General features: G+C 32.4%; 45 protein-coding genes, 2 pseudogenes and 1 riboswitch (1 of these 48 running past the window's edge). Of the genes and pseudogenes, 5 read left to right on the top strand and 42 right to left on the bottom strand.

Features of this window, described 5'->3' with window-relative positions:
• Positions 1 to 777: the 5' portion of a Bug family tripartite tricarboxylate transporter substrate binding protein gene (locus BED47_RS05820; RefSeq protein ID WP_439097768.1), read on the bottom strand. 243 nt of this gene lie to the left of the window's left edge; 777 of the gene's 1,020 nt are visible here — the first part of the coding sequence; its start codon is at positions 775 to 777; its stop codon lies off the left edge, out of view.
• Positions 778 to 1,258: 481 nt separating this feature from the next.
• Positions 1,259 to 3,646, bottom strand: coding sequence for an immune inhibitor A domain-containing protein (locus BED47_RS05815; RefSeq protein ID WP_069032831.1), 2,388 nt, complete (start codon positions 3,644 to 3,646; stop codon positions 1,259 to 1,261).
• A 218-nt stretch (positions 3,647 to 3,864) separates the two neighbouring features.
• Here BED47_RS05815 and BED47_RS05810 point away from each other — a divergent pair, with 218 nt between their 5' ends.
• A complete protein-coding gene (locus BED47_RS05810; protein WP_069032830.1) occupies positions 3,865 to 4,446 on the top strand; it encodes a DNA-3-methyladenine glycosylase in 582 nt (193 codons plus the stop codon).
• Positions 4,447 to 4,524: 78 nt separating this feature from the next.
• Here the strand turns inward: BED47_RS05810 and BED47_RS05805 are convergent, their stop codons facing one another.
• The 17 genes and pseudogenes from BED47_RS05805 to BED47_RS05730 all read right to left on the bottom strand — a co-directional run bounded on the left by BED47_RS05805 (position 4,525) and on the right by BED47_RS05730 (position 20,008).
• Positions 4,525 to 6,171, bottom strand: a complete 1,647-nt coding sequence (locus BED47_RS05805) for a glycerol-3-phosphate dehydrogenase/oxidase (protein WP_069032829.1) — start codon at positions 6,169 to 6,171, stop codon at positions 4,525 to 4,527.
• A 148-nt stretch (positions 6,172 to 6,319) separates the two neighbouring features.
• Positions 6,320 to 6,562 (bottom strand): annotated as a pseudogene (locus BED47_RS23125) (glycerol kinase); the annotation flags it as partial.
• Positions 6,563 to 7,102: 540 nt separating this feature from the next.
• Positions 7,103 to 8,338 (bottom strand): sensor histidine kinase, encoded by a 1,236-nt coding sequence (locus BED47_RS05800; protein WP_069032828.1) that lies wholly within the window; start codon positions 8,336 to 8,338, stop codon positions 7,103 to 7,105.
• A gap of 8 nt (positions 8,339 to 8,346) precedes the next feature.
• Positions 8,347 to 9,018 carry a response regulator transcription factor gene (locus tag BED47_RS05795; RefSeq protein WP_069032827.1) on the bottom strand — a complete coding sequence of 224 codons (672 nt, stop codon included), beginning with the start codon at positions 9,016 to 9,018 and terminating at the stop codon, positions 8,347 to 8,349.
• A gap of 323 nt (positions 9,019 to 9,341) precedes the next feature.
• Positions 9,342 to 9,626, bottom strand: coding sequence for a hypothetical protein (locus BED47_RS05790; RefSeq protein ID WP_069032826.1), 285 nt, complete (start codon positions 9,624 to 9,626; stop codon positions 9,342 to 9,344).
• A gap of 126 nt (positions 9,627 to 9,752) precedes the next feature.
• Positions 9,753 to 11,081, bottom strand: a complete 1,329-nt coding sequence (locus BED47_RS05785) for an LLM class flavin-dependent oxidoreductase (RefSeq protein WP_069032825.1) — start codon at positions 11,079 to 11,081, stop codon at positions 9,753 to 9,755.
• 14 nt (positions 11,082 to 11,095) lie between these two features.
• Positions 11,096 to 11,629: a GNAT family N-acetyltransferase gene (locus BED47_RS05780; RefSeq protein ID WP_069032824.1), complete on the bottom strand. Its 534-nt coding sequence runs from the start codon at positions 11,627 to 11,629 to the stop codon at positions 11,096 to 11,098.
• Positions 11,630 to 11,645: 16 nt separating this feature from the next.
• Positions 11,646 to 12,119, bottom strand: coding sequence for a DinB family protein (locus BED47_RS05775; RefSeq protein ID WP_069032823.1), 474 nt, complete (start codon positions 12,117 to 12,119; stop codon positions 11,646 to 11,648).
• A gap of 10 nt (positions 12,120 to 12,129) precedes the next feature.
• A complete protein-coding gene (locus tag BED47_RS05770; protein WP_069032822.1) occupies positions 12,130 to 13,296 on the bottom strand; it encodes an amidohydrolase in 1,167 nt (388 codons plus the stop codon).
• Positions 13,297 to 13,320: 24 nt separating this feature from the next.
• Positions 13,321 to 14,331 (bottom strand): LLM class flavin-dependent oxidoreductase, encoded by a 1,011-nt coding sequence (locus BED47_RS05765; protein ID WP_069032821.1) that lies wholly within the window; start codon positions 14,329 to 14,331, stop codon positions 13,321 to 13,323.
• A gap of 18 nt (positions 14,332 to 14,349) precedes the next feature.
• Positions 14,350 to 15,102, bottom strand: coding sequence for an amino acid ABC transporter ATP-binding protein (locus tag BED47_RS05760; protein ID WP_025569200.1), 753 nt, complete (start codon positions 15,100 to 15,102; stop codon positions 14,350 to 14,352).
• Complete coding sequence (locus BED47_RS05755) at positions 15,099 to 15,809, bottom strand: amino acid ABC transporter permease (RefSeq protein ID WP_025569198.1); 711 nt, start codon at positions 15,807 to 15,809, stop codon at positions 15,099 to 15,101. Before BED47_RS05755 ends, BED47_RS05760 begins: the two co-directional genes overlap by 4 nt.
• Entirely contained in the window at positions 15,806 to 16,588 is a 783-nt protein-coding gene (locus BED47_RS05750) for an amino acid ABC transporter permease (protein ID WP_069032820.1), read from the bottom strand. Before BED47_RS05750 ends, BED47_RS05755 begins: the two co-directional genes overlap by 4 nt.
• Before the next feature lie 25 nt (positions 16,589 to 16,613).
• Positions 16,614 to 17,429, bottom strand: coding sequence for a transporter substrate-binding domain-containing protein (locus BED47_RS05745; protein WP_069032819.1), 816 nt, complete (start codon positions 17,427 to 17,429; stop codon positions 16,614 to 16,616).
• A 29-nt stretch (positions 17,430 to 17,458) separates the two neighbouring features.
• Positions 17,459 to 18,004 carry an NADPH-dependent FMN reductase gene (gene ssuE, locus BED47_RS05740; protein WP_069032818.1) on the bottom strand — a complete coding sequence of 182 codons (546 nt, stop codon included), beginning with the start codon at positions 18,002 to 18,004 and terminating at the stop codon, positions 17,459 to 17,461.
• 259 nt (positions 18,005 to 18,263) lie between these two features.
• Positions 18,264 to 19,142, bottom strand: a complete 879-nt coding sequence (locus BED47_RS05735) for a LysR family transcriptional regulator (protein WP_069032925.1) — start codon at positions 19,140 to 19,142, stop codon at positions 18,264 to 18,266.
• A gap of 491 nt (positions 19,143 to 19,633) precedes the next feature.
• Positions 19,634 to 20,008 carry a hypothetical protein gene (locus tag BED47_RS05730; protein ID WP_069032817.1) on the bottom strand — a complete coding sequence of 125 codons (375 nt, stop codon included), beginning with the start codon at positions 20,006 to 20,008 and terminating at the stop codon, positions 19,634 to 19,636.
• Between the two features lie 496 nt (positions 20,009 to 20,504).
• Here BED47_RS05730 and BED47_RS05725 point away from each other — a divergent pair, with 496 nt between their 5' ends.
• On the top strand, positions 20,505 to 21,755 hold the full coding sequence (locus BED47_RS05725; protein ID WP_175403456.1) for an MFS transporter: 1,251 nt from the start codon (positions 20,505 to 20,507) through the stop codon (positions 21,753 to 21,755).
• A 39-nt stretch (positions 21,756 to 21,794) separates the two neighbouring features.
• Here BED47_RS05725 and BED47_RS05720 read toward each other — a convergent pair.
• Both BED47_RS05720 and BED47_RS23400 read right to left on the bottom strand, forming a co-directional pair.
• Positions 21,795 to 22,091 (bottom strand): annotated as a pseudogene (locus tag BED47_RS05720) (glutathione-dependent formaldehyde dehydrogenase); the annotation flags it as partial.
• The gene (locus tag BED47_RS23400) at positions 22,066 to 22,212 is read right to left on the bottom strand and encodes an alcohol dehydrogenase catalytic domain-containing protein (protein WP_139116343.1); all 147 of its coding nucleotides are present in this window, start codon (positions 22,210 to 22,212) and stop codon (positions 22,066 to 22,068) included. The gene BED47_RS23400 and the pseudogene BED47_RS05720, both read right to left, overlap by 26 nt.
• A 670-nt stretch (positions 22,213 to 22,882) precedes the next feature.
• Here BED47_RS23400 and BED47_RS05715 point away from each other — a divergent pair.
• On the top strand, positions 22,883 to 23,755 hold the full coding sequence (locus BED47_RS05715) for a hypothetical protein (RefSeq protein ID WP_069032814.1): 873 nt from the start codon (positions 22,883 to 22,885) through the stop codon (positions 23,753 to 23,755).
• A gap of 57 nt (positions 23,756 to 23,812) precedes the next feature.
• Here BED47_RS05715 and BED47_RS05710 read toward each other — a convergent pair whose 3' ends face one another.
• The 13 genes from BED47_RS05710 to BED47_RS05650 form a co-directional block, all read right to left on the bottom strand.
• Complete coding sequence (locus BED47_RS05710; RefSeq protein ID WP_069032813.1) at positions 23,813 to 24,901, bottom strand: DNA alkylation repair protein; 1,089 nt, start codon at positions 24,899 to 24,901, stop codon at positions 23,813 to 23,815.
• A 31-nt stretch (positions 24,902 to 24,932) separates the two neighbouring features.
• Positions 24,933 to 25,703 (bottom strand): hypothetical protein, encoded by a 771-nt coding sequence (locus BED47_RS05705; protein WP_069032812.1) that lies wholly within the window; start codon positions 25,701 to 25,703, stop codon positions 24,933 to 24,935.
• Entirely contained in the window at positions 25,684 to 26,181 is a 498-nt protein-coding gene (locus BED47_RS05700) for an ECF transporter S component (protein WP_069032811.1), read from the bottom strand. Before BED47_RS05700 ends, BED47_RS05705 begins: the two co-directional genes overlap by 20 nt.
• Before the next feature lie 14 nt (positions 26,182 to 26,195).
• Positions 26,196 to 26,795, bottom strand: a complete 600-nt coding sequence (locus BED47_RS05695; RefSeq protein ID WP_069032810.1) for a histidine phosphatase family protein — start codon at positions 26,793 to 26,795, stop codon at positions 26,196 to 26,198.
• Positions 26,792 to 27,532 carry an adenosylcobinamide-GDP ribazoletransferase gene (gene cobS, locus BED47_RS05690; RefSeq protein ID WP_025568886.1) on the bottom strand — a complete coding sequence of 247 codons (741 nt, stop codon included), beginning with the start codon at positions 27,530 to 27,532 and terminating at the stop codon, positions 26,792 to 26,794. Before cobS ends, BED47_RS05695 begins: the two co-directional genes overlap by 4 nt.
• A 10-nt stretch (positions 27,533 to 27,542) precedes the next feature.
• Positions 27,543 to 28,109, bottom strand: a complete 567-nt coding sequence (gene cobU / locus BED47_RS05685) for a bifunctional adenosylcobinamide kinase/adenosylcobinamide-phosphate guanylyltransferase (protein WP_217492991.1) — start codon at positions 28,107 to 28,109, stop codon at positions 27,543 to 27,545.
• Between the two features lie 41 nt (positions 28,110 to 28,150).
• A complete protein-coding gene (locus tag BED47_RS05680; protein ID WP_049813545.1) occupies positions 28,151 to 28,870 on the bottom strand; it encodes a hypothetical protein in 720 nt (239 codons plus the stop codon).
• 111 nt (positions 28,871 to 28,981) lie between these two features.
• The gene (locus BED47_RS05675; protein ID WP_025568883.1) at positions 28,982 to 30,097 is read right to left on the bottom strand and encodes a Ger(x)C family spore germination protein; all 1,116 of its coding nucleotides are present in this window, start codon (positions 30,095 to 30,097) and stop codon (positions 28,982 to 28,984) included.
• A gap of 8 nt (positions 30,098 to 30,105) precedes the next feature.
• The gene (locus BED47_RS05670; protein ID WP_069032809.1) at positions 30,106 to 31,572 is read right to left on the bottom strand and encodes a spore germination protein; all 1,467 of its coding nucleotides are present in this window, start codon (positions 31,570 to 31,572) and stop codon (positions 30,106 to 30,108) included.
• The gene (locus tag BED47_RS05665; RefSeq protein WP_025568880.1) at positions 31,569 to 32,639 is read right to left on the bottom strand and encodes a GerAB/ArcD/ProY family transporter; all 1,071 of its coding nucleotides are present in this window, start codon (positions 32,637 to 32,639) and stop codon (positions 31,569 to 31,571) included. Before BED47_RS05665 ends, BED47_RS05670 begins: the two co-directional genes overlap by 4 nt.
• Before the next feature lie 194 nt (positions 32,640 to 32,833).
• The gene (locus tag BED47_RS05660; protein ID WP_069032808.1) at positions 32,834 to 37,006 is read right to left on the bottom strand and encodes a S8 family serine peptidase; all 4,173 of its coding nucleotides are present in this window, start codon (positions 37,004 to 37,006) and stop codon (positions 32,834 to 32,836) included.
• Between the two features lie 895 nt (positions 37,007 to 37,901).
• Positions 37,902 to 42,062, bottom strand: a complete 4,161-nt coding sequence (locus tag BED47_RS05655; protein ID WP_069032807.1) for a S8 family serine peptidase — start codon at positions 42,060 to 42,062, stop codon at positions 37,902 to 37,904.
• 363 nt (positions 42,063 to 42,425) lie between these two features.
• A complete protein-coding gene (locus tag BED47_RS05650) occupies positions 42,426 to 43,685 on the bottom strand; it encodes a helix-turn-helix domain-containing protein (RefSeq protein WP_069032806.1) in 1,260 nt (419 codons plus the stop codon).
• A 549-nt stretch (positions 43,686 to 44,234) separates the two neighbouring features.
• Here BED47_RS05650 and BED47_RS05645 point away from each other — a divergent pair.
• A complete protein-coding gene (locus BED47_RS05645) occupies positions 44,235 to 45,083 on the top strand; it encodes a MurR/RpiR family transcriptional regulator (RefSeq protein WP_025672344.1) in 849 nt (282 codons plus the stop codon).
• Positions 45,084 to 45,142: 59 nt separating this feature from the next.
• Here BED47_RS05645 and BED47_RS05640 read toward each other — a convergent pair whose 3' ends face one another.
• The gene (locus tag BED47_RS05640; RefSeq protein WP_069032805.1) at positions 45,143 to 45,751 is read right to left on the bottom strand and encodes a TetR/AcrR family transcriptional regulator; all 609 of its coding nucleotides are present in this window, start codon (positions 45,749 to 45,751) and stop codon (positions 45,143 to 45,145) included.
• Positions 45,752 to 45,933: 182 nt separating this feature from the next.
• On the opposite strand from BED47_RS05640, the gene BED47_RS05635 reads away from it, so the two are divergent.
• Positions 45,934 to 47,124 (top strand): YhgE/Pip domain-containing protein, encoded by a 1,191-nt coding sequence (locus tag BED47_RS05635; protein WP_069032804.1) that lies wholly within the window; start codon positions 45,934 to 45,936, stop codon positions 47,122 to 47,124.
• 56 nt (positions 47,125 to 47,180) lie between these two features.
• On the opposite strand, the gene BED47_RS24340 is transcribed toward BED47_RS05635, so the two are convergent.
• From BED47_RS24340 to ribE, 7 genes are all read right to left on the bottom strand, one after another.
• Positions 47,181 to 51,347, bottom strand: a complete 4,167-nt coding sequence (locus BED47_RS24340) for a S8 family serine peptidase (RefSeq protein WP_069032803.1) — start codon at positions 51,345 to 51,347, stop codon at positions 47,181 to 47,183.
• Between the two features lie 428 nt (positions 51,348 to 51,775).
• The gene (locus BED47_RS05625; protein ID WP_069032802.1) at positions 51,776 to 52,597 is read right to left on the bottom strand and encodes a hypothetical protein; all 822 of its coding nucleotides are present in this window, start codon (positions 52,595 to 52,597) and stop codon (positions 51,776 to 51,778) included.
• 153 nt (positions 52,598 to 52,750) lie between these two features.
• Positions 52,751 to 53,227, bottom strand: a complete 477-nt coding sequence (locus BED47_RS05620) for a YbaK/EbsC family protein (RefSeq protein ID WP_069032801.1) — start codon at positions 53,225 to 53,227, stop codon at positions 52,751 to 52,753.
• A gap of 81 nt (positions 53,228 to 53,308) precedes the next feature.
• On the bottom strand, positions 53,309 to 54,307 hold the full coding sequence (locus tag BED47_RS05615; RefSeq protein ID WP_069032924.1) for an MBL fold metallo-hydrolase: 999 nt from the start codon (positions 54,305 to 54,307) through the stop codon (positions 53,309 to 53,311).
• Between the two features lie 274 nt (positions 54,308 to 54,581).
• Entirely contained in the window at positions 54,582 to 55,043 is a 462-nt protein-coding gene (ribH, locus tag BED47_RS05610) for a 6,7-dimethyl-8-ribityllumazine synthase (protein WP_069032800.1), read from the bottom strand.
• Between the two features lie 15 nt (positions 55,044 to 55,058).
• Positions 55,059 to 56,252 carry a bifunctional 3,4-dihydroxy-2-butanone-4-phosphate synthase/GTP cyclohydrolase II gene (locus tag BED47_RS05605; protein WP_069032799.1) on the bottom strand — a complete coding sequence of 398 codons (1,194 nt, stop codon included), beginning with the start codon at positions 56,250 to 56,252 and terminating at the stop codon, positions 55,059 to 55,061.
• Between the two features lie 12 nt (positions 56,253 to 56,264).
• Complete coding sequence (ribE, locus tag BED47_RS05600; protein ID WP_069032798.1) at positions 56,265 to 56,912, bottom strand: riboflavin synthase; 648 nt, start codon at positions 56,910 to 56,912, stop codon at positions 56,265 to 56,267.
• A 329-nt stretch (positions 56,913 to 57,241) separates the two neighbouring features.
• Positions 57,242 to 57,389: riboswitch (FMN riboswitch) on the bottom strand.
• Between the last annotated feature and the right edge of the window lie 282 nt (positions 57,390 to 57,671).

Genomic DNA, 57,671 nt, shown 5'->3' with positions numbered 1-57,671 from the left:
TTGTTCTTTAGCTGTTGGAAACTTAGACAAAACATCTCCTTGTAAACGTTCAGGTGATGTTACTGCTAAAACTTTTACTTTACCTGATTTAACAAACTCAAGCGTACTAGAGACATCAGTCGAAATGACATCCGCATTATTACCTAATAATGCTGTTATTGCCTCTGAACCACCATCATACGATACATACTTAATTTTCGTAGGATCAATACCGTATTTATAAGCAGGTAAAATTCCGACTAAATGATCCATTGACCCTGGAGCAGAACCCCCAGCTAGAGTAATATTCTTCGGATTCTTTTTAATATCATCTAAAAGTGATTTTAAATCTTTATACTTAGAATCAGCCTTTACAACGATTGCACCATAATCCTTTGTTAGCTGAGCTAATGGAGTACTATTTTTATAGCCATAAGGACTATTTCCTTCTTTTTTCAAGTTGTTAATAATAATAGGTGGTGAGTTTACAAATAATTTTTCATTATTAGCTTTATCTTGAGTAGCATACTCGGCCATGAATACCGTACCGCCACCGCCTGGCTTATTTTCAACCGTCATAGGTTCTTTAACAAGTTTTGTTTCACTTAATACTTTAGTAAACGATCTAGCTGTTAAATCCCATCCGCCGCCTGCTCCTGATGGTGCTACAACCGAAATTGCCTTATTAGGATAAGTTGAGTTATTGCTTCCCGTTGTTACACTACTACTTTTACATGCTGCAAGACTCACAGTAATTAAAGAAGTCATTACAAACAAACCAGTCTTTTTAAATTTCACCTATAGTTCCTCCCTTTTTTGGAAACGCTTTCTAATACAAGTATTATAGTTTAATAATTCTGAAAAAAGTTTTTATGAACGTTAAAGACGTAAAGTCCATTAAAACCATTTTGTTCATAAAAACCACGATAAAGAAAACTTTCCGATTGGTGAGCCTTTAGGTGGAAACAGAGGCGTAGTTTGGATTTTGTAATTTACTTACTCATACGGGATCATGAGGAACTATTTACGCTGGATTTCGTATATTACTTCCTCATAACGGGGTCATGAGGAACTATTTACGCTGGATTTTGTAATTTACTTACTCATAACCTGCTCATGAATATGTAAAAAAACAAGAAGACAAAAAGATCATACTCATGAAAAGCTATAACCGAAATTAACCAATAGACTAATTGAATAACTCATTTTTCGGTGCAGTCTATAAAAACAAAAAAAAGAATACGAGTCTGAATTTATATCAGACTCGTATTCTTTTATCTTACTTATGAATCCAAACAGCACCAGCTGAATTATCTTTTGCTTCTCCAATTACTTGGAATTTTAAGCCGTAGTTAGGTACTTTTCTTCCTGCATCTGGAATTAAAGTATTTTGGTAACTATTTGAATCATTGAATTCTGTTACACCAGATAGTCCATCATAGTCAAAGATTCCACGAGATGGTGAATTAATATAGAATTCAGGTGATTTGTCGTAACTAAAAGCAGCGTCAGCTACTTGGTAACGTGTACTTTGTGATACAGATGGTTTACCATTTAATGTACCAACCATAGCTTCTGGATGAGCATCTACAACACCTAAGAAACCTTCACCAGGGTGAACACCTGTCCAGTTATCTGTGTAGCTATCATCACCATACCATACTACTAAACCAGTATTATACTTAACCCCACGAGCATATTCTAATGCTTTATCAGAGCCAGCATAGTTTCTCCACTCTAAGTAGTAGTAGTGATCTTTAAAATCAGTACCATTTGATACAGTTGCTTTGTCTAATGTAAATGCTGGAGTTCCTTCCGCACCATCAGTAAATTTAACTGCACCGTCAACAGTTAATTTTGCTTCGTCGAAAGCAAATCCTTCAGGAGCTAGTCCACCATCAGTTACATATTCAAATTGAACTTTTACATTTTTGCCTTTGTATGCAGATAAGTCATAAACTTTATCTACCCAAAGTCCTTTAGATGTTTCAAGTCCACCTGCAGTATTTTCATCACCAATCGTATCAATTGTTGCAAGTTTAGCACCTGTTGCAGCATCTAATACATTTACATACAGATAGTCATAATTGTATTCAACTTCATAGTTTGCTTTTACAGCGAAGCTTGCATTTGTAGCTGCTGTTAAATTAAATACTGGTGAAGTCATCGTAGTATGAAGGTTATCACCTTTTGTACTAAAGTAATACTTAGCACCAAATTGAGGTTGAATTTTACTTTTTACTTCTTTCTTTGGTAAGTTAACTTTTACCACACCTGGGTTATTTGATTTAGTAACACTTTGATCGATAATAGCAGCAATACCTTTTTCATCAATATCCTTATAGTCTACTTCAGTCATATTTGCCCAGTTTCCACCATAAGTTTTTTGGAAGTACTCTTTGTTTTGTGGTGAGAAACTTGTAGGTGTTGTACCTGCGATTGCACCGTTCCAACTACCACCACTCATGATTGACCAAGAAGCAACTGGTTCACCATTTCCAGTGTACCCGGTATCGTACTCATCTGGTAATCCTAAATCATGACCGAATTCATGAGCGAATACACCAACTGCTCCATCTTCTGGCTCAATTGTGTAATCATATGCAGCCATCAATCCGTTCCAATTTGTAGATTTTGATTTTGTTCCGGAGAAAGTAGTTACTCCATTTAAAGTCCAACGATGTGACCAGATCGCTTTATCTCCTAATTTACCGCCACCAGCTTCTTGACCAGTTCCAGCATGAAGAACCATTAAGTGATCCACTAATCCGTCAGGCTCATTAATATTTCCATCGCCATCAAGGTCATAAATATCTAGATCATCAAAATCAGCTAAATTAATACCTGAATTAATTGCAGCACGTAGTGATTCTTTAACTAGATCACGAGGACCTTTTGGTGCTAAGTTATCATGTCCACCAGTTGGGCTATCATCGCCATAATCAGCTGCATTACCAGCAACTGTTAACCAGTTTGTAACTGTACCCTTAACAGTATAGCTCCCACCAGATTGCTCTTCATAAAATTGTTTAAAAGTTTTTACTTTAGAGCCATCGTGTAAAGTAAATTCTTTATCTCCGAAAAGCATGTCTTCGTAATGTTTTTTGCTGAAATCATCAGAGTACATGTACCCATTTTGTTTATCAATATTGTTATGTTTGAAATCAGCGAATTCAGTTAAAATTACTAATACCTTATCTTCACGAACTCCGCCGTTATAGCTAGCCTGTTTAGCAGAATCAACTTTTACTACACCAGTTGGTTTGCCTTTTTTATAGTTTTCGTGTCCTTTATTTAATTGTGATAAAAGTTGAGCTTTTCGTTTTTCTAATGTTGCTCTTTGTTTATCAGCAATTTCTGACTGAGATTGTGCTTGTACTTTCTCTTTATATTCACCTTGTTTTTCTTTTATGTATGCTTGTACTTTTTCTTTAGCTACTTCAGCACTATCAGAATCTTTGATCACGCCTCTGTCTCTTAAAGCCTTTTCTAATCTTTCTTCATCCACTACGTTTAAATCTAAATAAGGACTTTCTACTAACTGCTTACTTTCACTTTCAGTAGGAATTGCTGCTTTTGAAGTAACTCCAGTTGAAAAAATGGACATACTTAATGCTGCAGCAAGTGATACACTCGATAATACCTTCCAGTATGATGGTCTTGCCATAAATCTACACCCCTTTTCAGAATCTTCCAACAAATTAAATAGTACTAGCTTAAGGGGCATTGTACAATGAGTAATTATGAATAATTTCTAATGATTTACTTAATCTATTTAATCCATTTTTAATGTTTTTTTAACATTAGGAATAGGTACATATTCTTATTTCAGTGACAAGAAAATACATTTTCTCTTTTTATTAATCAAATTTCGAGGAGTTTATTATGAATTCGACAATTAAAAAAGATTTCTTTTTAAAACCAGCTTTACAATTAGCAAAGGAGCTATTGGGCTGTATCTTAGTTCATCGTACTGATGAATTGGAACTTTCTGGAATGATCGTAGAGACCGAGGCATATATGGGCCCAGATGATCGTGCTGCACATAGTTTTCAAAACCGACGTACGAAACGGACAGAAATTATGTTTCATGAGCCAGGATTCATCTATACTTATCAAATGCACACTCATACCTTAATAAATGTTGTTTGCGGGGAAATTGGCATTCCTAATGCAATATTAATTAGAGCACTAGAACCTGTAGACGGGATTGAAAAAATGATCGAATTTCGAAAAAATCAACCCATTTCTAATTTAACGAATGGACCAGGTAAGCTTACAAAAGCATTGAATATTACGATGGAATCTTATGGAAAACCAATTTGGCTCCCTCCCGTTTACATCAAAGAAGGAATTAAACCAGAACATATTAGTAGTGGACCTAGGATCGGTATTGAAAATACCGGTGAAGCGCGGGACTATCCATGGAGATTTTGGATTACGGAAAATAAATTTGTTTCAAGATAATAAAAAATACCCAGGCTGTTGACGAATTCTCGCTTTCAAACAGTCTGGGTATTCTAATTTCGGAACCTATTTTAAACATCATTCATCAGATGAAGAAACTGCATTTTTTATTTGCTCTTCCAATTCCAAACGATATTCTAAAATTTGGTACTTATTCCAGCTTAATCTATTCGCCATATAACGAATCACTTCGTCTTTATACTTATTAACTAGATCAATTTGAAAATATAAAAATCCAGTTCTCCTAATAAAAAAGTCGACTGGCTTTACAATCATTTCGTTTTGAATTCCATATTCTAATTGTAAAAATAATGATAGTGGTAGATTAGAATCATTTTTCAATTCACTAAATGATATATTCATTAAATGTTCTATATTCGATCCGTATATTTTACTTAATCTTTTATATTCCGATTCATTTAATCCAATTGCAATACCAGCAGATGAAAATCGTTTTTTAAAATAATTAAAACCTTTTGATCCCCCAACATCGCCACCGGATATTGGTAAAGTTTTAGTCTGACATTCTTTAAATCTATTTTCTTTATCTTTTGTAATAAGGTCTACAATTGTCTCTGCCATTTTCCGGTAGCCTGTTAACTTTCCCCCAGCTATTGAAATTAACCCAGAGGATGATTCCCAAATCTCATCCTTTCTTGAGATTTCAGAAGGATCCTTACCTTCTTCCAAAATTAAAGGACGAATGCCAGCCCAACTTGATTCAACGTCAGTATCTTCCAGCTTTATTGTTGGAAACATATACTGAACGCAATTTAATATATATTCCCTATCATCATTACTTACTTTTGGATTAGCGGTATCTCGATCAAAAAAAGTATCTGTTGTACCAATATAAGTCTTTCCATCTCTTGGAATGGCAAAGACCATCCGACCGTCCACCGTATCAAAATAGACAGACTGATTTAAAGGAAACTTTTTATGATCAATTACTAAATGAACCCCTTTTGTTAGTCTAAGATTTTTATCACTTTCTAATCGTTCCATTTCCCTAAGTTGGTCAACCCATGGTCCGGTTGCGTTAACAATCCTCTTTGCCCGAATTGTAAAAGGTACTTTCGATATTAAATCGATTGCTTTGACTCCTACTATTCTATTATTTTCATAGATGAAATCTGTCACTTTTACATAATTGATTGCCTGTGCTCCGTGTTCAACTGCTTTTTTTATAACTTCTATTGTAAGGCGAGCATCATCGGTTCGATATTCAACGTAATATCCTCCAGCTTTAAGCCCCTCTCTTTTAATTAATGACTCCTTTTCGATCGTTTCTTTTCGATTTAACATTTTCTTTCGTTCATCTTTTTTTACACCAGCTAGGTAGTCATATAATCTAAGGCCAATAGAAGTAGTAAACTTACCAAAAGTCCCACCCTTATATATGGGAAGTAGCATTCTTTCAGGTGTAGTCACATGTGGACCAATTTCATAAACAATTGCACGTTCTTTGCCAACCTCTGCTACCATTTTAAATTCATACTGTTTTAAATATCGTAAACCACCATGAACTAGCTTAGTAGAACGACTAGATGTACCCGATGCAAAATCCTGCATCTCAACTAGGGCCGTACTCATCCCTCTAGTAGTAGCATCAAGTGCAATACCACAACCTGTTATTCCTCCACCAATCACTAATAAATCGAACTCTTTTTCAGCTAATGTTTTCTTAATCCTTTTCCTATTTAAACTTGAAAATTGTTCGTCCATTGTAAAACCTCACTTCAACAAATTTTCTAGTTGTCATAAAAAAGCGACACAAAAAAAATCAATTTAAAATGAAAAAGGACCGCTACAATTACATCTGCATGTAGAAAGGTCCTAGAGTTTCGAATTAAAAAATAGTTAAGCCGTTTACTTATTTAAATGCTAAAGTTGCATGAACTGCTTTTTTCCAGCCTGAATATAGCTCATTACTTAATTCAGTTGTCATTTGTTGTTCCAAGCATCGATCCATTTGCCATTGTCCGGCTATTTCTTCTCGGTTTTTCCAAAATCCGACTGCTAAGCCAGCTAAATAAGCTGCACCTAAGGCTGTTGTTTCATTTATTAAAGGCCGCTCGACAGGTACATTTAAAATATCACTTTGAAATTGCTTCAGCCCTCTAAACAGGTCAAGGAAAAATAGGAACTAGATTTTTATATAATCTTTGTCTTAATTTCTGTGAATAAATTGTGTTGATTTCCACTACAAGAATCGCTTTCCACGGGGCGCGACTTAAGCCTCCTCGTTCCTGCAGGGTCTCAGGCTTCCCGCATTTCCAATAGGAGTCTAGCACTAAAAACAGATTTACCAAGTATACTTCTCACTCGATTATATAAAAAACTTTAAAATTATACTTATATTCACTTAAATAAATATTCTATTTAACATATAATGATTCCTTTCTTACTACAAATAGCTTAATTTCATTTATTAAGGACAGCTTTTTCTTGATTATTTCTTCCCTATCCAAATAAAAAAACCTACTAATATCATAGTAGATTTTCTTACTTAGTATAAAATTCTTCATTAAATCTATTTTATAATTAATTTATTGTAGTTTAACGTTATTTCTTAGGAAATAATGTCGGAAATATACTTTATCTTCTTGGGGAAATCACCAAATGACTTTCTTAAGTGGCTACGATAGCTTGGCATTTAACTGTTTTTTGAAGAGGTCATAATTGGTAAAGATACTTCAAAACTAGTCCCTTCTCCTTTTTCACTTTGAACTTTGATTTTCCCACCATGTTCTTCAACAATCCATTTTGCAATTGATAAGCCAAGTCCAATTCCATTTTTGGATGTACGTGAAACATCCTCCTGGAAGAAACGGTCAAATATTCGAGGAAGGTTTTCTTCTTTAATTCCGACTCCGCTATCTATAACCTTAATTAGAAAGTTATTTTTCACCTGTTTACAGCTAATTTGAATCGTATCATTTTCGTTTGTAAATTTCATTGCATTATCAATTAAAATCACAAGTAATTGGTGAATTCTTTCTTGATCACCAAAATAAAAATACGTATCTTTAATTGATAAAAATATTTCTTTACTTTGAAATGAAATGATTTCAGTGAAGTGTGAAACAACTTCTTCTAGCAATTCATTTAAGGAGAATATTTTTTTATTTAATTGTATTTGCCCTGAATCTGATCTAGCTAAGGTTAATAAGCTTGCTACTAGTTTGGAAAGTCGCCTATTTTCTTTTAACATAATTGAAAAGTCTTGTGCCTTTTCTTCGATTGTTGCATCTGGCTCTCTGAGCAATAACTCCAAACGAGACTGAATTACAGTTAAAGGTGTTCGAATTTCATGAGAAGCATCTGATACGAACTCTTGTTGTTTTTGCCACGCATTTGTTATTGGTACTAAGGCACGTCCAGCCAAAATATACCCTGCTACAACTGATAATGCACTTCCCAAAATCCAACCAACGATTAATATGATTAATAATGTATCAACTAAATCCTTTTCCGAGTCGATATTACGTAATATTTGCAGTGTAATTTTCCCTCGATTTGTTTCACCTTGAATTGAGATCGTTCGATAATTCATATCACCGATTTTATCATTATAAATTTCGTTTATTTTTGTAGGATACTTAAGTTCATCTTGTAAAATAATCGCATTCATACCAGGCATGGGATTTACTAATTTTTTATTTTCATCCCACATGATCATTAAAACGCGTGGATCGCGATTTGAAATTGGTAAACGGTTTGGATTATCACTATTTTGTATACGATTAATATTCCATAAAAGTGATTGATCAACTTCTTTATATAAACGATTATTTGTATATGAATAAATAATTAATGAAAGGATTCCTATTATTAAGATAAATACTACTGAATTTATAATCGTTAATCGAATTTTGGTTTTCTTAAACATCTCTTCACCTAGTCATCTTTCATAATATATCCGATTCCTCTGACAGTCTTAATCATACTACCATAATTAAATGGTTCTAGTTTTTTTCGGAGCTGATGTACATATACTTCAACGATTGCAACAGTAGTATCAGAATCAAATCCCCAAATTCTATCAAAAATTTGTTCTTTCATTAAAATCTTACCTTGGTTTTGAATGAAGTATTCTAGTAACTCATATTGTTTAATTGTTAAATGAATCGATTCATTATTTATTTCAACAGGATGCTCTTTTCCTTTTAAAATAATTCCTTGATACTTCAATGAACTATCAAATGTTAATTTACCACTTCTTCTAAGTAAAGCGTAGATTCTTGCTAGTAACTCTGGCCCTTGAAATGGTTTTACTAAATAATCGTCCGCTCCTAAGTTTAATCCTTCAACACGATCTTCTAGTGAATCTTTGGCAGTTAGAAAAAGAACTGGTGTATGTACCCCTACTTTTCTCAAATCCTTAACAATTTCAAAACCATTTTTCTCAGGCAGCATTACATCTAATACAATCACATCATATATGTTTTGCATCGCTAAGAAAAAGCCTTCTTCCCCTTCTAACGCCTTATCTACTTTAAAATCATTTGATAATAATTCAACGATTGAATTTAAAACTTCTATATGATCCTCTACAACTAAAATTCTCACTTTTTTGCCTCCATTAGACTAAAAAAAAGCGTTCATCGTATAACAACGCTCCCCTTTATATATTCAAATCGTACTGCTTGAATTGGTCTCATATTTGAAGTTCTACAGGGTCTCTAAAAAAATCACCCCAACTAATAGAGAAAATGTAATGATAATAATTGAATACAGTTTTATTACGCTTACACTTATCATACCACCAAATAAGCTAAGTACGAATGATTCGATTAAAAATTGTAATTGTATATCTGTTTCTTGTTCATGTTTACCGATTATAGCTTGTAAGTTTTATCATCCTTAATATGTGCAATAACTCTGGCTTTTCCTTAATTGCTGCTACCTGATGATCCTCCTGGTTGTTGATTGAAATAACCTCCGCCACCATTTTGTGGGAAGCCTCCTCCATTTCGGAAGTTTCTCATCATTTCCGTTCGATTATTATTTTTATAACTTAAATAACCAACTCCAATTAACGTAAAAATGCCAATTACTAAATTGATAACTAATAAAATAGAAATGACTTTAGGCGAAAACGCACCCGTAGTTGAACGGTTCTTCAAATTCGCTTTTTGTTTTTTTTCTACTAAATTTGATTCTAAATCTTCCATCACTAATCCCACTCCTTTATATTGTTTAATTACATTATGTAATAGAATCCTTAATTTTTACTTAATAACTTATCTGAAGCATATAGTAAAAAAAGAACCACCTTTATGGTGATTCCAAATTTTAAGAAGTTAGTTTTTAACTAGACTAGCAATATGTCGATTTTTAGGTATTTGTAAGCCTAAATTACCTCTCAAAGTAGAAGATTCGTACTCTTTGCGATAGATTCCTCTTTCTTGTAATAGTGGAATGACCTGTTCAGTGAAATCCTTTAATGCACTTGGAATTGCAGAATAAATCATTAAACCGTCAGCTGCTTCTTGTTCATACCACTCTTGAATTAGATTAGCAATTTTTTCAGGTGTGCCAATAAATGCACTTCTAGGAGTAGCAGCCTGTAATGCTACCTGTCTAAGTGTTAGCCCTTTCTCTTTTGCTTCTTTCTTGATCTTATCAGTATTACTTCTAAAACTATTTTTCCCTAAATCACCGATGTCTGGGAATGGCTCATCTAATGGATATTGAGAAAAGTCATGGTGCTCAAAAAATCGCCCTAAATAATCCAAGGCATTTTCAATACTAGTTAGATTAACAAGATCTAAATACTTTTGCTCTGCCTCTTCTTCCGTACGGCCAACTATAGGAGCAATTCCAGGGAATATCACAATATCATCTTTTGATCTGCCGTATGCTACTGCACGATCCTTTACATCTTTATAAAATTGCCTAGCTTCTTCTATATTATCATGACCAGTAAACACTGCGTCAGCTGCTTTAGCAGCTAATTCCTTACCGCTCTCTGAAGATCCAGCTTGAAACACTACTGGTTGACCTTGTTTAGAGCGTCCGATATTAAGAGGACCTTCTACTTGAAAATACTTCCCTTCATAATTTAATCTGTGTAGCTTTTTTGGATCAAAAAATACACCTGATTCTTTATCTCGAACAAACGCGTCATCTTCCCAAGAATCCCATAAACCTCTAGTTATTTCTAAGTGCTCTTCTGCAATTTTATATCGATCATCATGTGAAGGGTGACCATTTTTACTATAGTTTTTAGCAGAGCCTTCAAGTGGAGAAGTAACTAAATTCCATCCTGCACGCCCATTACTTATATGATCAATTGACATGAATTGTCTCGCTACAGTAAATGGTTCACTATAAGTAGTTGAGAGCGTACCAACTAGGCCTATATTCTTTGTTACTCCTGCTAATGCCGATAAGATGGTAATTGGTTCAAAGCGATTTAAAAAATGTGGTATCGACTTTTCTGTTATATATAATCCATCTGCAATAAAAACTAAATCAAATTTTCCATTCTCAGCTAATTTCACTTGCTCTTGGTAATAGGAAAAATTTACACTTGCGTCCGTTTGAACCTCTGGATGACGCCAGCCAGACATACTGCCTCCTACTCCATGAACTAGTGCTCCAAGCTTTAGTTTTTTTCTTTCTGTCATTTTTTTCCCCTCCATTAATTCGCTAATATTGCCGTATCTTTAATATTAAGTTCGTAGCTCTTAACGAGTATATTTCCATTCATAAACTCATATTGTTTAGCCCGTTTAAACCCTATTTTTTCATATAACTTTATGGCAGATTCCATCATATCTGATGTGTGAAGAACGATTCGTTCAGATCCCCACTCTAATGAAAGATTGCAGCTTGCTTTTATTAATTCTGTTGCAATCCCTAATCCTCTTGCTTTAGGGGAAACACCTATTAAGCGAATAATAGGGTAATTAATCTCTAACTCAGGTAATCCATATGCTTTTTCAGCAGAGTCATAGATAAAACATGCACCTAATAGAACATTATCGACAGTCGCAACAAGCTTTGTCTTAGTGTGGCTGTTATCAGTTGCATCAATAATACTATTTTTATAGTTTTCCCATTGTTCTTTTGAAAGAATAGCAGCATATTGTTCATATGCATCGATTAACACTTTTTTTATTTTATCTATTTCATTTGGTTGGGACTCTCTAATAATTAAACGATTTGAAGACATAGCCTACCTCCTCTAATTAAACTAAGCTGTATTCATACAAAATACGTTGTATTTGTTTTAAATGAAGATGAACATGTGACATAAAAGATTTAATTATGTCTTCAACTGTAACGATTGCATTTTGAGGGTTTATTCCGCTCTTCTTCCAATCATCACTTGTTAGTCTTTTAAGCAATTGACTATTGTAATATAAAATAACACGATATGTTTCTAGTACTTCTACAATATTTCCATCGTTTGCATATTGCCCTGCAATCCATTTATCTTGATTAAAAGCAGGTAATTGAACACTTGATCCAGCTAAAACTTCCCTTAGTCGAAAGTTCACTACAAATGCATGATCTACTAAATGAGTTAGCACTTCTAAAATACTCCACGATCTTTCATTTTTCTTCCAATGCAGTTTCTCTTTTGAAAGATTGAAAGTTTTTTGCGATAGTAAATCATAAAGTTGATTAAATTCACTTATTTCAATTGATAAAGTACTCATGTATGTCCTCCTATATTTTGACTACACTTTTTGAAAGTTCATTCAGTATTGTGATAGAAAAATCTGTAAAAAATCTTATACTTAACGGGATTGCTTTTTCATCAAGATCAAATTTAGGATGATGCCACTCATATTTTCCTGAAGTTCCAAAAAATACGAATAAACCTGGAATCTCTTCTAAATAATAGGAAAAATCTTCACTTGCTGCAGATACAGACGGTTCAATTACACGTAAGTCTTGTTTAGTTGCTACATCTCTTGCAATTCGAGCTAATTTTTCATCATTAACAACAGGGGGTGGACCAGGATTCCAATTTGTATGAACATCTGTTTTAAAAGCAACACCAACAGACTTACTAATTTCATTTAATCGATTTTGAATGGTCTGTCTGACTTCATTCTTAAAAGTACGAACCGTCCCACTAAAAACCGCTTTGTCAGCGATCACATTTGATGCTTTCCCACTATAGAATTTTGTTACACTTACAACTGCATTTTCAAGTGGACTAATATTACGGCTCACAATCGATTGAAGCGACGTAACAATATGGGATGCAGTAAGAATTGAATCTAGCCCAGCCTCCGGTACCGCTGCATGGCTCGATTTCCCATTTATTTCAACAGTAAATCCGTCAGCAGCTGCCATTAAAGGACCTGATTTTATCCCAATGGTTCCAACTGTTAAATCAGGTTTATTATGCATACCAATAATCACTTTTGTATCCTTTAATACATTTGTTTTAATAATTTCTAATGCACCTTTTCCAATTTCTTCTGCAGGTTGAAATATAATCTGTACTTTTCCCGGCAGCTCACTCTCAATTTCCTTCAATAAAATGGCTGTACCTAAGATTGCAACTGTATGAAAATCATGTCCACAAGCGTGCATCTTATTCGGATTTTTTGATGAAAAAGGTAATCCTGTTTCCTCCTGAATTGGAAGTGCATCAATGTCTGCCCTAATTGCGATTGTAGGACCTTTGCGAACATCACCGATTTCTGCAACAAGACCAGTTTTTAACGGTAAAGTTAGGATTTGTATGTTATACTCTGTTAAAAGTTGAACAAGTGTCGCTGTTGTTTCATATTCTTCAAACGCTAACTCTGGAATTGCATGTAAACTCCTTCTTATTTGAATTAGCTTTTCAAGTAGCGCATCAGATATTTCAAATTTCATGGCTTCAACTCCTAAACTGTTAAGTCAAACTGTTATTTCTGTAAAAGCCTCTTTAATTAATTGAAGTGAGCGAACTCTTCTTTCAAAATCTGGAATTAATGATGTAAAAATAAATTCATCAATACCGAATTCATTTTGATATTCAAAAACCCTTTTTTGAAAAGTTTCTTTTGTTCCCTTAAGAACGTCTGCCTCTCGAACTTCTGTAGTATAGGTTTGGCCAGCTTGTTTAGCGTAAATCTCTGCTTGCTCAAGCGTGCCGACATTTACAATTTGCCCATTCCCTAATGTAACTCGCACAGTTTGTAATTGATCTGATAATTTTAGTGCTTCCTCTTTCGTTTCAGTTACAATCGTAGACAAGGCTATAATAAACTTTGTTTTTCTACCACTTTGATGATTAAAGGAATTATTATAAGCCTTGATTGCTTCCTTTGCTGCCACTGGGTCATTATTTATGAATAATGCAAATGCATATGGATAGCCCTTTTTAGCCGCAAATTTAGCACTTGATACACTTGTTCCTAATAAAAATAGCGGAACTCTAATCTGTGGTAATGGAGAAGCATGTAAAGAATCAAACGAACTTACTTCTGATGCATCCTGATATAAAAAATTTTCTAGTTCATCAATTTTCTCTTCAAGAGATTGAGGTTCTTTCAAGCTTTTTTGGAGTTCTTGGCTAGATTTTGGAAATCCGCCCGGTGCTCTTCCTATGCCAAGTTCTACTCTACTTGGTGACAAATTAGCTAATACATTAAAGTTTTCTGCTACTTTATACGGACTATAATGCTGTAACATTACCCCACCTGAACCAACAGAAATTCGTTCAGTTTTAGCAAGAATATGTGAAACAAGCACTTCTGGAGATGATCCAGCAATTCCTTGTGAATTGTGGTGCTCTGATACCCAAAATCGATTAAATCCTAATCTTTCAGCTTCTTTTGCTAGATTTATAGTGTTTATAAGTACTTCATTTGCAGTTTGACCAGGAAAAATAATACTTTGATCTAAGAATCCATATTTAAGTCCCATATTCTTTCCTCCATTTTTTTAAATATAGTACATGTCTTCCTCTGAAAATCGTTTTAAAAACTGAATTGTTCTTTCTTCTTTAGGTGATTGAAAGATAGTCTTTGGATTCCCTTCTTCAACAATTATGCCGCCGTCCATAAACACAACATGATTAGCAACATCCCTAGCAAATGCCATTTCATGTGTGACGATAATCATTGTAATTCCTTCTTTTGCTATTTTTCGTATAATCGCTAGTACTTCACCTACTAATTCAGGATCTAAAGCAGAGGTTGGTTCGTCGAATAAAATGACCTCTGGATTTAAAGCAAGCGCCCGAGCAATTCCAACTCTTTGTTGCTGTCCGCCGGATAACTGTAGAGGGTAAGAATCTAACTTGTTTCCTAAGCCTACTTTCTCAAGTAATTCAGCGCTTTTTTTGTATGCTGCTTCCTTGGACCATTTTTTAGCTACTACTAATCCTTCCATTACATTTTCAACTACTGTTTTATTTTTAAATAAGTTAAATTGTTGGAATACCATAGCTGTTTTCTGGCGCAATGAAAGAATTTCGGTTTTTGAAGCTTGACTAAAATCTACTTTAAAATCGTCTATTGTAATTTTTCCTTTATTTGGTTTTTCTAAATAATTTATACAACGAAGTAAAGTTGTTTTTCCTGATCCACTAGGACCTAGAATTGCGACGACTTCGCCTTTATTAACAGTTAAATCTATACCTTTTAAGACATGATTTTTTCCAAAGGACTTTGTTACATTCGTTAAAGTAATCATTTCACTCCCCCTCGACTAAAGACGCTAAATCTCTTCTCTAATAAACTCGTCATTCTTTCAATGACTAATGTAATTCCCCAGAATATTAGTGCTGCTGCAATATATGCCTCAAAAAACTTCCAATTTGTAGAAGCTACAATTTGTGCCTTTGCGTTTATATCTACAACAGAAACAATAAATGCCAAAGTTGATCCATGCAGCATTCCAATAAATGTATTTGATAAATTTGGTAAACTTACAGCGAAGGCTTGTGGAAATACAATTCTTCTTAGTGCTTGTGTTGTTGTCATACCAACCGAATAAGCAGCTTCAATTTGTCCTCGATCGATATTTGTAATTCCAGCTCTAACCACTTCAGATAAATACGCACCTGCTGTAATAGAAAAGGAAATAATTGCAAAAGCTGTCATAGGAATTGATGATGAATTAAAAGCAAAATGATAATGTTTAGAAAGTGAATCTAATAGCATTGAGATTGAATAATAAATAATTAACAAGTGTGTAATCATCGGTGTTCCTCGAATAATCGTAACGTAACTAGATGCTGCCTGACTTAATATTGGAACCTTATAAATACGAACAATAGCCGTATAAGTTCCTATTACAAACCCAATAAGGACTGACAAAAAAGTTATGAACAGTGTAGTTGGAATTGCAGGTAGTATTTGTATAAATGCCTCCCAAATAAATGAGAAATCTAGTTTCATAATCTCGTACCTTCTTTCACAGCAACGACATCCCGATTCATTTTTCCAAATAAGTTACGGATTTTAAAAGTTTTTTCTTTCTTTTCAACACTTGTTCTTTCATATTTTCCAAACCGGTTTTCTAATAAGATAAATCCTTTTTCAAGAAAGGCACTTAAAATAAAATAAACGAGAGCAAGTGCAAGATAGGATTCAATAAAATGACGATTTAGTAAACCTAATGTTTGTGATTGCCCTGTTAACTCTATTACCCCGAGAGTAAATGCTAATGATGTATCTTTTAGTGTTCCTATTAATAAGTTTCCTAAAATAGGGATCCATATAGCGAATGCTTGTGGTGCTATGATTCTCTTAAAAGCCTGATATCCGTCCATTCCAACAGAATAAGCTGCTTCAATTTGCCCTCTATCTACAGCACTAACTGATGCACGAATACCTTCTGAAATAAAAGCCGCACTGTGTAATCCGTATGTTAAAATGACAAAATATAAAACATCAATTCTACTAACATCTACTTCTACTAGTTTTAATAGCTCAGGTACGCCATAATAAATTAAAAATAATTGAATTAAAATTGGAGTTCCCCTAAAAAATGAAACATATATTTGCGAGATTCTTTGAAAAATTGGTACCTTATACATTCTAGGTAAGGCTACAAGTAAGCCAAAACCTAACCCTACTAAAATAGAACTCCCTACAATGATTAACGAAATCTTTATAAAAGGTAGTAATTTAATAAAATATTCAAAGATCAATCCAGCTTTAAAATCAGCACCCATTCCTTCTCACCCTTTGGTTTTAGCTTTAATTTTCTGTAAAATCAGCACCTAACCACTTTTTGCTTAAGTTAGCAAGTGTTCCATCTGCTTTTATTTTTAATAGTGCTTCGTCAATAGCATCTGCTAATTTTTGATCTTTTGTATCATTTTTTCTAAAGGCAAATAATACATCAGCCTCAGTCAAAGCTGACCCTACTGTTTTCAATTCACCTTTTGGATCAATCAAAGATAAGGTAAAATCTGCAGCAACTGTAGCATCTACACGTCCTGAAGTAATTTGCTGTACAGTATCATTTGCTCCACCATTCTGATAAACAATTTTAATAGCGTTATTATGCTCTTTATTATAGTTTTCAAGAATTTGTGCTTCTGCACTTGTAGCGGATGTTAATACCTTTTTGCCTTTTAAGTCATCAATTGATTGAATTGAATTATTCCCTTTTGCAACAACGATTTTATTTTTCCAATGCGCATAAGCTTCTTTGTTAAATAAATACTTCTCTTCCCTCTCTGGATTTTTTTCAATTTCATGAGCAACAAAATCTATTTTCTTAGTTTCTAGACTTAACAATAAGCTCGAAAATTCATATGTTTTTAAATCAAACTTGTATTCTGGCAATCTTTTATCAATTTCTTTTACAAGTTCAACATCAAAACCAGTTAAATTTCCATCTTTATCGATAAAGCACACATTTGGAAATTGTGTACCAGTACCTACAACAATTCTTTGAACTTTTGAATCAGTAGCTGTTGCTGCCTCTTTATCTTTATTTTTTAAAGCAAATGTAATGATTAAAACTACGACTGCCAAGGATACAAGTGTAATCACAAACTTTTTCATTCCCATTTCCTCATTTCTGAATAATTTTTTTAGGGTCTTACTGCTAGCCAAATTAACTCTTCTGATAATTCTTCAGCTGCTTTATTTAATCTCTCTGTTAATTCATTAGATAATGAAAAATGATTTTGATAATCTCTTATTACCCAATCATCAATTGCATAAACACCAGTAACAAAATGATTTCCCCCAAGAACAGAGAGAACTGGTTTTAATGCATAATCTAAACTGAGTAAATGGGCAATTGTACCACCGATGAAGACAGGAAGGACAACTTTATTTTTCAAGCCATTCTGAGGAATTAAGTCTAAAAATATTTTTAATAAACCTGAATAGGAGGCCTTATAGACTGGTCCTGCAATAACAACCCCGATCGAATTCTCAATTTTATTAAGGGCTTCTTTAATTTCTTCATTACTAAAATCGCTCTTAATTAAAGCTTCTGTTGGCAAATCCCCAATATTTACTTGGCATACTTTAATACCTTCATTAGTCCACTTTTCTTTTACAAATTGGAGTATGCCATTCAATCTTGAGTTTGGTGATGAGCTAGCAGAGATAATGACAATATCCTTCAACGTGTTCCCTCCTTTTTTAAAAAACCAACATTCCTTATAGGTTAACTAGGAATTAATTGTTATAAACTTTATCACTGACAGAATATTTAGTCAACGTAATTTCCAATAGAACTTTTCTATCGTTTTATTAAATATTTGAATTAGCTCATTAATTTTATTGCTCCCTTAAGCACGATCTAGTTGATTGTCAATTGAGGATGCCCCCAAATTCTTATATTTGGTTATATTTTTAGCTTGTTAAAAAAGAAAAAAGAGTTGGCTATTTCACCAACTCTTTGCTTAATTCAACTATTTCATTCATTAAATCTGTATACTCTCCACGATTACAGAAAATATTTGTTTGAAGAAAAATTCCCTTTGTTTCTTCAATATGTATTGGAAATAGTATTCCTTCTTTAGCTTCTTTTTTCACACTGATACTAGGCAAGAAAGCAATTCCAAATTGTTCTATAATAAGTTTTTTTGCCATCTCCGAACTATCAGTATGAATCCTAATATTTGGAGGAGCCTCTAGATTTTCAAATAAACGATGAATTCTAAGCCAATCTAATGAACCGCATTCAAAAAAAATAAGATTTTCCTGAGCGATATCTTGAATTGTGATCGATTTTTTTGAAATAAACGGATGGTCTTTATAAACATAAAGCGTAATTGGATCTTCAAATAATTTAATTGATTGTAAGCTAGGGTGACTAGTTTTCCGAACAAAACCTATATCAATTTCATTATTTAACACTTTACTAATTAATTCATCACTCTTACCCGTAATAACTTTATAATGTAAATCTTCATTACTTACCGAAAGTTTTGGCAAAATTTCTGAAATAACATAGTTTGAAACCGAAACAGTGCAGCCAATTTTCAATTCATTATTGTGTGATTTTTTTTGATTAACGTGCATCTTCCCTTTTTCGTAAATATGAACTAATTGTTGAGCATACGGTAAGAAGCGCTTCCCCTCTTCTGTTATATTAACTTGTTTACCGGAACGGTGAAAAAGCTGGCAATTTAATTCTCTTTCTAAAGATTGGATTCTAGCTGTAACAGTTGGTTGTGATAGAAAAAGTGATTCTGCAGCTTTGTTAAAGCTACCATAGTGAATTACATGGATGAACGCTTCTATATTTTCAATATTAATTTCTTTCACATCCTTAAATAACAGTTTAGTTATATACATTAACTATTCATTTTTATTCAATTTGGGATTTAATCTTACTACTTATTTTTTTAAAAAATTATCATAAAGGAAGTCTATTAGAAAATATTATTTTTATATTTTAATCTTTACATATTCTTTGAAGCTTCATAAAATCCTTTTTTATTTACTACATTCTGAATATTTTAAGTTGATTATACTTTTTTCTAAAATGAAAGTTTATTTTACAATATAACTATTTAAGATGATTAAAAGAAAACCCAAGTTCTTATATAGAACTCAGGCTTTTAGCATAAAATCATTGTTTTATTAATAATTTCAATTTTTTGACTGATAGAGGGAAGATTATACTTTAATTTAAATAACCCGCTACTAGTTGATAAATCAGTTTTTTTAAATAATAAACGTATAAACATAATAAGTACAAAAATAATAGTGGAACTCTAAATCATTAGTTATTATTAAATAAAAAATTACGCTAATTTAACTTTTCTTACTACTTGGATCTTGACGTGTTTAGGTATATCACCTTTAATCGTCACTTCTCCATTAGATAAAGCAATTTTTGCTCCCCATCCATTTTTGAATTTTTTAATTTTTACTCGAAGTAATCTTATTTCCACCTGACCTAATCCAGATTTGTTTTTTACTTCTAATTCTGGTGTTTTTGCATTACCAATATTATGTAGAAGTAGTTTTACTCTAATTAGAGGTTCTTCATCGCTTTTTACGATTACATATGCGTTTCCTTGTTCATCCTCTTTAAATTGGTCGTAGGTTACTGAAAAGCCTTTTGTACTTAAGTAAATTTCTCCATCATCATTTACTTTGTAAACTGGTGAAAACATATGTCTCTTCTCCTTGCCGTATATTCTTAATTATGTAAAATAAAGAAAACTTCGATTGACCAGCCTTTTTAGGCGAAGTCTAGAGACGTAGTGAATTGGCTACTACGCCGGGTTATATTTCTTAAAGTGCAATAAAAAATTGACGATGAAATAATTAAATTATTTTTACGTCAATTCTAATATTAGTATGGCTTAACTATTAAAAAATGTTCTTTCCAATATTTAATATGTTTAAAATATGATTCTTATTACATCAGACAGATTATTCTAGTTTATTAAAAATAATTATAAATTGCAATTTTTAAACTCTGAAATAAATAGCTAATTTATGGAAATTCCTATTCAAAATAAAGCCATTATTTTACATTTAAACTTAGTTCTAAAACATAGAATTTAATGAATAAATATGCTATTGTTCTAATGAATTATTTAAAAATTTAAAATAGATTTTTTTATCTAAATTATGAAATTAAAAAAAAGGAAGAAGGAACGTCAGTTGATTTACAGTAAACAAGATGTGCTACACAATGAAACCCAAAGCATTAAAAATGGAGCCGCATCTACAATCGCAATAAGTTTATCAAATAACTATTTTATATTGTTTGCTATTGCAATTTTAGGTGCTACCAATTATCAAGTTGGTTTAATTTCTTCCTTACCTTCAATTGTCGGAATGGCCGCAATGCTCCCAGCTGCTTTTATGGTTAATAAATTAGAAGAAAAAAGAAAATTCACTGCCTACTCCATTTTCTTTACGCGTTTTTTTCTATTAATAATGGTTTTTCTTCCATTTATTAAATCAGAGCATATCGCATGGTTTTTTGTTATTTTAATTGCATTAATGAATTTCCCTGGCACATTTCTAAATTTAAGCTGGCAAGCATTTATCGGTGATTTAATTCCAGCTGATCGTCGGAACACATTTTTTGGTAATCGAAATAGAATACTAACCTTTACGGGTATGATTGTAACGCTTGTAGCAGGAATATGTATGAAATCCATTAGCCCAAAAAGTGCCCTTCCATATCAATTACTTTTTTTATTTGCATTTATATTCGGAATGATCGAGTTCTTTTATATATTGAAACATAAAGAGGAGAAGCAAAAAATTGAAATTTCAAATCATTATTCTCCTTTTTCAAAACATCTCTTTCAGTATAAACCCTATATAACATTTTTAATTTGTGCTCTATTTTTTAACTTCGCGTGGCAAATGGCATGGTCTTTATTTTCGATTTATCAAATAAGATTTGCTCATGCAACTGCTTTTTGGATTAGTTTATTTACTGTAAGCAACCAACTTTCACAAATCGTTAGCTTTCGTTGGTGGGCAAAGATGGCAAATCGTTATAGTAATACTCAATTATTAATTTGGATTTCAATCGGAATGGCATCTGCACCTATTTTAAATATTTTATCAACAAATTATGTATACTTATTTATCGTAAACTTTACATCAGGATTTTTTGTATCTGGTACCGTATTAATATTATTTAATAGCTTACTAGAAGCTACTGAAGAAGAACATCGAACTTCTTATATTGCTAATTATAATTTCCTACTTTCAATCGTTGCCTTCATCGCTCCACAATTTGGTGTTTTTTTACTTGAGTCATTCAGTATGAATATTGCGATGATTATTTCAACGATATTCAGAGGATTGGCGGGAGTATTATTTGGCGTGATGGCCTATAAAATGGCACATCCAAAACAATTAGATTATAAGCAAAATAAAATATCTCTCTAGAATAAATTTAAAGGAGTTCAAAATATTGAACTCCTTTATTTATGGCTTCAAAACCACTTTAGTACAATTATCTTCTTTATTATTAAAAATATGATAAGCATGATTTGCTTCATCTAAAGATAATTTATGAGTAATAATTTTCGTCGGATCAATATTTCCACTTGTAATTTGATCATACAAGTATGGCATATAATGTCTTGCTGGAGCTTGCCCCATTTTTATATTTATATTTCTACTAAAAAATGCACCTAAAGGAAACGCATTATAGTTCCCACCGTAAACACCTGTGATTTGAACAGTTCCACATTTTTTAACAGCTTTTGTAGCAATGTAAATCAGAACCACAAATTGCTGTTGAAGTAATTTTAATAATAACATCATCTTTATGTTGAATTTTTGAATCATCTACTTTTATCGTTTTAACATTATAATGCCCTTGATAAGTAACCGCACGCATAATACGCCTCCTAATTTAGGTCATTTTCATAGCGTTACCTTAAGGATTATAAATATGTAATTATAAATAAAAACTTAACATTCTTCAGTTATAAAAAAAAGAAACAAACTTGGAATTAAAAATATTAAGAACAAATTTTAGATATATAGGTTTCATTGATTAGTTTATAAATTGATTTTCTCATTTTCTCAATTCTCATACAAACTGATTTATATCCTGTTAAGTTACACTAAGTAAAAGATATTAAATTAGGTTTTTATCGTAAACTTTTTTTGATGAATAAGTTGATTGGAATGGAGGGATGCTCGACTCCTATGGGATATGCGGGAAGGCTAAAGACCCCACAGGCTTGCCGAGGAGGCTAAAGAATCTCGCCCCATGGAAAGCGAGCATCCTGTAATGGAAATCAACATCACTCTACTCCTTTTACGTAAAATTTGATAATTATTTGAAGTTTATTTCAACAGCGTGAAGAGCATTGATTATATTCAATGCTTTTTTATAGGCAACAGAATGACTATAAAATCATACTTTAATTAATGTGATATTTATTAAATTAACCCTATTAGAAGTTACTGTTGTTTTTTAGTAAAATTGGCTATTCTTGAAGATTCAAATCCAAATTAATTTGATACTATAAAATTAGTACGATTTAGGAAAGGATATTGATATGACTATAGATTATCGTTTTTATGAGAGTCCAACAGATCTTGATTTGCAGTATGATTTTTGGAATAAGATGACCGAATCTCTACCATATGCTTGGAAACCAACTTTATCTCCAAAATTATTTGAACAACAATCTGAGTTTAATGAAAAATCTAGATGCTTTGCTTTTGACGGGAATCAGCTTGTCGGTTATATGAGTTTCTCTGGTAAAGGAGAGTTTGTTTCATTAGGTTATCCATGGGTATTACCTGAGTATGAGGATACTGTGCGGGATGAATTGTTTGAAAGAGTTTTTCAATTTGCTGTTAGTGAAGAATACGGTGGAAAATTATTTGCACAGCGATTTAGAGTACAGTGGTCAAAACAAATAGATTATTTCTTATCAAAAGGCTTCAACATTACCAATCGTACACAAATAGTTGGTGCTCATTATCCACTTCTTATAAAAACAATCCAAAGTATTCCGGGATTTTCTTATGAGATAAAAGATCAATTTCAATTTAATGTTTGGAAAGATTTAAAAATGAAGCAACAAATTCTTACAAACGAACAAGTTACCATGATGAATGAGTATTATAGCTCAATTGAATTCGACTATGCAGTTGAATGTAAGCTAGAAAATCAAGTCATTGCCTATTTTGGTATGACAATACGACCAGATACTGGGTATTCAGAAATATTAGCTGTTGCTTATACTGATGCAGCTATACCTTATTTTTATGATATAATATCGATCATCCATAATGAAAACATCAATCGAAAAGTTAAAGCAGTTACAATTACTAAATCACAAATTCCTAAAAGTGTATTACAAGAAAAACTTGGCTTTACTCCATTAACTGAAGATGTGATGATGCACAAGAGACAGGGGTAAATGGCAGAAAAGATGCAATTAAAAAATAGGGAGATTCCAAAACTTGGAATCTCTTTTTTAGTTTACCGTAAAATCATAAGTTCCACTTTCAATTCCATTGATTAGTAGTGTGATACTATGCTGACCTGGGTAGTGCTTTCTTGTTGATAAGTTTTTGAATGAGTGTGTTTTGTTATATGATAATGTTTTGTCATTTTCTATTGTGTTTTCGGATATTTTAAAGATTTTTCTTGTACGGTTACCTTTTGACTTTACGTAATCAATTGCGAATTCGATTCTAAGTTTTGTGGTAGTCGGTTCGTTACTATGAATGGTAAATGAAAAGTTTAAGTCTCCTCCAATTTCAATTTTGTCTGATTGTAATTGGAATTGATCTATATGAATTGCTTTTGTCGTTTCAAATCCAAAAATCGTTAAAGCCTCTATATTACCTTTTTTTAATAGCGTTCTACATGCGTGCTTTATAATCCAATTGGTATGAGGATTTTTACCGTACCATTCTTTCGCAATCTTTAATACTAAAGTTGGGTGATCTTTTGAAATATCGTTTAAATTATTCGCTACACTTTTGCGTACATATAATGACTCGTCTTCTTTTAAATTTTCTAGTATAGGAAGAATTGGAGTTGGGTCGTTTTTTAGACTTTTTAGAACCATCCCCCATGGTAACTTTGGACGACATCCTTCACTTGCAAGTCTTCTTACATGTTCGTTTGGATGAGTAGACCATTTTATCATTTGCGTCATCATTCGTTCTTGGTCTTGTACAATGAACGGTCTAACAGCAAATTCTGCTGTTGAGTGCTGTGTAAATATTTCTAGGGCTTCTATTGATTTTTCCCAATGATCTAACCCGTACACTTCAACATAATCAGGAAAAATAATACTACTTAATTGGCCCTTTGGAAATTTATCTAATATACTACTTAAAATCTCTATAGATTTTTCAAATTTGTTTGGAAGTGTCTCCCCCAAACAAATCGTAATATGTCTCATTCTTTCCTTTAATGTTTTTTCGTCCCAGTTTTCATTGAATACTTTATCTATAAAAATTTCACGATTAAAATCTGTATAAACGATATGGATTTCGTTTTCGATTTTTGAAATTAAATCGTGGTTATATACATTTTTCAAAGCATCTGCCATTTTAATTCTCCAATCATTTTATTTCAAACAATTAAATAATCTCACCTAGTAAAGTGATTGGCTGTGAGATTTGCCTTTTTAATCCGTCAATCGCATCCTTTTTAATAATTGCTAAAGCACATGTCGCTGGACCTGCCGATTTATGCATTGGTATACTAGATTGATTCAATAATTTTATATCGATATTATTCGTTTCAATCAATAGATTCAATTCATACTGAACACCCTTTGAACCAATTGGTAATAGATCAGTAACACCTTCATTGCAAACTAATTGCTTTATTGAATTAAAGTTGATAATTTCATTTTTATTGTCGTTTATATCCTCTAATACTTCTTGTCCTACCTTCGGATAACCGATTAAGATTACAACATCACCAGAATTAATTTCTTTTTTATTAAACGGATTATAAATTTCTCCCATTAAAGTAATACCTAAACCTGTTTGTTTTGTTGGAATATTTTCTTCTGTACTTCCAGTAATATTTATTTCTAAGTTGTCTTCATAAAAATTAGCTTCATTATATTCTTTAATCGCTTTTTCAATCCCGTTTATTATTCGCTTACCTCTTCCGTTCATTTCTACACATAAAGTATTAATTAAAACAGTAGGCTTAGATCGAAATGCTAATGTTTCAACTAAACATAATTTTGCCGTTAAATACCCTACAATTTCCTCATCAACTTTTATGAAATCAAGCTCACTCATCCCTATTCCACCGCAGCTATCACAAGCAATAGTAAAATAACGATTCCCATCTATATGCATTAAAGTTAAATCTCTATATTTTGAAATTTGCACGTTTCATCACCTTTTGAAGTATAAATGCTAAAACAATGTTTGCCGCTGAAGCTAAAGTCAATGGCACAACCATTAAGATAAAAAAACTACTAATCGTCTTTGCCGTAAACGAGTGATTCAAATAAGCAATTAATAGACCACTTAATAATGTTGCCACCGGACCATTTAAAATAATTGCTACGACCATTGCGATGTATTGATTCATTTTTTTAAATAATACGCCAAAAATCCAAACAATCACAAGCATTTGTATTGCGATAAATAGATGCACTGGTACTGTAAATGGAAATCCAGACGTAATTGCTGTTAGAAGATGACCTAGTGCCCCTACAATCCCGCCTGCTATTGGTGAAATCATCATAGCAGCTAGAAAAGCCGGCAATGAATCAAATGCAATAGAATAGGCTATTTTTATATTAGATAGTACTGCACTTAATGCGATAAATAATGAAAGTAAAACAATTCTTTTTGTGTTCAAGTTTCTCCATCCTCTTAATTTAGTTGAATGATATTTTTTAAAAATCCAAAACCATCATTATACTCAATTTCAATAATACATCCATTACTCGTATAAAATTTCCAGAAATGACTTAAATCTAAATGAAGTAAATTTAAGAGTAGTAGCTTCATAATTCCTCCATGTGATACAACTATTACATCTTCGTTTTTTGATCTAATGTCATGACTAAATTTATTAACTCTTTCTGCACACTGCTTTAAGCTTTCCCCGTTCGGAATTTGAAAATGAATCAAATCTTCATTCCACTTTTCTAAAACTTCAGGCACTTCATTTAAAAGATCAGAATATGTTTTCCCTTCAAATTGCCCAAAATTTGTCTCTTGTAACCGATAATCAACTATTTTCGATTCTCCTATTAAACCTTCAATCGCATCACTTAATAAAGTGCATCTACGAAGTGGACTAGAATACAAAGTATAGCGTGAAGTAGGCTCAATCATTTTCATAAACTGGGTTATCACACTATCTATTTGACTTAAACCTTTTTCTGTTAAATCAAAATCAGTCAAACCTGCATAAACCTTTTTTCTATTTCCAATGCTTTCTGTATGTCTAATTAAAAATATTCTCATACTAATCTCTCACCTATAACCGCAAAAATTAAAAAGCATAATTGAGAAACTTCAATTGTAAATCCAATTACATCCCCTGTAATGCCATCTAGTTTCTGATTGATTCTTTTCGTTACAAAAGTAATAAAAATAAACGTGACACATACAGCAAAAATAATGGCTATTTCATTGATTAAAATACTGCCTACACAAATAAGTAATAGATAGACAATTAGAACAAATAATGAATTAGATTTTTTGGCTTCGATTATAAATTGGCTTCCAAATCCTTCATTTCTAGCATAAGTACTGATTCTGCATGTAAATAAAGCAATGCATCTTCCAATAATCGGAAATAAAAAAATAACAAATGTAGTACTTTTTGATAAAAATAACCAATCTCCTAAAAATAAAACAATTAAGGAAATTACCCCAAATGCGCCAATGCGACTATCTTTCATAATTTCTAGTATTCTTTCTTTTGGACGATAACTAAAAATTCCATCTGAAGTGTCAGCTACTCCATCAAAATGTAATCCTCCCGTTAAGAATAAATAAACTAATAGAATAAGAAATGCATTGGCTTCTTTGTCCAATATCAGTGAAATTCCACTATTCAAACTAACAAGTATTAAACCAAATAACACACCTACTAATGGGAACAATCTAATTCCTTTTCCTAGTTCGGTTTCGATAAATACATAATTTTTAACAGGGATCGTTGAAAAAAAACTGAGGATCATTTTAAACCGATTCATATTGGTACTCCTACTTTATTCTTAATGGTATACCAGCTGTAACGAGTATAACTTCTTCTGCTCTTGACGCAATTTTTTGATTGATACGCCCAGCAATATCTCTAAAAATCCTTCCTAATCGATAAGATGGAACAAGTCCATAACCTACCTCATTGGATACAACTATCAATGTCTTACCTTGCTGATCACAAACGTTTACCAACTGGTGCACTTCATTTTCTATATCTATTTCTAGTTTATTTATTTGCTCATTATTAATTGTTTCATAATCAATATCAGTATAATGATCAAACATTAAATTTGTAATCATAACTGTCATGCAATCTAATATGACATACTTAGATTGTAAAAATGCTTCATTCATTTTTAATTGATTAAATTGTTTATATCGCTCAACAGTATGCCATTCATTTGGACGATCTTCTTGATGTCTTAAAATTCTTTCATTCATATCTCCGTCAAATGGTATGGCAGTCGCAATATAAACGACATCATTTGCGTTTGTTTGCAACTCTTTTATTCGTCTTTCTGCATAGGAACTCTTTCCACTACGAGCCCCACCAATTACAAGAATCACTCTCTTCACCCCTTTTCTGAGACCTTAATATCTAGTTCTAATTAACCTAACTCTCCAATTACAAATAAACCAACTAACAAAATACTTATTAATATAACTGACCCAATTATTTTCTTAAAACCGGGTCTCGGACCATCTTTTAAAACTCTTATACCTAGTGGTACAAGTGCAATACAAAGTGCCAATGTAGCTAAAATCGAGAATGATGTTGTACCTTTAAGTACACCCAATGGTAATGAACTCATAAGTCCTAACATTACGGAACGAATTAACCCTAATACTTTAGCGCGATATGAGCCAATTGCTAAAATAATCCAGCCAAACATGATCAGAGGAGAAAAACTATGGAATATATGAAATGCTCCATAAGTTTGCGCCATAACTTTTGTTGCAGTGTCCACACCTAAAATTCGCACCATTTGAAAAGCTAAGTGATCAACCCCAGCATGAAAAGTACGAGCAAAAAGTCCAAATACCGCAAAACTCCCTCCCCATAATGCCCAATTTGGCTTCTTTATACTAATTAATTTACAAAGTGAGATAACTGCTGGCCACAATAAAACGTTCCCAGCAATAAAAAAACTATAAGAAAAAAATAATAAAGTTGGATGAGCTTTATATGCTTCTAGCTGGTCAGGGAAGAAGAAATGAAACTTACTTCTTAGAATAACACCTATAAGCATAAAAATTGGACCTACTATTAGGGAGAATCCACCTAACCAACGACCTGGAAACCAATTATCTTTTACTCTTTCATTCATAGCCCTTCTCCTTTTATTCAGTTCCTTTCTATCATAATTCATTTTTGTATAAAAATGAGTATAAAAAAGAAGGTTTAACGATAAAAATCGACCTACTTTTTTATACTCTGTTCATCTTTTATAGGCTTTACTTCCTAATATACGCACATGTACTTTAATATCTTTTATTGAATCCACTTTTACTTCATTCATTGCTTTAATAGTCCAATCATGTCGATCAAAACGGTACGGCTTTTCTGAAATATTAAGAAGATCTGCATGGAGCTCTTCTCCTATTTTTATCGTTTTTAAAATTTCTTTTTTTATTTTTTTACCCGCTTTAGATGAAATCTCTTTATTATTTAAATGATTCTCATTTTGAGCTACTGTTACCTCTGTTTTTATGTTGATAATATATTTAGGCTTCTTACCACCCTTTATAACTTTAACTGAACCTTTTGAGCTTCTTACCTCTAAATTAACTTTGTCTTTCTCAAGCAAAAGTGGCGTACTATAATTTTCTTGCTTCATAAAATTAAGTGAATTTAAATCTTTTATAGTTACTTGACCTTTATATTTTTTCTGTGCAATGGCAAAAGCACCATTTAGATAAGCTACTTTATCCTCTTTTTGTTCTTTAAAAGATTGGTCATCAATATCTAATAGGGGGATTAAAACTGTTCCGACTGGCTGAGAATATCTTGAAATAAATTGATGAAACTTTAAGCTCAGTAAGATTAAACTGCCTCTACTTCTTTCATCTGGATCATATACGGTAGTATATAAAAATGGTAAATAAAAAAAACTATGGCTCAAGTAAATATCTTTTATATTTCTTTCTGTTCCATAAATCCATACTGTATATCTTAACAGAGGACGTCCAGAAATAAACGAACTGACTTCTTTCATCTTATCTTCAATGACTGATTTACTTAACACAATGCTACTGACATGACCATAGTATAACGGGATAGGTGACCGTTCCTCTATTTTATTGAATGCTGACTGAATCGTTTTTCCTTTTGCTTGACCTATTAATGGGGGAGCTGGGACTTGTTGTGCTCCTCCTTCTTGCTTTGCAATATTTGAAAAGTTAAGTGCTTGGACCGTTACTATATACTGATTATCTTTAAAATCAATTCCAAAACCTGTAATCAATGTTTGATCGATTATCGTCCGATCGCCCCAGCATCCTGTTAATATGAATAATTGTGAGAACATTAATAGAAAGATTAGTAATTTTTTCATTCTATTCATCACTCCTTCTGACGGTCTACATCTACTGGATGGAGTGATTGATTTCGCTTTTTCTTATATTCTTGTGGTATTTTAATCAGTACACTTAAAAAGTCTGAAATACTTGGTACCGAAAATAGAGTGATATATGGTTGCCCTATGCTTTCTAATGAAACCAGCATTGTAATAATTAGAAAAAAGCCTGTAAAATAGCCGATTAATCCTAATGTTGATGATAAAAATAAAATAAAAAAGCGAAGGAATACTATATTACCCGCGATATTTTGATTGATTAATGTATAACCAGAAATAACTGTTAGTGCTACCATTACAAGCATAGCTGGAGAAGTTAATCCTGCACGGATTGCTGCATCACCAATAAATAACCCACCTAATACCGCTACAGTCTGTCCTACTGCCTTAGGTAAACGTATTCCCGCTTCTTTAAACAATTCAAAAAATGATAGCATTAAACAAGCTTCAAGGGGTGCTGAAAACGGTAATCCATTTCTAGACATAGCGATGGTAGCTAGAAAAGGGTATGGTAATTGATCCAAATGATACGTCACCAATGCAATATAGAATCCTGGTAAGAATATTGTTGTTAAAACCGCAATTACTCTAAGATAACGGACTATATTGACAAAATAAAAACTCGAATGTATATCTTCAGGCGAATAAACAAGTTGGTTTAAATTGGTAGGACCAATTAAACATGTCGGATTCCCATCGACGAGCACTGCAAACCTACCCTGATTTAATGATTGAACTACGAAATCAGGTCTACCTATATTATCAAGAAGTGGGAAAATGGAGAATGGCTGATCATATAACGCCTCCTCTATTTCATAACTACTAACAACCACGTCTTTTTCAATCGAACTTAGCCGCTTTTTTACTTCCGATAGAATTGCTGGATTAATAATATCTTCAATGTAAACTAACAATACCTTCGTCCTACTTCGTACACCGATATCAAATTCAATACTCTTTAAAGTAGACGTTTTAAGTCTTTGGCGAATTAAAGCCATATTATCTGAAATATTTTCAACAAATCCATCTCTTGGTCCACGAATTGAGTTTTCCAAATTTGATTCTTCTGGAGCTCTTTTAGGTGGATTTGCTACGGGAATAAAGAAAATCTCATTGTAGTAGGAATTAAAAATGACTAGATTGCCTGAAAAAAGATTTTCTTCCACTTCCGACTTTATTTTGTTTTCTAATCTTAATTTTTTAGCTTCTACAATATTACTTAATAGCTCAAAGTTGAATTGATCTTCCTTATGTATCACATTAAAAATGTCAGTAATAATTTTGTTACTATATTGAATATCAATCAAGTTTGGACAAAACATTATGACTACAACATGTATTTTTTCGCCATCATTAAATTTTTTTGTTCTAAAAGCTATATCTGATGAATGATTAAAAGATTCAAGAAACGCTAATAAATCAGGTTGATCCGTTCTAGTTGATTCTCTCTTCATGCTGAATCACCTTTTAATTTTGACATAATTAATAAAATGAACATCAAAGAAAGTAAAAAACATAAATTAATTAGAAAAAAATAGTGTTGTAAAAAATCATTAAAGGAAGTTGCATTCCAAGGAAACATTACCGCTACTAGTAAAATGAGTGAAAGGACTGGTAAACTCCATTTTTTTCGTCCACTATAATTAATAATATGGTTTGCAAGAAATAGATTTAAACTAATCCGAATAAAGGCTCCAGACAACCACTGAAAAATTGATAAAAAATCTAATCTAGTAATATTTTCTCCTAACGTTAGTAACTTCCATTGTTCATAAACTGGATTTCTCATTTTTTCTGCTTCATCCGTTCCAAATTCCATTATAGCTCCTGTAAGAGGACCTAAAATTAACATTAATAAGATTAGGCTAACTAAGACTAACCATTTTGCTTTTACTTTGTCTTTCAAATAAGAGTTTAAAAATAAAATAAAAATGATTTCAAAAAAACCTGAGCATGAATAGATAAAGCCATGAAAAAAATCATGATACCCATGTTCAAATATAGGAAATAATAAAGTATAATTTTTATTCTTTACATTCCCCATTCCTACAGTGAAGCCAAACAAGCTGACGATTGGTAATATTAAAAACGCAATTGTACAAATCGAACGTATTCCAGAATACGCGGCGTAAAAACAAATAATGGAAATTAAAAAAACGACAACAAACAAAGGAATATCTTGAGTATAATTTGTGTAAGCCCAAATAATAGTAAAGCGAAAAGTGATAAAGGCATTTATTAAAAAGTAAATGACGAAAATGGTCGATAATAAGTAAGATATTGGTTTATAGAATACTTTAAACATGACAGATAAAACATCTTCATTTTTAAACTTTTTATATAAATAGAATACTAAAGCAGTCCAAATCAAAAATGGGACCACACTAGTAACTGTTGTCACCCATGAATCTCGATATGCTGATGTTAATAAACTTGGAATGATAAATACATGCAGCATAAAACCTGTCGACATGATGAGTAATACATATATATGAACTGAATGAATTAACTTTTTATTCATAAAAAATCTCCCTATAACTCCTTATTCCTTTAAGTTAACCCGACGATATTTCCTTTATGTATATATTTTCCTTTTTATTTTTTAAAGAAATTATGGTATCAAAGATAAATAAAAAAGTCCTCTCCCAAAAAATCATCGGGAGAAGACTGCCTCTTAGTTTAAATTTTTTCCATTGTCCTACATTTCTTGCTCTTTTATTGATTTAAACCTAAATCACTTAAAATACTATCTAATGTAGCACCTTTATATGATTTTTTAGCTTTAGGAGGATTTGGAACTGTTGAATTTTGTAATCCAAAATTCTTCACTACATAATCCATATCTTTTGCATCAACTACTTTATCAAAGTTAAAGTCAGCAGATGCTTTGTTTGTGCCCCAGTAAGTTTGTACAGCTAATGCATCTAATACGTCGATTACATCGTCTTTATTTGCATCACCAGCAGGTGCAATATCTAATAAATATCGTAACTGCTTACCGATTAAATCACCGCGGATATTATCAAATAAATTATCCATTGTTTTATTCATTGTAAAGTGACCTGGTACATCTACAGATAATGTATAAGGTTTATTGTCTAGTTTAACACCATCAAATGCATAGTCACCTTGTTTTGATGTGATTGGTGCTTGTAAAACAGTTTTTCCATCATACGATGTTAATGTAATTTTTGCACCTAATTTACTTTGATCAATCGCATAGTTTGTTTCACCTGTTAGAGGGTTTTTTGCTCCTTCTACTTGAAGTGTACCTGTAAGTTTTGAAACTGATGGTTTTACATTGTATCCTTCAATATAAGTGTAGACGTTTTTCGTTTCAACATTTGATGTATCGATTGTAGATGTACCGTTACCTGAGAAGTTAATCGCTGGACCTGTTGTAAATGATTGATCGATTGTTTTTATATCGAAATTAAATAATTGAGTATCCTCTGGTAACTTAGCTGAACCTGAGTAAGTAAAAGTAAAGTCATATTGCGTAATATAATCCCAAGTAGTAGGAGATGTTTTTACTGAAACTTGTGCGTCTCCATATTTTTTAACTTCATCATTTACTAGAATATTGTCAATGATCCCCTGTTTATTATTCAATTGAAGAGTTAATTTAGTAGTTTTTAAGTTACTAATATTATTTGCTTTTACAGAGTAGTTTACAGTATCACCAGGTACAATGTTTTGCTTATTCGCTTTTAAGTAATAATACGGAGTTGTATTTTTTACAAAAGCAATTCTAATTTGTGCAGTTGGATTTAATGCAGCATCCATTCCATAGAATGTTAAAGGTAATACTGAATATTTACTATCAACTAAAATTTGATCAGTATAATCCCCATTTTTATCTACGTTAATCGGTAATGATGGGAAGAAAGAATTATAAGTATAAACAATTGTGTTATCTGATTGATCAGCTTTAATACCGTATTTTTTCGCTTCATCAATTTCTGGATCATTTACATTAATGTTGAAGTCGTATAACATTTGTCCATTTTTATCTAGTTGACTATCACTATACTCAATAACCTTTTGATCTAACTTGTCAAAGCTTGAAGTCATATTCGGAACAGCATATTCCAACATAAAGTCTCTAGCTTCAGCAAATGTTTTTCCACTTTCACTCACACCAACTAGTCTTAATTTGTAGTGACCTGGTTTAAATAATTCATATTTACTGCTAATTGGGTTTGTCGCATCTCCAGTGAATGGGAAATAATATGCACCAACAAGTCGTCCAATATTGTACACTACATCTTCTTTCATTACTGCTGTATTAAATGAACCAATAATCCCTAAGTCTTGACCTGTTGTTGGATCTTGAACGATAACATCTAATGATTTCATATGTGTTTTTAGAGAAACACTTCCATCAATAAATGGATACGCATAAGTTGGATTCGTAATTTTATTTGAATAAAGTGGGTTGAATAAATTAAATGATTGGATCCCCTCTTCAACTACACGAACACCAAACGGAATTTGATATTGTTCAGTTGGATCCAATGTATTCGTGAATGTAACATAACCTTCATATGTTCCTTTTTCAGCAGTTTTTGGAATGTTTAAATTAAACTTAATTGATTTCGAGCTAATTCCATTTAACTTAACTGATGTAGGTCCTGAAAGTGTAACATTATTAGAAGCTGCATCCTTAGATCCTCTTAATCCAGTTTGATATTTCACGTCAACACTAAATGTTTTTGCTTTTTCACTACGATTTTTTAAAGTAACACTACGAGAATCTGCAATATCAATATTATCAAATCCATATGAACCAAAGCTCATCCCACCGGTTAACTCATTAATTAGTTTTTCTTTGCCATTTACGATCGTTGGTGTTTTATCAACAACTTCTAATTCTACATTTGAATGAATTGCTTCATATGCATCTACACGTCCACTACCTACTTCAAATACACTATAAGCTTTTGATAGGGGATCAGCAGTATTCATTAGGATTGATTTGATATCTTCTGGTTGTAAGTCTTTATTTGATTGAAGTAATAGTGCAGATACACCTGCTACATATGGTGTTGCCATTGATGTTCCAGACATACGCTCATATGCATACTTATAATCTTCAGGCTTTGATCCATCACCTGTTTTATTATTTACATAAAATGGTACACTTGAAAGAATCGAAACACCCGGAGCAGTCACTTCTGGCTTGATATCATAGTTTACACGTGAAGGTCCTCTTGAACTAAATGTCGCTAATTCATCTGAAGCTGTTTGTAGCTTAGTATAATCACCAAAAGAAACTTCATTTTTACCTGTTTTAACCGCTGCTGTGATTTTTAATCCCTCTTCATATGATACGGAGAATGAAGGAATAGCATCTACTGATTCACCTAAGAATGCTTGGATTGCTCCTTCACTTTGGTTATCAATATTATTAGCCATTAATACACCAACTGCGCCAGCTGCTTTTGCATTTTTAATTTTATCAATCAAAGCAATCGTTCCACGTTGTATGTAAGCAATCTTGCCTTTTAAGTCTTTTCCTGTAAAATCAGTTGGATTTGCTAACCCTACGTCAACGAGTTGATAGGTTTTTCCTTTTAATGTCGTTAAATTATCAGAATAATTTTGAGCTAATTGTCTAAAGTTGTATTTGTTTCCATCCTGTGTTCCATTAAATTGATAAAGATCAATGGCAACAGATGAAGCTCCAACAGTTAATGCTAATGCAGCCGCTCCTGGTGAACCTAACGTGTCCATTTTGTCTCCATCATTTCCTGCAGCTACGACAGTCGTTACGCCACTTAATACAGCATTGTTAACCGCGATAGAAGTTGCATAAAGCGGGTCATTTAACGACGCACCTAATGACATATTAATCACATCCATGCCATCTTTTACTGCTTTATCAATACCTGCTATAATAGCTTCACTTGTTCCAACCCCACCAGGTCCAAGTACACGATATGAATAGATATCAGATTCTGGTGCTGCACCAACCTGTTTGTATTCACTATCTGACGCGCCACGTCCACCAATGATACCTGCTACATGAGTACCATGCTCAGTATAATAATCAGCTCCATTTGCAGAACCTGGTTTACCAGCTTTTACCCAATCAGCATAGGTAGTCTCCATTGGATCATTATCATTATCTACAAAATCATATCCACCTTTGAATGCGCCTTTTAAATCTGGGTGGTTGTAATCAATACCTGTATCAAGAATACCAACTTTAATGCCCTTTCCTGTATAGCCCTCAGCATGTAGCTTATCCAAGCCATCATATGGCGTATAGTTTGCTACTTTCGATTCGTCTGCTTTTAACTCGCTATTCTTATCTGATTCCTTTGGAGGGTCAATAGAGAACTTCTCGTTACTCCAAACAGTCTTAACTGCTTTTGATTTTAATAGATTCTTAATTTGATTTGCTGGTAGACTCATTGAAACGCCGTTAAAGGCATTTTTATATGAATGTTTAATTTTAAAATCTACCTTTTTATTATTCTCATCTTTAAGAACTTGTCCCACTTCTGCAGTAAAAGTAGCATGATCTTGATCAACTAATTTCCCTGCTTGTGTCTCAGTTAATGATTTACCTTCTACTTGCGCCTCAATTTTTGCCACTTTCGCAGGCTTATTTGCAAACTCTACAATAACTGAGGTTTGTTTGGTAGTCGTTTGATCTATGTCTGAGGAGATTTGAAGCCCTGTCGATTCATTCGTTGAAATTTGTTTTAATGCAGTTCGTTGCTGGGAAGTTAAATTTGCAAGTATTGTTTCTGTCTTCGTTTTCCCTGCTGCCTTTGAAACATTTGTTACATGTGCAATCGGTGCAACAACAACACTAGATGATAGAGCTAATACGGTAAAGCCTGATACAAACTTACTTTTCTTTACTCTTTTCCCCATTCTTCTTCCTCCTGGCTTTTTCTTATCTAAAGTAATATTCAATGAAAATCATATTACCTTTTTACATCAAATTTACTTTCTACATTTATTATCATTTTTTTTCAATTTTCGGTCAATTGGGTTATCCCTCCCCTAATTTACCAATAGTTCGAAATATCGCTCTCTACATTCGACAGGATTCTTCTAAATTCTCCGGTGAAAAACAATCGAAATAACCCAATTTTTCTATCATTTTAAAAGAAATAGTTAGTTATTTGAAAACGTTTACTTTTTAAATGAACTTTAATGGTTTTAAATAAACCTCGGGATGATCGCTTTTTCTTACTAATTGAAAAAAAAAACTATTTTACAATATTTTATTCCATCATTTATTAGGGCTGTTTTTCATTTAAAATGGTCATAAATTAACACATTTTTTGTGGAAAGTAACGAGAAAGGAAAAAGGCGGGGTTATCTTTAAAAGGTAAAGAGTAACGAAGAAAACGAATGTTTGTGACAATCTAAAAGAATGCTTTTTGACTTCTCAATTTGTACTTTTCGATTGTTTCATTGGACGTTACTTCTGTTTTTGGTCATTTTGAATTTATCTTTTTACTTATCTATGATTTTTCACTCAATTTAATTAAAATTTATGGCTTTATATGCCGTTCCACTGTTTTTATTTGCAGATTGGACTTTTTTAATTGTAGATATGATAATTTTATTTGCAGTTTTCGAATATTTATTTGCACGCTCCCCAATTTATTTGCAGATTTCGCTTTTTTAATTGTAGTTCCATACTTTTTAATTGCAGTTTTCACTATTTTAATTGCACTTCATTACTACATCATTCCACGTATATTCCGATAACATAAAAAAGAGAAGCCAATCTAGCTAGCTTCCCTCTTCTAAATTATTATTGATCTAAACCTAAATCTTTTAAAATACTATCTAAAGTTGCACCTTTATAAGTAGTCTTTGGTTTTGGTGCGTTATCAACAGTAGGATTTTGTAATCCAAAGTTTCTAACAACATAGTCCATATCCTTTTTATCTACTACTTTATCAAAGTTAAAGTCTGCTGTAGCCTTATTTGTAGCCCAATACGTTTGTACAGCTAGTGCATCCAACACATCGATTACATCATCTTTGTTAACGTCCCCTGCTGCAGCTGTTAATAAACCTAAATTATATCTCTTTCCTAACGTTTCTCCACGTACTTCATTTGATAAAAGTACTTGTCTGTTCATTGTAAAATGTCCAGGTACATCAACTTTATAAGTATAAGGTTTTGTATCTGCTTTTAAGCCTTCAGCGCTGTATTGTCCGCTTTTGTTAATTGAAGGTTGAACAGTTGTTTTTCCATCATAAGATGTAACTGTAACTTTTGCACCAATTACACTTTGATCAAGCGCATAATTAGGGCTTCCTGTTATTGGGTCATATGCTCCTTCTAAATTTAATGCTCCATCAATTTTAGAATAAGTATTTTTAACTTTATAAGATTCCATGTACGCATACACATCTTTTGTCTCAACATTAGATTGATCAATTGTTGATGCAGTCATTGTGTACCAATCATTTGGGATGAAATTTGTATATTTCTCTGCTGTTTTCATATCGAAATTAAATAATTGTAAGTCTTCTGGTAAAGCTTTTGTTCCATTGTAAGTAAATGTAAATGTATAAAGCTGACTTAATCCAGAAGGTTTTGAAGTTACTGAAACTTGTGCATCACCATATTGTTTTACTGCATCATTTACAACGACATTTTGAATTGTTGCTAGATTTGGATCAACACTGAAATTAATTTTAGTAGTTTTTAAGTTTTTAATATTGTTTGAACGAACACTATAATTAACAGTATCACCCGTTGTAACTGTTTGTTTATTTGCTTTTAAGTAGTAGTATGGGAAATTTTGATCTACGAATACTAGTCTTAACATATTTGTTGCATTTCCAGTAAAGTTTCTTGCTGCATCCATACCATAGAATGAAACTTGTAATGGTGTAGAACGCTTCTTAACTAAAATCTGGTCTGTATAATTTCCGTTCTTATCTGTTTTAATTGGATTAGCCGGGAACGGGCTATCGTGAAATGAAACTACTGCATTAGTTGACTGATCTACTGGTAAACCTAAACGGTTAGCTTCAGCAGTTTCAGGATCATTTAGATTAATATTAAAGTCGTATAAGAATTCGCCTTTTGAATCAAATTGACTATCTTTGTATTCAATTACTTTTTGATCTAATGAATCAAAGCTCGAAGTCATTTTAGGTGCTGCAACATCATAAACAAAGTCAGCAGTTTTTACGAATGTTTTACCTTTTTCATTCGTACCAACTAATTTTAATTTATAGTTTCCTGCTTTTGCTATTACTGGATCATAACTAATTGGATTTTTTGAATCACCAGTAAATGGATAGTAAATTGAACTAAATCCTCTTCCAATAAAGTAATCTTGATTCTCATTCAATCCGATTGGTGTAAAAGAACCAACTAAACCAAGATCTTCACCCGTTGTAGCATCTTGTAATAATACATCTAGTGTTTTCATGTGTGACTTTAATGATAGATCGAATGATAAGAACGGGAAGGCATTTGCTGGCCAGCTCGTATCATTACCAAACATTGGGTTGTCGATTTTAAAATAATCGATTCCTTCATCGACTACGCGACCACCAAATGGAATTTGATATGTTTCTGATGGATCTACGGTATTTGTAAATGTAATAAAACCTTCATATGTTCCTTTTTCTGCTGTTTTTGGAATATTTAAGTTAAACTTAACATTCTTTTGGCTAATTCCATTTAATTTTACAGATGTAGGGCCAGTTAAAGTTACATTGTTCTTAGCTGCATCTTTTGATCCTCTTAGTCCAGTTTGGAATTTCACATTAACATTGAATGTTTTTGCTTTTTCGCTACGATTTTTTAATGTAATATTGCGAGAATCTGCAATATCTTGATCATCGAAACCATAAGATCCGAAGCTAATGCCACCAGTTAATTCTTTAATTGATTTTTGCTTGCCATTAATATACGTTGGCGTTTGATCTACTACTTCTAATTCTACATTCGAATGAATTGCTTCATACGCGTCAACACGTCCACTACCTGCTTCAAATACACTATAAGCTTTAGATAACGGGTCAGCTGTATTCATTAGAATTGATTTGATATCTTCTGGTTGTAAGTCCTTATTTGATTGAAGTAATAATGCTGATACACCTGCTACATAAGGTGTCGCCATCGATGTACCTGATAAGCGCTCATATGCATATTTGTAATCCTCAGGTTTTGACCCATCACCAGTTTTATTATTTACATAAAATGGTACAGTTGAAAGGATCGCCACACCAGGAGCTGTTACTTCCGGTTTAATATCATAGTTTACACGAGATGGACCTCTTGAACTAAATCCTGCTAATTCATCTGATGCAGTTTGAACCTTTTTAAAGTCACCAAAAGTGAATTCTGATGCACCAGCCTTGATTGCAGCTGCAATTTCAATTCCCTCTTTATTTGAAACAGAAAATGCCGGGATTGCATCAACTGATTCACCAAGGAAGGATTGGATTGCACCTTCAGCTTGATTTGTTTCGTCGTTGTACATTAAAACGCCAACTGCACCTTTTGCTTTTGCATTTTTAATTTTATCGATTAATGCAATCGTTCCACGTTTAATGAAAGCAATTTTCCCATTTACATCTTTACCATTGAAATCTGCAGGATTACCTAAGCCAACATCAACTAACTGATATGTTTTACCTTTTAATGATGTTAAGTCATCAGAATAATTTCTAGCTAATTGTCTAACTGAATAGTTTTTACCATTATTTACTCCAGCATATTGATAAACATCTAATGCGATTGACGATGCACCAACTGTTAATGCTAAAGCTGCTGCACCAGGTGAACCAAGCGTATACATTTGATCGCCGCTATTTCCTGCTGCAACAACTGTCGTTACACCGCTTAAAACAGAGTTATTTACAGCAATCGATGTTGCATAAAGCGGATCATTTAAGCTTGCACCTAATGACATATTAATAACATCCATACCGTCTTGAACAGCTCGATCGATACCTGCAATAATGTCTTCCTCAGTACCTGAACCATAAGCTCCTAACACTCGATAAGAATAAAGGTCAGCTTCTGGTGCCGCACCAATTGTTTTATATTCACTGTTTGCTACACCGCGTCCACCAATAATACCAGCTACATGCGTACCATGCTCAGTATAATAAGTTGATGTTCCACTGATTTCAGGTTTTCCTGATTTTTTCCAATCCGCATAAGTTGTTTCCATTGGATCATTATCGTTATCAACGAAATCATATCCACCTTTATAAGCATCCTTCAAGTCTGGGTGATGATAATCCATACCTGTATCTAGAATCCCTACTTTAATTCCTTTACCCGTAAACCCTTCTGCGTGTAAGCGATCTAACGCATCATATGGAGTATAGTTTGCAACATTTGATTCATCAGCTTTCAGTTGATCATTCTCTTTCGGTGGATCAATTGAAAATGTTTGGTTGCTCCATACTTTTTTTACAGCTTTAGATTTTAATAGATTCTTAATTTGATTTGCTGGTAATGTCATGGAAACACCGTTAAATGCGTGCTTATATGAGTGATTAATTTTATAATCTACTTTTTTACTTTTACTAGTTGTTAACACTTTACTAACATCTTTTGTAAAAGTTTCATGGTCTTGGTCAATTAGATCTTCTGCATCTGATTTCGTTAAAGTTTTACCCTCAACACTCGCTTCAATTTGAGCGACTTTCACTGGTTTATTAGCAAACTCTACAATGACACTTGTTTGTTCAGTAGAGTCCAAATTAATATCTGAGGAAACTTGCAGCCCAGAATCTTCACTAGTAGAAAGCTGCTTAAGAGCTGCTCTTTGCTCTGAACTTAAACTTGCCAAAATATCCTCTGCCTTACTTGGACTTGCTGCATTTGATACATTTGACACTTGTCCAAGAGAACCTAAAATAAAACTAGATGTTAAAGCTAAAACAGTAAAACTTTTTAAAACTTTACTTTTTTCTCTCTTTTCCCCCATTTTTCTTCCTCCAGTTCATTTTTCTTCTTAGTTTGCCTTTTACGTTAATTACTAGATATAAGTTTTTTTGACAACTTCTTCAAGTAATCAACAAAATAGAATGACAATTGTCGTTTTTTTCTATTAATTATATTATTGAGAATTTTCTATTTTTAATCAATTGGGTTATAACAAACCCTGATTTATCAACGTTTACTCAATACCCCTTAAGAAAATCGACAAATTACAACATATTTCAACTTCAGATTAAACCAATTTTAGGTAATTTAAATTCACTAAAATAATAAATGCACTTTTTCTACCCTAAAAAAGACAAAAAAATACATAGACACGTTACTTACGTTGTCTATGTATTTTCTTTTGTTACATGCTAACAAATGTATGTTCAATTGACTCATATAACTCGGCAGCTTTTTGATACTCTTTGATCTCTATATAGTATTTATATAATTTCTTACCGAACTGTTCGATATAAAATTTATTATTAGTCGAATAAAAGAATGGGAGTGCCTCATCCGATAGATATTGATAAAATTTTTCACGGGCTCCCTCAGCCTTAAGCTTAAATAGTTTAATTAATGTAATATGTACTGGGCTTTTTAACATTTTTGCTAATGCTAATGCTCTTTTCATCACACTAAGAAGTATCTCTTTTTCTAATAGTGTGCCTTCCGTACATGTCTCTAAATAATTGCACAAACGTCTTAAATAATTGATTGATTTTTTATTTTCAGTTTCATTAATACTTTCCTCAAAATAATACAGTGCAGTTTCATATTCTTCTCTCTTAAAGTACTTCACTCCGAGATTATTTAATAAAATGGCCTTGCGTTCGCGATCACCTAATACTTCACAGTTATGAATCAAATCTTTATAGCGTTCAACAACTTCACTAAAATTCATCTCTAGTTCACTTCCGTACTGCAATAGCATAAGGGTTTCGGAACTAATTGCAAATAAGTAGTTGTTTGTCTTCTGAAAAAACTTAAGTGCCATTTCGGCATATTTATACGCTAAGATTTTTGAACTTCCAAAATGATAGGCGATTGCTAGATGGTGATAATATTCTTCATTTCGATACTCATCAATATTAATCATCTTTAATACTTTAATTGCCTTTTGATGATCTTCACTACTTAGGCTAGTATAGTTCGATATATAGTACATACCTTGAAGATGATAGAATAAATTTTTCTCGAAAGGAGATAAATTACTAAATTCTTTTTTTACATAAGTAAGTATTTGTTTAACCACATCTAAGTTTTGATTATGAAAATAATATCTTGCTCTTAGTAAATTATAGTGGGCTGCATATTGTGAATAGTCAATAAAGGGCATTTGTTCAAGTTCTGCTTTATATTCTTCTATTTGAGCTTCTTTTTTCATGATTAAAGCATCATGCCATAGATGTAATTTTTTCTCTAAATTATAAAAAGATTGGACTTCTTGATTAATATTGATTCCTAAACGATCTGAAAATAAAGCAATAATATCAGGTGAATAAGCCGTCTTACCTCTTTCAATTTTACTTACATGAGTAGTTGTACATATACCTTCTCCAAGCATAGCTTGAGTTAACCCCATTTTTTCACGATAAAACTTTATGATTTCCCCCTCAATCATATGCACCCTCCTCTATCTCTATAACCATATTTATCTAACTATTCTTTACTAAATTTTAATATCCTTTTAAGGAAAAAACAATTAATGATTTATACCTAGTACTAGGAAATTTTCTTTCAAATTCAATACAATATAACTAAAAAAAAGATGGAATTTGAAAATGAAATCCTATCTTAAAGACTAATGTATTAATTTTTACTTATTCTTAAAGACCTATTCAGTTAACTATGTTTATTTTCATCTTTCTTCATTTAAAGCAAATAATATTCCCTTTTCTCTTTATCACTTAACCCATTTATTTTGAAAATTTGCTATACTAAATATGTGTGAAAAAAATTTTTTTGACAAAAATGATAATATGCGAAATAATTTTCTTGTGAAAGGGTTTTCATATTATTATTAAAAAAAACTCTTTTTTCCTATATAATAATTATTAAGTAAATAATAATGCTTTTCTAAATCTTTAAAATACAAACAATTTCAATTTAATACTATATTAAAAATTTATTTTTTCTAAAAATCAATTTCCTGAGGAAAGGTGTAAAGAATATGGAACAAACGAACAGCTTAGGTAAAATTCGTTCTTATTATGCGCGATTAAGTGATAAAGAAAAAAAAATAGCTGATTATATATTACAAAACCCAAAGCATATTATTCACAGTACGATTACAGAAGTAGCTGAAGACTTAAACGTTGCGGATGCAACTGTTTTTAGATTTTGTAAAAGGATTGGATTTAAAGGATACCAAGCACTTAAAATTGCATTAGCAACTGAAATTATGACGCCGATTCAGCAAATCCACGAGGAAATTAACGAAAAAGACGATGAAATAACAATAGCAAATAAAATATTTCAATCTAATATTCGAACACTCGAAAATACTGCCCAAATTCTAGATGGTGCCTCGATTAAAAAAGCAGTAAATCTTATATTAAAAGCAAATAAAGTTGAATTATACGGTGTAGGTGGCTCGTCTGTTATTGCAATGGATGCCTTCCATAAATTTATTCGTACAGGAATAAAAGCGAACTCGTATACAGATTCTCACTTTCAATTGATGTCAGCTTCTCAATTGACAAAGGAAGATGTGGCAATCGTGATCTCACACTCAGGCTCAAATAAAGACATCCTTCGTATTTTGCAAGTACTAAATGAAAACGGTACCAAAACAATTGGAATTACAGGTTTTCCAAAATCTCCTCTAAGTCAAAATGTTGATGTCTCACTTTACACATCTTCTGAGGAAACAGAATATCGACCAGAGGCACTTGCTTCAAGAATTGCACAATTAAGTATTATTGATGCATTGTACGTAAACTTAATGATCTTGAACTCTCACAAAGCTAAAACATCATTTGAAAAGGTAAGAACTGCAATATCAGAAACAAGATCTTAATATTATTAGGAAAAAAGATGTCTCAAATAAAAGTTGAGACATCTTTTTTCTTGCATATATTATTTAGCGATTTGACTAACAAATTTCTTCATAAACTTCAAAAGCTTCATATGCATGATTGCCATTTCTTCAGGGGTAATTGGTTCTTCTTTTTCTAGCCATTGTTCCATAAGTCCAAAGAATGCCGATGAAATAAATGCGGTTGTGTATTCATGTGGAATTTCAATCATGTATTCTTCTTCTAATAAATCCACTAGTTTTTCATAAATCGACTCTTTAATATGTTCCTTCATTTTCTTCGGAAAAGCTGGGTCACCTTTTGTACTGATTAAAATTTTTATAAACCTTTGATTTTCTTTTAAGTAGTGATATACATTAAGAATAGGTGGATAGACCGTATCATTTGAATAAAACTCATTCATTTCTTTAGGCTTTATAAATATAAGTCGATCCTGTAATCCGTCCAATACCTCATTTTGACTTTTTTCCATTAAATCATATTTATCTCTGTAATGAAGATAAAATGTACCGCGATTTAATCCTGCTTTTAAAGTAATATCTCTAACTGAAATAGCTTCGAATCCTTTTTCTTCTATTAAATCTAACAACGTCTCTTTTATTAACTTCTTAGTTTTTTCAACTTTTATTTCTCTCAATGATTGACTCATTTTTGGATCATCCTTCTGGAATATAAGTTCTAACTAAACAAATTTGATAAATGTGTTTAGCAATGAACACATTTGTATGATTTGCTTATTGTGATTTATTAAAACTCATTGTAATATCTTCACATAACAATAGTCAACACGTTGTTCAGTTATTTTATTAAAAGAATTAGGAGGTTATTAAAATGAACTTATTTAAACAAAAACAAGCTATATTAGCTCCTATACTAGTACTAGTTGTTGCGATTATATTCAGTCTAACATTAGCATCATCCGTTAATCCTACACCTAAAAATCTTCCAATCGCGATCGTAAACGAAGATCAAGGAACTCAAGTACCTTCAAAAGGTAATGTTAATATAGGTAATATGATGGTTGCAAAAATAAATGCACTATCTAAAACGAAAAATGGTGAAAAACCAGCGATTAAGTGGATTCAAGTATCAAGTGAAGAAAAAGTACGTAAAGGCCTAAATGACCAAAAATACTATGCTGCCCTTATTCTCCCAAAAGATTTAAGTAAAAATCAGGCTTCATTAAAAACAGCAAATCCTTCACCAATAACGATTAAAATTTTAGTTAATCAAGGCAAAAATGCAAATGGATCAACGATGGCTAGTCAAATGCTAACTCATTTAGTAGAAAATCTTAACTTAACGATTCATACTGAAGTTTTTAATGAATTAAAGAAAAGCGTGAGCCAAATTTCAGTAAATCAAGCTGAAGTATTATCAAATCCAATCATAACGAAGGTTGAAAATGTAAATGCAATTGGAACTCATACAGCAAATGGAAATGCTCCAGTAAGTTTAATCACACCACTTTGGATGTCTAGTTTAATAGGTGCCGTAATCGTCTTTTTAGCGAAAAAGAAAACAGAAACATCAAATTCAATTAGTAAATTAAAGGTTATTTTTGAACAATTACTATTAGGAGTAATCCTATCCTTCCTAATCGGTTTCGGTATAACTATAATGGCAAAGTGGATTGGCTTCACACTTCCAAACTTCTTGGTCGTTGCACTATATTTAACGATTGCTTATTTCTGTTTCCATATCCTAATTTCTGCTGTCATGTCTTGGATCGGCTTTGGTGGCGTAGGAATCTTTGCCCTAATCTTTTTCTTCTCGGGTTCTTTAATCGGAATGCCAAAAGAACTTTTACCAACTTTTTCAAAAGACTGGATTTACTCATGGGTTCCAATGCGATTTGGTGCAGATGGATTAAGAGAAATCTTCTATTTTGATAAAGGATTATCAATGAGTCATCCAATGAGTATTATTATTTGGATTGGTGTAATCTCTCTACTCGTTTTATCTTTATCTGCCTTTAAGCCGAAAAAAGAAGAACTAAATCAAACTTTAACAATGAAATAAATAATAAATCTAACCACAAAAAAGGGAAACCAACTCATTTGGTTTCCCCTTTCTTGTTATTGACTTAATCCTAAATCCTTTAAAATACTTTCTAAAGCCTTTCCTTTATAGGTAGTTTTTGGTTTTGGCGTATTATCAACTGTAGGATTTTGTAATCCAAAGTTTTTCACAATATAGGACATATCCTTTTTATCTACTACTTTATCAAAGTTAAAGTCTGCAGTGGCTTTATTTGTCCCCCAATACGTTTGGACAGCTATTGCATCTAAAATATCGATTACATTATCTTTATTGACATCTCCAGCTGCTGCTCGTGTTAAATTCCAATTCATTCTCTTTCCTACTATTTCACCACGTACATCATCTGCTAGATTCATTTTTCTAGTCATTGTAAAATGGCCTGGCACATCAACTTTTACAGTATAAGGTTTTGAATCAGCTTTTATACCTTCAGCAATGTATTGGCCACTTTTGTTTTTAATTGATGCATCTACAGTCGTTTTTCCGTCATACGAGGTCACGGTTACTTTTGCACCGATTGCCGTTTGATCAATTGCATAGTTCAATTGATTAGTTGTTTGATCAATTGTTCCTTCTAATTGTAGGAAAGCATCTACTCTAGAATAAGCATACTTAAGCTTATAAGATTCCATATAGGTGTAGATATTATTTGTTTCTACATTTGATTGGTCAGTTGTTGATGCTGTCACTGTACTACTATCAAAAGGCATACCCTTTGTCCACTTTTCTGCTGTTTTCAAATCAAAATTAAATAGTTGTAAATCCTCTGGTAAAGCATTCGTTCCTTTATAAGTAAACGTAAATGTATAAAGAAGTGCACCACTTGCAGCAGGTACTGAAGAGACAGAAACATCCGCATCCCCATACTGTTTTACTGCATCATTTACAACCACATTTTGAATTGTTGCAAGATTCGGATCAACTTTCAAATTGATTTTCGTTGTTTTTAAATTTTTCACGTTATTTGAACGTATACTATAATTGACAGTATCACCTGTTGTAACGGTTTGTTTATTTGCTTTTAAATAGTAATATGGTAAATTTTCACTTACAAATGATACTTCTAACATATTTGTTGCGTTTCCAGTAAAGTTTCTAGCTGCATCAAATCCATAAAACGCAACCTCAAGTGGTTTAGCACTCTTCTTAACTAAAATCTTGTCAGTATAGTTGCCGTTTTTATCTGTATACTTTGGCTTTGCAGGGAACGGGCTATTGTAAAATGATACAACTGCATTGCTAGATTGATCAACCGGCATACCTAAGCGATTTGCTTCTGTAGTTTCCGGATCATTTAAATTAATGTTAAAGTCATATAAAAATTGTCCATTCGAATCAAATTGACTGTCTTTGTATTCAATTACTTTTTGATCTAAATTATCAAAGGTAGTCGTCATAGTTGGCGCACCAGCTTCATAAATGAAATCAGCTACTTTTGTGAATACTTTACCTCTTTCATTTGTTCCAACCATTTTTAATCTATATTTCCCCGCTGTTGCATTAATCGGTTCGCTACTAATTGGATTTTTCGCATCTCCCGTAAATGGATAGTAGACCGAATTAAATCCTCTTGAATTTGTATAAGTTACGTTTTCATTCAATACAATTGGTACAAATGAGCCAACTAAACCTAAATCCTCGCCAGTCTCTGCATCTTGTAACACTACATCTAACGTTTTCATATATGATTTTAATGAGTAACTAAAACTTAAAAATGGATTTGCATTTTCAGGCCAATCTGTATTTGTGCCAAACATTGGATTGTTAATTTTTAATGTATCGATACCTTCATCGACAAAACGTCCACCAAATGGAATTTGATATGCTTCAGTTGAATCTGCTGTATTTGTGAATCTAATATAGCCTTCGTATGTACCTTTTTCAGCTGTTTTTGGAATGTCTAAGTTAAACTTGATATTCTTTTGGCTAATTCCGTCTAATTTGACAGATGTAGGTCCAGTTAAGGTTACATTGTTCGCTGCCGCGTCTTTAGATCCTCTTGTTCCAGTTTGGAATTTCACATCAACCTTGAATGCTTTTGCTTTTTCACTGCGGTTCTTTAATGTAATTTTACGAGAATCCTGAATGTCTTCATCATTTGATCCATATGAACCGAAGCTAATACCACCTGTTAATTCTTTTATTGATTCTTCTTTTCCACCAATAATTGTAGAAGTTTGATCCACGACTTCTAATTCTACATTTGAGTGGATTGCTTCATAAGCATCAACTCGTCCACTGCCTACTTCAAAGACGCTATAAGCTTTTGATAAAGGATCAGCTGTATTCATTAAGATTGATTTAATATCCTCTGGTTGTAAATCTTTATTTGATTGAAGTAATAATGCTGATACGCCTGCAACATACGGTGTTGCCATAGACGTTCCCGATAAGCGTGAATATGCATATTTATAATCTTCAGGTTTTGATCCATCTCCTGTTTTATTATTTACATAGAATGGTACAGTTGAAAGAATGGATACACCGGGTGCAGTCACTTCTGGTTTAATATCATAGTTCGTACGAGATGGACCTCTTGAACTAAATGTTGCTAATTCATCTGATTTTGTTTGTATTTTTGTATAGTCTCCAAATGTGAAATCTATTGCACCAGCTTTAATTGCAGCGGAAATTGCTAATCCGTCTTCATTTGAAACAGAGAACGCCGGAATTGCGTCAACTGATTCACCAATAAATGCTTGGATTGCACCTTCAGCTTTATTCGTTTCATCATTGTACATCAATACTCCTACAGCACCGTTTGCTTTTGCGTTTTTAATCTTATCAATTAAGCCAATCGTTCCACGCTTAATAAACGCAATTTTCCCCTTTACATCTTTTCCAGTAAAATCGGCAGGATTTCCTAAACCAACATCAACTAACTGATATGTTTTTCCTTTTAAAGATTTCATATCATCTGAATAATTTTGTGCTAATTGCCTTACTGAATAATTCTTACCATTATTCACTCCTGCGTATTGATAAACATCTAATGCAATAGAAGACGCACCTACTGTTAATGCTAATGCCGCAGCTCCAGGTGAACCGAGGGTATACATTTGATCACCAGTATTTCCTGCTGCTACTACGGTTGTAACACCACTTAATACTGCGTTGTTTACTGCAATTGACGTTGCATACATTGGATCATTTATTGTTGCTCCAAGCGACATATTAATAACGTCCATTCCGTCTTGAACAGCACGATCGATACCTGCAAGAATCGAATCAGTTGTTCCACTTCCATATGGTCCAAGTACTCGGTAAGCGTATAGATCTGATTCTGGTGCTGCCCCTAACGTTTTATAATCACTATTTGCTTTACCTCGGCCACCAATGATTCCTGCAACATGTGTACCATGTTCAGTGTAATATGCTTCTGAATTACTAATTTCAGGTTTACCCGACTTTTTCCAATCGGCATAAGTCGTTTCCATTGGATCATTATCATTATCAACGAAATCATATCCACCTTTATAAGCATCCTTTAAGTCTGGATGGTTATAATCCATACCTGTATCTAAAATCCCTACTTTAATACCTTTACCTGTAAATCCTTCCGCATGTAAACGATCTAACGCATCATATGGCGTATAGTTTCCAATATTCGCTTCATCTGCTTTTAACTGATCACTTTCTTTTGGTGGATCAATCGTAAATGTTTGGTTACTCCAAACTTTTTTTACAGCTTTTGATTTTAGTAGATTCTTAATTTGATTTGCTGGTAACGACATGGAAACACCATTAAATGCATTTTTATATGAACGATTAATTTTATAATCTACTTTTTTACTTTTTTCACTATTTAATACTTGAGCAACATCTTTAGTAAACGTATCGTGGTCTTGATCAATTTGTGCTTCAGCATCCGATTTAGTTAAGATTTTCCCTTCAACACTCGCTTCGATTTGAGCAACTTTAACAGGTTGACTCACAAACTCTACAATGACACTAGTTTGCTCTGTAGAATCTAAATTAATATCAGATGAAATTTGAAGCCCTGATTCTTCATTCGTCGAAAGCTGCTTCAGGGCCGCTCTTTGCTCTGAAGATAAACTGGCCAGGATATCTTCCGCTTTACTTGGACTTGCTGCATTAGAAACATTTGATACTTGTCCAAGAGAACCTAAAATAAAACTAGATGTTAAAGCTAATACTGTAAAACCTTTCAGAACTTTACCCTTCTCTCTGTTTTCCCCCATTTTTCTTCCTCCAGTTCGTTTTCAACAATTTACCTAATACAATTAATTACAAAAATTATCTTTTTCTGACAAAGTTCATTGTAATTAATCGTTAAAAATGAACAACTTTCGTTCATTTACCTTAATTAAATTATCGTGAATATTCTGTTTTTAATCAAATGGGTTATTAAAGGCCTTGATTTCTCAGTGTTTATACCATTATTTAAAAAATACGACATAATTCTACATTTCTTTCAATAAAATTAACATGATTTTTAACAATTTTAGGGATTCGATTAATCGTTTAATTAACTTATTAAAAATTTTTAATTAAAATATAGAAATAAACTCTAAGTTAATTTAAACGCTAGAATGTTCCCAAGTAACGTTTCTAAAACACAAAAAAGAACCAATTAAATTTGGTCCTTTTTTCTACTATTAACTGTCATTTAAGTATCAAATAAAGTCCCATTCAATGCTTCAATATATCTTTTAGCCGAATTATGGACAACGAGCTTTGCATTTTCTTTTACAATCCCATGAAATGCATTATAAATCCGATCAAATGTTAACTTCTCTACTGCTAACGATATCTCTTTTACTTTTTTGGCTGGTAATGGAATTAAATTAGGATAGCTATACATAAAACTTACCCAATTTGGATCTGCAACAACTTGAATTATATCTCCCGTTAACAGTATTCCTTTTTGCTCATTTCCAGCTTTCCATTCTAATACTGCCCCACCTTTAAAGTGCCCGCCTAATCGATGAATTTGAATTCCTTTGTTAAGCTCTAACGATTCACCAGACCAAAAAATAATCCTATCGCTTTTTCTCGTAACCCACTCTTGATCATCTTCATGTATGTATAGAGGTACATCAAATCTTTCAGCCCATTCAATTTGACTAGAGTAATAGTGTGGATGTGATAGAGCAATCGCATTGATTCCTCCTAACCTCATAATTTCTTCAATCGTCTTCTCATCTAGATAAGTGACACAATCCCATAATAAATTAAATCCTTTATTCTTAATGAGATATGCAGTTTGACCAATCCCAAACTTAGGGCTCGTTACAATACTATATAAATTTTCTTCTTCAAAGCGAATAATATTTTGATAGTTTTGTTCTTTCATTGATTGTAATGTTGTCCAACTTTGACCACTTGGATTGATGTATTGTCTTTCTTCAGAACAAATTATGCAGTACTCAGGAGGATCAATTGACTTGTTATACTGAACGCCACAAGTCGTACAAATAAATTTAAACATTTACTTATTCATCTCACTTTCCCTCTAATTTAATCTGACGTATTTCAAATGAATCCCGAGGTAAGAATTTCCAATATAAATAGGCACATTTAAGTATAGTAAATCAAAAACTGATTTATTACACTTGAATGTGCCTAAATGATTTAAGTTCTATTATTTAATTTTTACTACTTTACCTTTTGTCATTTCAATTAATTCATTTGGTGTTAACTGAAAAATTGCTTTTGGATGACCCGCAGCAGCCCATATTTCTTTATACTGTAATAGATCCTCATCAATAAATGTAATTACTTGGTTTTTATGACCGATTGGTGAAACTCCTCCAATTACAAACCCTGTTTGTTCACGTACAAAATCAGCATCTGCTTTTCCTAATTTATCATTTAGTATTTTCTCGATTTGTTTCTCATTTACTCGGTTTATTCCACTTGCTACTACTAGTACAGCGCTATTTGAACTTTCTAATTTAAATATAATCGACTTTGCTATTTGAGCCACTTCACAATTTAATGCATCCGCCGCTTCCTTAACAGTTCTTGCACTATTTGGTAATTCAATCACTTTATTTGAATAACCTAACTCAAAAATTAAATCTTGTACTATTTTTGCACTTTCTTTTAATGCTTCCATTTACATCACTTCCCTAAAAAATTGATTTTTTATTTATTCAATATTAAAAGGTACAATCCTGCTGTTTTTAAAATAAAAAAACTATTCCCACCAAATTGAATTAGGATATTCACCTGTACTTATATTAATTGTTTCTCCAATTTTGGGTGTGGCATACTTTACCCCATTTTCTTTAGCAGCCTTAACAGCTCGTTCAATTGGGTCATTCCAGTCATGAAATGCTAATGTAAAAGCACCAAAATGAATTGGAACAAGAACTTCACCTTTTACATCAACAAAAGCCTGAACTGTTTCTTCTGGCAGCATATGGATTGCAGACCATCGTTTATCATATTGACCACATTCCATTAGCGCAAGATCAAACGGTCCATATTTTTCCCCTATTTCCTTAAAATGAGGTGCATAACCGCTATCTCCACTAAAATAAATTTTCTTTGTCTCACCAATGATGACCCATGAACACCATAATGTACTGTTACGATCAGTTAAGCTTCTCCCTGAAAAATGTCTTGCTGGTGTACAAGCTAATGTTAATTGATCAAATTTAAATTCATCCCACCAGTTATGTTCAGAAATACTCTCTTTCGGTACTCCCCAGCTCACCAAGTGACTCCCTACACCAAGAGGAACAATAAATCGATTAACCTTTTGTTTTATTTTTTTTATAGTACCGTAATCTAAATGGTCATAATGATCATGTGATAATACGACAGCATCTATTTTTGGTAATTCATTGATCTCAATTGGTAAACCTCCACTATATCTTTTACCACCAAATTGCGGAAACGGGGTGGGTGCGTTCCCAAACATTGGATCAATTAAAATATTTTTTCCATCGATTTGAATTAATAAAGCTGAATGTCCAAACCAAGTAATTTTTGTGTCGTTATTTTTCGAATGCAATAATGAAACATCGATTTTCTCCATTGGGATCCCATCTTTAGGCGTACGGTTCGGATTTTTCTTAACAAAGTCTCTAATCATAGAAATATTTGTTTTGAGATCCATACTCATACTCGTAGGAACTTGGTTTATAAACTTACCATTTTTATAATGATCCAAAGCATAAAATGACTCCATTTGATCCTTTGAATATTTCTTCCCAAAATGAGGATATGTATTTAAAAAAGTTATGATAAAGATAACTAACAATACTAAAATTAGTAAAAATAACATTTAATTTCTACCTCCAAATAAAGCTTTACTAAATTTTACACTACCACAATTTTATGAGATTAAACAAATCTTCAGATTGCTGTTCTACATAAAAAATAACTTTCACTTGATAAAAAAATAAAAAAAAGAGAGGTAAAATTCACCTCTCCTTAACCAGTTTCTTCTATTATATATACACTTAGTTTAAAGTTCTTAATAAATTAGCCATTTCAATTGCCGAAATACCAGCATCCCAGCCTTTATTACCAGCTTTTGTGCCCGCTCTTTCAATCGCTTGTTCAATATTTTCTGTTGTTAATACACCAAAAATAACAGGAATCCCAGTTTGTAGAGTAATAGCAGCGACACCTTTTGCTACCTCGTTACATACGTAATCATAATGAGTAGTTGACCCACGAATAACTGTTCCTAGCGTAATGACCGCATCGTATTTTTTTGAATCTGCTAGTTTTTTTGCAACTAATGGAATTTCAAATGCTCCTGGTACCCAAATAACATCAACGTCTGATTCTTCTACACCATGACGATATAGAGCATCTTCTGCACCACCAAGTAGTTTTGATGTAATAAATTCATTAAAACGTCCTACGATTACTGCAACTTTAAGTCCTGATCCTACTAAATTTCCTTCGAATTTCATAATTATCTCTCCCTATTAATAGTGTAATAAATGTCCCATTTTTTCGATTTTAGTAATTAAATATTTTTCGTTTTCTGTTTTCATTTCGGTTTGAATTGGCACTCGATTATTAATCTGTATTCCGTGAGATTTTAACGCATCAATTTTAACTGGATTATTAGTTATTAAATCTATACTCTCAATGCCTAAATCTTTTATAATTTGAGCACTTATCGCATAATCTCTTAAATCTGAATCAAATCCTAAATTTAAATTTGCTTCAACAGTATCAAAGCCTTCTTCCTGTAACTTATATGCTCTTAACTTATTAAGTAAGCCAATCCCTCTGCCTTCTTGTCGCATATAAACAATTACGCCTTTGCCTGCTTCTTCAATCATCGATAATGTTGATTGTAACTGAGGTCCACAATCACAACGACATGAGCCAAATACATCACCTGTTAAACATTCCGAATGAATACGTACAAGCACTGGTTCACCATCGTCAACTTTACCTTTTACAATCGCAATATGCTCTTTACCGTCGATCTCATTTGTATAACCAATCATCTTAAAATCACCAAAATCAGTTGGTAATTTGATTTCAACTTCTCTTTGAACAAGTTGTTCAGTTTTACTTCTATAATGAATTAAATCTTTAATTGTTATCATTTTTAAATTAAACTTGTTTGCGATTTGAATTAAATCTGGTACTCTTGCCATTGTTCCATCGTCATTCATAATTTCACAAATGACACCAACTTCTTTCGACCCAGCCATTCGAGCTAAATCTACTGCCGCTTCAGTATGGCCTGGTCTCTCAATAACTCCTCCGTTTTTAGCGACTAGAGGAAACATATGCCCAGGTCTTCTAAAATCTGCTCCAGTTGATTCTTCATTTAACATTTGTAAAACAGTATGTGAACGCTCAAATGCTGAGATACCAGTAGTAGAATCGATATGATCGATACTTACTGTAAACGCAGTTCCATGAGAATCTGTATTTTTTGTTACCATGTCATATAAATCTAGTTTTTTAGCTATCTCTTCAGAAACAGGTGCACAAATTAAACCGCGACCATGTGTTGCCATAAAATTTATATTTTCAGGAGTTGCAAATTCTCCGATAACAACAAAGTCTCCTTCATTCTCTCGATCTTCATCATCACAAACAATAATAATTTTTCCATTTTTCAAGTCTTCAATTGCTTCTTCTATTTTAGAGAACATGATCTTACTCCTTTATATATAGCCATTTTGAGATAAAAATGAAGTTGTTATTGCAGAACTCTTTTTCGTCTCATTCATACCAAGCATTTTTTCAACATACTTTCCTAATAAATCAAACTCAATATTAACAACGTCTCCAGATTTTTTACTGCCTAAGATCGTATGTGAGCGGGTATGAGGAATTAAAGAAATCGTTACAATATCAGTTTCAACTTCAAATATTGTTAAACTTGTACCATCAATCGTTATACTGCCTTTTTGTAGGCAATACTTAGCAAACTGACTTGGAATATTAATTTTATACATTACTGCGTTTTCCATTGCTTTAACAGATAGTATTTTACCTGTACCATCAATGTGACCCGATACAATATGGCCACCAAAACGTCCATTCGCAGCCATTGCCCGCTCTAAATTTACTTTCTGGCTAGAAACTAAAGTACTTAGATTGGATGCATGAAATGTTTCAGGCATGACATCAACAGTAAATTCATTTTTAGTAAAATCCGTAACCGTTAAACACACCCCATTTACAGAGATGCTATCTCCTAAATGAACATCCTCTAAAATGATTGATGCGCCAATTGTTAACAATAAAGTATTACCTTTTTTTACAATATTTTTTACTGTTCCTATTTCCTCAACGATTCCAGTAAACAAGTTTTTTTCACCTCATTTCGAAAAAGCATATAACACCCATGCCCGATAAATGACTTTGTAATATCCATCTCTAATTTCATAAATAGTTGATCCACCTTATCACACCCTCTAATTCAAATTAATTTGAAAAAGTGAAAAGCCCCTTAGGAAACTCCTAAGGGGCAATAGATGTTTAAGAAAGGAAGCATACTTAAATAAACGCAAGTACAATTTGAGTCTATTAAAAGACAGTACTATAGCGCGTCTATTGTTGTGCATATAAAATATGCACAACGAATTAAGCCTATACAGATAGTATTTTTGAAAAAATAACCATACCATATATGCACTCCATCCTTCTCCCATCCAGACTATACTGTCGGCTCTAGATTCTAACTAGATCAGCAACATATAAAAAATCTATATGAAGCTCACGGGCTTAGTATAAAAATATACAACACCGCCGGTTGGGAATTTCACCCGACCCCGAAGGACACTAATTATCAAATTTGGTTTTATTATAACTAGCAATTATTTGATTGTAAAGAATTTATGATTCTATTCTCTTTTAAACCGAACTGATAGAAAAGAAAATTAAAGTAAAAAAACCTTATAATATATGGAAATTTTCACACACTATTTAGTTAAAAAATTTATTATTTTTTTTCTAAAAAATTTTTCATCTTGCTATATATTTTTTCCAACCAATATAAAAATGTATAAATATTAATATTAGAGTAATACCAAAAAATATTAAATTCTATAATTAATATAGTGTGT

Source organism: Gottfriedia luciferensis (assembly GCF_001712755.1).
GTDB classification, from domain to species: Bacteria; Bacillota; Bacilli; order Bacillales; family Bacillaceae_G; genus Gottfriedia; species Gottfriedia luciferensis_B.
The sequence above is the reverse complement of the archived record's forward strand: the minus strand, read 5'-3'. Positions and strand labels throughout refer to the sequence as shown.

Coding starts and splice junctions, on each gene's coding strand:
- BED47_RS05815 (WP_069032831.1), bottom strand. CDS start 3,646: ATGGCAAGACCATCATACTGGAAGGTATTATCGAGTGTATCACTTGCT.
- BED47_RS05810 (WP_069032830.1), top strand. CDS start 3,865: ATGAATTCGACAATTAAAAAAGATTTCTTTTTAAAACCAGCTTTACAA.
- BED47_RS05805 (WP_069032829.1), bottom strand. CDS start 6,171: ATGGACGAACAATTTTCAAGTTTAAATAGGAAAAGGATTAAGAAAACA.
- BED47_RS05800 (WP_069032828.1), bottom strand. CDS start 8,338: ATGTTTAAGAAAACCAAAATTCGATTAACGATTATAAATTCAGTAGTA.
- BED47_RS05785 (WP_069032825.1), bottom strand. CDS start 11,081: ATGACAGAAAGAAAAAAACTAAAGCTTGGAGCACTAGTTCATGGAGTA.
- BED47_RS05780 (WP_069032824.1), bottom strand. CDS start 11,629: ATGTCTTCAAATCGTTTAATTATTAGAGAGTCCCAACCAAATGAAATA.
- BED47_RS05775 (WP_069032823.1), bottom strand. CDS start 12,119: ATGAGTACTTTATCAATTGAAATAAGTGAATTTAATCAACTTTATGAT.
- BED47_RS05770 (WP_069032822.1), bottom strand. CDS start 13,296: ATGAAATTTGAAATATCTGATGCGCTACTTGAAAAGCTAATTCAAATA.
- BED47_RS05765 (WP_069032821.1), bottom strand. CDS start 14,331: ATGGGACTTAAATATGGATTCTTAGATCAAAGTATTATTTTTCCTGGT.
- BED47_RS05760 (WP_025569200.1), bottom strand. CDS start 15,102: ATGATTACTTTAACGAATGTAACAAAGTCCTTTGGAAAAAATCATGTC.
- BED47_RS05755 (WP_025569198.1), bottom strand. CDS start 15,809: ATGAAACTAGATTTCTCATTTATTTGGGAGGCATTTATACAAATACTA.
- BED47_RS05750 (WP_069032820.1), bottom strand. CDS start 16,588: ATGGGTGCTGATTTTAAAGCTGGATTGATCTTTGAATATTTTATTAAA.
- BED47_RS05745 (WP_069032819.1), bottom strand. CDS start 17,429: ATGAAAAAGTTTGTGATTACACTTGTATCCTTGGCAGTCGTAGTTTTA.
- BED47_RS05730 (WP_069032817.1), bottom strand. CDS start 20,008: ATGTTTTCACCAGTTTACAAAGTAAATGATGATGGAGAAATTTACTTA.
- BED47_RS23400 (WP_139116343.1), bottom strand. CDS start 22,212: ATGCGTGCGGTTACTTATCAAGGGCATTATAATGTTAAAACGATAAAA.
- BED47_RS05715 (WP_069032814.1), top strand. CDS start 22,883: ATGACTATAGATTATCGTTTTTATGAGAGTCCAACAGATCTTGATTTG.
- BED47_RS05710 (WP_069032813.1), bottom strand. CDS start 24,901: ATGGCAGATGCTTTGAAAAATGTATATAACCACGATTTAATTTCAAAA.
- BED47_RS05695 (WP_069032810.1), bottom strand. CDS start 26,795: ATGAGAATATTTTTAATTAGACATACAGAAAGCATTGGAAATAGAAAA.
- cobS (WP_025568886.1), bottom strand. CDS start 27,532: ATGAATCGGTTTAAAATGATCCTCAGTTTTTTTTCAACGATCCCTGTT.
- BED47_RS05680 (WP_049813545.1), bottom strand. CDS start 28,870: ATGAATGAAAGAGTAAAAGATAATTGGTTTCCAGGTCGTTGGTTAGGT.
- BED47_RS05675 (WP_025568883.1), bottom strand. CDS start 30,097: ATGAAAAAATTACTAATCTTTCTATTAATGTTCTCACAATTATTCATA.
- BED47_RS05670 (WP_069032809.1), bottom strand. CDS start 31,572: ATGAAGAGAGAATCAACTAGAACGGATCAACCTGATTTATTAGCGTTT.
- BED47_RS05665 (WP_025568880.1), bottom strand. CDS start 32,639: ATGAATAAAAAGTTAATTCATTCAGTTCATATATATGTATTACTCATC.
- BED47_RS05660 (WP_069032808.1), bottom strand. CDS start 37,006: ATGGGGAAAAGAGTAAAGAAAAGTAAGTTTGTATCAGGCTTTACCGTA.
- BED47_RS05655 (WP_069032807.1), bottom strand. CDS start 42,062: ATGGGGGAAAAGAGAGAAAAAAGTAAAGTTTTAAAAAGTTTTACTGTT.
- BED47_RS05650 (WP_069032806.1), bottom strand. CDS start 43,685: ATGATTGAGGGGGAAATCATAAAGTTTTATCGTGAAAAAATGGGGTTA.
- BED47_RS05645 (WP_025672344.1), top strand. CDS start 44,235: ATGGAACAAACGAACAGCTTAGGTAAAATTCGTTCTTATTATGCGCGA.
- BED47_RS05640 (WP_069032805.1), bottom strand. CDS start 45,751: ATGAGTCAATCATTGAGAGAAATAAAAGTTGAAAAAACTAAGAAGTTA.
- BED47_RS05635 (WP_069032804.1), top strand. CDS start 45,934: ATGAACTTATTTAAACAAAAACAAGCTATATTAGCTCCTATACTAGTA.
- BED47_RS24340 (WP_069032803.1), bottom strand. CDS start 51,347: ATGGGGGAAAACAGAGAGAAGGGTAAAGTTCTGAAAGGTTTTACAGTA.
- BED47_RS05625 (WP_069032802.1), bottom strand. CDS start 52,597: ATGTTTAAATTTATTTGTACGACTTGTGGCGTTCAGTATAACAAGTCA.
- BED47_RS05620 (WP_069032801.1), bottom strand. CDS start 53,227: ATGGAAGCATTAAAAGAAAGTGCAAAAATAGTACAAGATTTAATTTTT.
- BED47_RS05615 (WP_069032924.1), bottom strand. CDS start 54,307: ATGGAGTCATTTTATGCTTTGGATCATTATAAAAATGGTAAGTTTATA.
- ribH (WP_069032800.1), bottom strand. CDS start 55,043: ATGAAATTCGAAGGAAATTTAGTAGGATCAGGACTTAAAGTTGCAGTA.
- BED47_RS05605 (WP_069032799.1), bottom strand. CDS start 56,252: ATGTTCTCTAAAATAGAAGAAGCAATTGAAGACTTGAAAAATGGAAAA.